General features: G+C 46.4%; 63 protein-coding genes, 1 tRNA gene and 1 pseudogene (1 of these 65 only partly in view). 44 read left to right on the forward strand and 21 right to left on the reverse strand.

Features of this window, described 5'->3' with window-relative positions:
• The 8 genes and pseudogenes from JFQ59_RS12825 to JFQ59_RS10745 form a co-directional block, all read left to right on the forward strand.
• Positions 1-142 (forward strand): annotated as a pseudogene (locus tag JFQ59_RS12825) (acyl-CoA dehydrogenase); the annotation flags it as partial.
• Positions 139-1,332, forward strand: a complete 1,194-nt coding sequence (locus JFQ59_RS10715) for a CaiB/BaiF CoA transferase family protein (RefSeq protein WP_202320433.1) — start codon at positions 139-141, stop codon at positions 1,330-1,332. The pseudogene JFQ59_RS12825 and the gene JFQ59_RS10715, both read left to right, overlap by 4 nt.
• Positions 1,333-1,417: 85 nt before the next feature.
• Positions 1,418-2,719 (forward strand): amino acid ABC transporter substrate-binding protein, encoded by a 1,302-nt coding sequence (locus JFQ59_RS10720; RefSeq protein ID WP_202320435.1) that lies wholly within the window; start codon positions 1,418-1,420, stop codon positions 2,717-2,719.
• A 33-nt stretch (positions 2,720-2,752) separates the two neighbouring features.
• Positions 2,753-3,643 carry a branched-chain amino acid ABC transporter permease gene (locus JFQ59_RS10725; protein ID WP_202320436.1) on the forward strand — a complete coding sequence of 297 codons (891 nt, stop codon included), beginning with the start codon at positions 2,753-2,755 and terminating at the stop codon, positions 3,641-3,643.
• The gene (locus JFQ59_RS10730; protein WP_202320438.1) at positions 3,644-4,627 is read left to right on the forward strand and encodes a branched-chain amino acid ABC transporter permease; all 984 of its coding nucleotides are present in this window, start codon (positions 3,644-3,646) and stop codon (positions 4,625-4,627) included. It abuts the gene before it with no gap.
• A 5-nt stretch (positions 4,628-4,632) separates the two neighbouring features.
• Positions 4,633-5,367: an ABC transporter ATP-binding protein gene (locus JFQ59_RS10735; RefSeq protein ID WP_202320440.1), complete on the forward strand. Its 735-nt coding sequence runs from the start codon at positions 4,633-4,635 to the stop codon at positions 5,365-5,367.
• Between the two features lie 4 nt (positions 5,368-5,371).
• Entirely contained in the window at positions 5,372-6,076 is a 705-nt protein-coding gene (locus tag JFQ59_RS10740; RefSeq protein WP_202320442.1) for an ABC transporter ATP-binding protein, read from the forward strand.
• Positions 6,077-6,078: 2 nt separating this feature from the next.
• Positions 6,079-6,471 (forward strand): universal stress protein, encoded by a 393-nt coding sequence (locus JFQ59_RS10745; protein WP_202320444.1) that lies wholly within the window; start codon positions 6,079-6,081, stop codon positions 6,469-6,471.
• 5 nt (positions 6,472-6,476) lie between these two features.
• Here the strand turns inward: JFQ59_RS10745 and JFQ59_RS12490 are convergent, their stop codons facing one another.
• On the reverse strand, positions 6,477-6,662 hold the full coding sequence (locus JFQ59_RS12490) for a hypothetical protein (RefSeq protein ID WP_330999880.1): 186 nt from the start codon (positions 6,660-6,662) through the stop codon (positions 6,477-6,479).
• Positions 6,663-7,084: 422 nt separating this feature from the next.
• Here JFQ59_RS12490 and JFQ59_RS10750 point away from each other — a divergent pair, with 422 nt between their 5' ends.
• The 16 genes from JFQ59_RS10750 to JFQ59_RS10825 all read left to right on the forward strand — a co-directional run bounded on the left by JFQ59_RS10750 (position 7,085) and on the right by JFQ59_RS10825 (position 18,461).
• The gene (locus tag JFQ59_RS10750) at positions 7,085-7,378 is read left to right on the forward strand and encodes a hypothetical protein (protein WP_202320446.1); all 294 of its coding nucleotides are present in this window, start codon (positions 7,085-7,087) and stop codon (positions 7,376-7,378) included.
• 9 nt (positions 7,379-7,387) lie between these two features.
• Complete coding sequence (locus JFQ59_RS10755) at positions 7,388-7,708, forward strand: hypothetical protein (RefSeq protein WP_202320447.1); 321 nt, start codon at positions 7,388-7,390, stop codon at positions 7,706-7,708.
• Positions 7,705-7,935 carry a hypothetical protein gene (locus JFQ59_RS10760; RefSeq protein WP_202320449.1) on the forward strand — a complete coding sequence of 77 codons (231 nt, stop codon included), beginning with the start codon at positions 7,705-7,707 and terminating at the stop codon, positions 7,933-7,935. Before JFQ59_RS10755 ends, JFQ59_RS10760 begins: the two co-directional genes overlap by 4 nt.
• Positions 7,936-7,941: 6 nt before the next feature.
• Positions 7,942-8,502: a stage II sporulation protein M gene (locus JFQ59_RS10765; protein WP_202320451.1), complete on the forward strand. Its 561-nt coding sequence runs from the start codon at positions 7,942-7,944 to the stop codon at positions 8,500-8,502.
• 22 nt (positions 8,503-8,524) lie between these two features.
• Positions 8,525-8,719, forward strand: a complete 195-nt coding sequence (locus JFQ59_RS10770; RefSeq protein ID WP_202320453.1) for an antitoxin family protein — start codon at positions 8,525-8,527, stop codon at positions 8,717-8,719.
• Positions 8,716-8,994: a PIN domain-containing protein gene (locus tag JFQ59_RS10775; protein WP_202320455.1), complete on the forward strand. Its 279-nt coding sequence runs from the start codon at positions 8,716-8,718 to the stop codon at positions 8,992-8,994. The genes JFQ59_RS10770 and JFQ59_RS10775 overlap by 4 nt, the downstream gene beginning before the upstream one ends.
• Positions 8,995-9,423: 429 nt before the next feature.
• Positions 9,424-10,113 carry an indole-3-glycerol-phosphate synthase gene (locus tag JFQ59_RS10780; RefSeq protein ID WP_202320457.1) on the forward strand — a complete coding sequence of 230 codons (690 nt, stop codon included), beginning with the start codon at positions 9,424-9,426 and terminating at the stop codon, positions 10,111-10,113.
• Complete coding sequence (gene trpD, locus JFQ59_RS10785; protein ID WP_202320459.1) at positions 10,110-11,072, forward strand: anthranilate phosphoribosyltransferase; 963 nt, start codon at positions 10,110-10,112, stop codon at positions 11,070-11,072. Before JFQ59_RS10780 ends, trpD begins: the two co-directional genes overlap by 4 nt.
• Positions 11,051-12,286, forward strand: coding sequence for an anthranilate synthase component I (locus tag JFQ59_RS10790; protein ID WP_202320461.1), 1,236 nt, complete (start codon positions 11,051-11,053; stop codon positions 12,284-12,286). The genes trpD and JFQ59_RS10790 overlap by 22 nt, the downstream gene beginning before the upstream one ends.
• Positions 12,283-12,819 (forward strand): anthranilate synthase component II, encoded by a 537-nt coding sequence (locus JFQ59_RS10795; RefSeq protein WP_202320463.1) that lies wholly within the window; start codon positions 12,283-12,285, stop codon positions 12,817-12,819. Before JFQ59_RS10790 ends, JFQ59_RS10795 begins: the two co-directional genes overlap by 4 nt.
• Positions 12,809-13,408 carry a phosphoribosylanthranilate isomerase gene (locus JFQ59_RS10800; RefSeq protein ID WP_202320465.1) on the forward strand — a complete coding sequence of 200 codons (600 nt, stop codon included), beginning with the start codon at positions 12,809-12,811 and terminating at the stop codon, positions 13,406-13,408. Before JFQ59_RS10795 ends, JFQ59_RS10800 begins: the two co-directional genes overlap by 11 nt.
• A complete protein-coding gene (trpB, locus tag JFQ59_RS10805) occupies positions 13,395-14,552 on the forward strand; it encodes a tryptophan synthase subunit beta (protein ID WP_202320467.1) in 1,158 nt (385 codons plus the stop codon). The genes JFQ59_RS10800 and trpB overlap by 14 nt, the downstream gene beginning before the upstream one ends.
• Positions 14,549-15,295 (forward strand): tryptophan synthase subunit alpha, encoded by a 747-nt coding sequence (gene trpA, locus JFQ59_RS10810; protein WP_202320469.1) that lies wholly within the window; start codon positions 14,549-14,551, stop codon positions 15,293-15,295. Before trpB ends, trpA begins: the two co-directional genes overlap by 4 nt.
• 129 nt (positions 15,296-15,424) lie before the next feature.
• On the forward strand, positions 15,425-16,600 hold the full coding sequence (locus tag JFQ59_RS10815) for a tubulin/FtsZ family protein (protein WP_202320470.1): 1,176 nt from the start codon (positions 15,425-15,427) through the stop codon (positions 16,598-16,600).
• On the forward strand, positions 16,600-17,148 hold the full coding sequence (locus JFQ59_RS10820; RefSeq protein WP_230972471.1) for a UbiX family flavin prenyltransferase: 549 nt from the start codon (positions 16,600-16,602) through the stop codon (positions 17,146-17,148). The genes JFQ59_RS10815 and JFQ59_RS10820 overlap by 1 nt, the downstream gene beginning before the upstream one ends.
• Before the next feature lie 38 nt (positions 17,149-17,186).
• Entirely contained in the window at positions 17,187-18,461 is a 1,275-nt protein-coding gene (locus JFQ59_RS10825; RefSeq protein ID WP_202320472.1) for a thiolase family protein, read from the forward strand.
• Positions 18,462-18,555: 94 nt separating this feature from the next.
• On the opposite strand, the gene JFQ59_RS10830 is transcribed toward JFQ59_RS10825, so the two are convergent.
• Positions 18,556-18,691, reverse strand: a tRNA-Trp gene (locus JFQ59_RS10830).
• 163 nt (positions 18,692-18,854) lie between these two features.
• Here JFQ59_RS10830 and albA point away from each other — a divergent pair.
• Together albA and JFQ59_RS10840 are read left to right on the forward strand one after the other, a co-directional pair.
• A complete protein-coding gene (albA, locus tag JFQ59_RS10835; RefSeq protein ID WP_202320474.1) occupies positions 18,855-19,124 on the forward strand; it encodes a DNA-binding protein Alba in 270 nt (89 codons plus the stop codon).
• An 11-nt stretch (positions 19,125-19,135) separates the two neighbouring features.
• The gene (locus tag JFQ59_RS10840; protein ID WP_202320475.1) at positions 19,136-19,573 is read left to right on the forward strand and encodes a DUF371 domain-containing protein; all 438 of its coding nucleotides are present in this window, start codon (positions 19,136-19,138) and stop codon (positions 19,571-19,573) included.
• Here JFQ59_RS10840 and JFQ59_RS10845 read toward each other — a convergent pair.
• From JFQ59_RS10845 to JFQ59_RS10860, 4 genes are all read right to left on the reverse strand, one after another.
• Positions 19,533-21,008, reverse strand: a complete 1,476-nt coding sequence (locus tag JFQ59_RS10845) for a sodium:solute symporter family transporter (RefSeq protein WP_202320477.1) — start codon at positions 21,006-21,008, stop codon at positions 19,533-19,535. The two genes, JFQ59_RS10840 and JFQ59_RS10845, sit on opposite strands and share 41 nt — an antisense overlap.
• Positions 21,009-21,098: 90 nt before the next feature.
• Positions 21,099-22,340 carry a phenylacetate--CoA ligase family protein gene (locus tag JFQ59_RS10850; protein ID WP_202320478.1) on the reverse strand — a complete coding sequence of 414 codons (1,242 nt, stop codon included), beginning with the start codon at positions 22,338-22,340 and terminating at the stop codon, positions 21,099-21,101.
• Between the two features lie 81 nt (positions 22,341-22,421).
• Positions 22,422-23,054, reverse strand: a complete 633-nt coding sequence (npdG, locus tag JFQ59_RS10855; RefSeq protein ID WP_202320480.1) for an NADPH-dependent F420 reductase — start codon at positions 23,052-23,054, stop codon at positions 22,422-22,424.
• 19 nt (positions 23,055-23,073) lie between these two features.
• Positions 23,074-24,405 carry an NAD(P)-dependent malic enzyme gene (locus JFQ59_RS10860; RefSeq protein WP_202320482.1) on the reverse strand — a complete coding sequence of 444 codons (1,332 nt, stop codon included), beginning with the start codon at positions 24,403-24,405 and terminating at the stop codon, positions 23,074-23,076.
• Positions 24,406-24,638: 233 nt separating this feature from the next.
• Here JFQ59_RS10860 and JFQ59_RS10865 point away from each other — a divergent pair, with 233 nt between their 5' ends.
• The 4 genes from JFQ59_RS10865 to JFQ59_RS10880 all read left to right on the forward strand — a co-directional run bounded on the left by JFQ59_RS10865 (position 24,639) and on the right by JFQ59_RS10880 (position 27,502).
• Entirely contained in the window at positions 24,639-26,297 is a 1,659-nt protein-coding gene (locus tag JFQ59_RS10865; protein ID WP_202320484.1) for an acetolactate synthase large subunit, read from the forward strand.
• Between the two features lie 10 nt (positions 26,298-26,307).
• Positions 26,308-26,787 carry an acetolactate synthase small subunit gene (ilvN, locus tag JFQ59_RS10870; RefSeq protein ID WP_202320485.1) on the forward strand — a complete coding sequence of 160 codons (480 nt, stop codon included), beginning with the start codon at positions 26,308-26,310 and terminating at the stop codon, positions 26,785-26,787.
• 78 nt (positions 26,788-26,865) lie between these two features.
• The gene (locus JFQ59_RS10875; protein ID WP_202320487.1) at positions 26,866-27,060 is read left to right on the forward strand and encodes a DUF5371 family protein; all 195 of its coding nucleotides are present in this window, start codon (positions 26,866-26,868) and stop codon (positions 27,058-27,060) included.
• 25 nt (positions 27,061-27,085) lie between these two features.
• Positions 27,086-27,502 (forward strand): DUF1641 domain-containing protein, encoded by a 417-nt coding sequence (locus JFQ59_RS10880; RefSeq protein WP_202320489.1) that lies wholly within the window; start codon positions 27,086-27,088, stop codon positions 27,500-27,502.
• On the opposite strand, the gene JFQ59_RS10885 is transcribed toward JFQ59_RS10880, so the two are convergent.
• From JFQ59_RS10885 to JFQ59_RS10900, 4 genes are read right to left on the reverse strand one after another with little or no spacing between them, the layout of a single operon-like run.
• Positions 27,499-28,599 carry a 3-hydroxyacyl-CoA dehydrogenase gene (locus JFQ59_RS10885; RefSeq protein ID WP_202320491.1) on the reverse strand — a complete coding sequence of 367 codons (1,101 nt, stop codon included), beginning with the start codon at positions 28,597-28,599 and terminating at the stop codon, positions 27,499-27,501. The genes JFQ59_RS10880 and JFQ59_RS10885 overlap by 4 nt on opposite strands.
• A gap of 31 nt (positions 28,600-28,630) precedes the next feature.
• Positions 28,631-29,377 carry an acetoacetate decarboxylase family protein gene (locus tag JFQ59_RS10890; protein WP_202320492.1) on the reverse strand — a complete coding sequence of 249 codons (747 nt, stop codon included), beginning with the start codon at positions 29,375-29,377 and terminating at the stop codon, positions 28,631-28,633.
• A gap of 6 nt (positions 29,378-29,383) precedes the next feature.
• Positions 29,384-30,694 (reverse strand): acyl-CoA dehydrogenase family protein, encoded by a 1,311-nt coding sequence (locus JFQ59_RS10895; RefSeq protein ID WP_202320493.1) that lies wholly within the window; start codon positions 30,692-30,694, stop codon positions 29,384-29,386.
• Between the two features lie 4 nt (positions 30,695-30,698).
• A complete protein-coding gene (locus JFQ59_RS10900; protein WP_202320495.1) occupies positions 30,699-31,304 on the reverse strand; it encodes an SCP2 sterol-binding domain-containing protein in 606 nt (201 codons plus the stop codon).
• Between the two features lie 233 nt (positions 31,305-31,537).
• Here JFQ59_RS10900 and JFQ59_RS10905 point away from each other — a divergent pair, with 233 nt between their 5' ends.
• Positions 31,538-32,248, forward strand: coding sequence for an RAD55 family ATPase (locus tag JFQ59_RS10905; RefSeq protein ID WP_202320496.1), 711 nt, complete (start codon positions 31,538-31,540; stop codon positions 32,246-32,248).
• Here JFQ59_RS10905 and JFQ59_RS10910 read toward each other — a convergent pair.
• From JFQ59_RS10910 to JFQ59_RS10925, 4 genes are all read right to left on the reverse strand, one after another.
• The gene (locus tag JFQ59_RS10910; protein ID WP_202320498.1) at positions 32,231-32,878 is read right to left on the reverse strand and encodes a hypothetical protein; all 648 of its coding nucleotides are present in this window, start codon (positions 32,876-32,878) and stop codon (positions 32,231-32,233) included. The two genes, JFQ59_RS10905 and JFQ59_RS10910, sit on opposite strands and share 18 nt — an antisense overlap.
• A complete protein-coding gene (locus JFQ59_RS10915) occupies positions 32,875-33,972 on the reverse strand; it encodes an ATP-binding cassette domain-containing protein (protein ID WP_202320500.1) in 1,098 nt (365 codons plus the stop codon). Before JFQ59_RS10915 ends, JFQ59_RS10910 begins: the two co-directional genes overlap by 4 nt.
• A complete protein-coding gene (locus JFQ59_RS10920) occupies positions 33,965-34,585 on the reverse strand; it encodes a biotin transporter BioY (RefSeq protein ID WP_202320502.1) in 621 nt (206 codons plus the stop codon). Before JFQ59_RS10920 ends, JFQ59_RS10915 begins: the two co-directional genes overlap by 8 nt.
• A 67-nt stretch (positions 34,586-34,652) precedes the next feature.
• Entirely contained in the window at positions 34,653-34,901 is a 249-nt protein-coding gene (locus JFQ59_RS10925) for a hypothetical protein (protein ID WP_202320504.1), read from the reverse strand.
• A gap of 267 nt (positions 34,902-35,168) precedes the next feature.
• Between JFQ59_RS10925 and JFQ59_RS10930 the strand changes: the two genes are divergently transcribed.
• Positions 35,169-35,813, forward strand: a complete 645-nt coding sequence (locus tag JFQ59_RS10930) for a type 1 glutamine amidotransferase (protein ID WP_202320505.1) — start codon at positions 35,169-35,171, stop codon at positions 35,811-35,813.
• Here the strand turns inward: JFQ59_RS10930 and JFQ59_RS10935 are convergent, their stop codons facing one another.
• The 4 genes from JFQ59_RS10935 to JFQ59_RS10950 are packed head-to-tail and all read right to left on the reverse strand — an operon-like array spanning position 35,814 to position 40,254.
• Positions 35,814-37,040 (reverse strand): ornithine cyclodeaminase, nickel-pincer nucleotide-dependent, encoded by a 1,227-nt coding sequence (locus JFQ59_RS10935; RefSeq protein WP_202320507.1) that lies wholly within the window; start codon positions 37,038-37,040, stop codon positions 35,814-35,816.
• On the reverse strand, positions 37,040-37,813 hold the full coding sequence (locus tag JFQ59_RS10940) for a sugar phosphate isomerase/epimerase family protein (RefSeq protein ID WP_330999878.1): 774 nt from the start codon (positions 37,811-37,813) through the stop codon (positions 37,040-37,042). Before JFQ59_RS10940 ends, JFQ59_RS10935 begins: the two co-directional genes overlap by 1 nt.
• Complete coding sequence (gene argB, locus JFQ59_RS10945; protein ID WP_202320508.1) at positions 37,810-38,682, reverse strand: acetylglutamate kinase; 873 nt, start codon at positions 38,680-38,682, stop codon at positions 37,810-37,812. The genes JFQ59_RS10940 and argB overlap by 4 nt, the downstream gene beginning before the upstream one ends.
• 51 nt (positions 38,683-38,733) lie before the next feature.
• Positions 38,734-40,254 carry an acetyl-CoA carboxylase biotin carboxylase subunit gene (locus tag JFQ59_RS10950; protein WP_202320510.1) on the reverse strand — a complete coding sequence of 507 codons (1,521 nt, stop codon included), beginning with the start codon at positions 40,252-40,254 and terminating at the stop codon, positions 38,734-38,736.
• 192 nt (positions 40,255-40,446) lie between these two features.
• Here JFQ59_RS10950 and JFQ59_RS10955 point away from each other — a divergent pair, with 192 nt between their 5' ends.
• From JFQ59_RS10955 to JFQ59_RS10965, 3 genes are read left to right on the forward strand one after another with little or no spacing between them, the layout of a single operon-like run.
• Entirely contained in the window at positions 40,447-41,940 is a 1,494-nt protein-coding gene (locus tag JFQ59_RS10955) for a 2-isopropylmalate synthase (RefSeq protein WP_202320552.1), read from the forward strand.
• Between the two features lie 27 nt (positions 41,941-41,967).
• Positions 41,968-43,131, forward strand: a complete 1,164-nt coding sequence (locus tag JFQ59_RS10960; protein WP_202320512.1) for an NAD-binding protein — start codon at positions 41,968-41,970, stop codon at positions 43,129-43,131.
• Positions 43,128-44,258 carry a cation:proton antiporter domain-containing protein gene (locus tag JFQ59_RS10965; RefSeq protein WP_202320513.1) on the forward strand — a complete coding sequence of 377 codons (1,131 nt, stop codon included), beginning with the start codon at positions 43,128-43,130 and terminating at the stop codon, positions 44,256-44,258. Before JFQ59_RS10960 ends, JFQ59_RS10965 begins: the two co-directional genes overlap by 4 nt.
• On the opposite strand, the gene JFQ59_RS10970 is transcribed toward JFQ59_RS10965, so the two are convergent.
• The 3 genes from JFQ59_RS10970 to JFQ59_RS10980 all read right to left on the reverse strand — a co-directional run bounded on the left by JFQ59_RS10970 (position 44,232) and on the right by JFQ59_RS10980 (position 47,470).
• The gene (locus tag JFQ59_RS10970; RefSeq protein WP_202320515.1) at positions 44,232-44,975 is read right to left on the reverse strand and encodes a tRNA (adenine-N1)-methyltransferase; all 744 of its coding nucleotides are present in this window, start codon (positions 44,973-44,975) and stop codon (positions 44,232-44,234) included. The two genes, JFQ59_RS10965 and JFQ59_RS10970, sit on opposite strands and share 27 nt — an antisense overlap.
• Before the next feature lie 2 nt (positions 44,976-44,977).
• Positions 44,978-45,307, reverse strand: coding sequence for a nascent polypeptide-associated complex protein (locus tag JFQ59_RS10975; RefSeq protein ID WP_202320517.1), 330 nt, complete (start codon positions 45,305-45,307; stop codon positions 44,978-44,980).
• Positions 45,308-45,421: 114 nt separating this feature from the next.
• On the reverse strand, positions 45,422-47,470 hold the full coding sequence (locus JFQ59_RS10980) for a COG1361 S-layer family protein (RefSeq protein WP_202320518.1): 2,049 nt from the start codon (positions 47,468-47,470) through the stop codon (positions 45,422-45,424).
• 53 nt (positions 47,471-47,523) lie between these two features.
• Here JFQ59_RS10980 and JFQ59_RS10985 point away from each other — a divergent pair, with 53 nt between their 5' ends.
• The 9 genes from JFQ59_RS10985 to cas3 all read left to right on the forward strand — a co-directional run.
• The gene (locus JFQ59_RS10985; protein ID WP_202320520.1) at positions 47,524-48,249 is read left to right on the forward strand and encodes a TrmB family transcriptional regulator; all 726 of its coding nucleotides are present in this window, start codon (positions 47,524-47,526) and stop codon (positions 48,247-48,249) included.
• 26 nt (positions 48,250-48,275) lie between these two features.
• Entirely contained in the window at positions 48,276-49,493 is a 1,218-nt protein-coding gene (hisD, locus tag JFQ59_RS10990) for a histidinol dehydrogenase (RefSeq protein WP_202320522.1), read from the forward strand.
• An 87-nt stretch (positions 49,494-49,580) separates the two neighbouring features.
• On the forward strand, positions 49,581-50,297 hold the full coding sequence (gene cas6 / locus JFQ59_RS10995; RefSeq protein ID WP_202320524.1) for a CRISPR-associated endoribonuclease Cas6: 717 nt from the start codon (positions 49,581-49,583) through the stop codon (positions 50,295-50,297).
• A 79-nt stretch (positions 50,298-50,376) separates the two neighbouring features.
• Entirely contained in the window at positions 50,377-50,736 is a 360-nt protein-coding gene (locus JFQ59_RS11000) for a HEPN domain-containing protein (protein ID WP_202320526.1), read from the forward strand.
• The gene (locus JFQ59_RS11005; protein ID WP_202320528.1) at positions 50,715-51,038 is read left to right on the forward strand and encodes a nucleotidyltransferase domain-containing protein; all 324 of its coding nucleotides are present in this window, start codon (positions 50,715-50,717) and stop codon (positions 51,036-51,038) included. The genes JFQ59_RS11000 and JFQ59_RS11005 overlap by 22 nt, the downstream gene beginning before the upstream one ends.
• Before the next feature lie 15 nt (positions 51,039-51,053).
• Positions 51,054-52,580 (forward strand): type I-B CRISPR-associated protein Cas8b1/Cst1, encoded by a 1,527-nt coding sequence (cas8a1, locus tag JFQ59_RS11010; protein WP_202320529.1) that lies wholly within the window; start codon positions 51,054-51,056, stop codon positions 52,578-52,580.
• Complete coding sequence (cas7i, locus tag JFQ59_RS11015) at positions 52,580-53,674, forward strand: type I-B CRISPR-associated protein Cas7/Cst2/DevR (RefSeq protein WP_202320531.1); 1,095 nt, start codon at positions 52,580-52,582, stop codon at positions 53,672-53,674. Before cas8a1 ends, cas7i begins: the two co-directional genes overlap by 1 nt.
• A complete protein-coding gene (cas5b, locus tag JFQ59_RS11020; protein ID WP_202320533.1) occupies positions 53,661-54,281 on the forward strand; it encodes a type I-B CRISPR-associated protein Cas5b in 621 nt (206 codons plus the stop codon). The genes cas7i and cas5b overlap by 14 nt, the downstream gene beginning before the upstream one ends.
• Positions 54,278-54,915, forward strand: partial view of a CRISPR-associated helicase Cas3' gene (cas3, locus tag JFQ59_RS12610; RefSeq protein WP_202320535.1) — the 5' end (the start) only. 676 nt of this gene lie beyond the right edge of the window; 638 of the gene's 1,314 nt are visible here — the first part of the coding sequence; the start codon lies at positions 54,278-54,280; its stop codon lies off the right edge, out of view. The genes cas5b and cas3 overlap by 4 nt, the downstream gene beginning before the upstream one ends.

Below are 54,915 nucleotides of genomic sequence, written 5' to 3' on the forward strand. Positions count from 1 at the left end.
CCTTGATTATTCGCCGATAAGACACATGGCGAACATTGAGAGCGTTTATACGTACGAGGGGACGGATGACATCCACACGCTGATACTCGGCAGAGCGATAACCGGATTGCAGGCGTTCAGGAGGGAGCTGATCGTCAAATGAAGAGCTTTCCCCCATTTAACGACCTGTTTGTTCTGGAACTGGGGCAGGCAGTTGCGGGACCGTACATCGGCACTCTGCTGGCAGACCTGGGAGCGGAGGTAATCCATATCGAGAGGCCTAAGGTGGGCGATCTTGCCAGGCACTGGATACCAATAAGGGGAGATCTCAGCTTCTACTTTGGTGTGGTGAACAGGAACAAGAAGTCGATGACCCTCGATTTGAAGCACGAGAAGGGAAAAGAGATCTTCTTTAAACTGGCCGAGAAGGCGGATGTGATAATCGAGAACTTCGTTCCAGGAGTTGTGAAGAAGCTCGGAGTTGACTACGAGACTGTTAAGGAAATAAACCCGGATGTGATCTACTGTCACGTTTCCGGTTTTGGGCAGGATGGACCCTACAGGGATAGACCAGCCTTTGATCAGCTCATTCAGGGTGAAGCCGGGATAATAAGCTATACGGGTACGAGAGACACGCCATGCAAGATAAACGTTCCAATTACAGACCTCTTGGCATCCATGTACGGTACTTACGCTGTGCTTGCTGCGTTACTTAGGAGGGAGAAGACCGGAGAGGGAATGGAGATCGACATCTCTCTTTTCGACTGTGCTGTAACCATGATGCTCAATCTGATGAACATGGCGATTGTTGAGGGCATGAAGGATGAAGAGCTGAGGATGGGGACAAAGTACTTTCTCGCCACTCCTTACGAGCCCTATCCCGCTGGAGACGGAAAGCTCGTGAACATAGTTGTGGCCACCGAGTGGCACTGGAAGGCCTTCTGCAAGGCTGTTGGACTGGAGAGCCTTATAGAGGATCCGAGGTTTGCAACAAATCAGCAGAGATTGAAGCACAGGGAGGAGCTGGAAAGGATAATTGTAGAGAAACTTAAGGAAAAACCCAGGGATGAGTGGGTGGAAATTCTGCTTAAGGCGGGCATCCCCTGTGGTGCTGTGAACACAATTGAAGAGGTCATCGAACATCCACAGACGAGGCACAGAGGAACGGTTGTGGATGTTGAGTATCCGGGGCTGGGTGAAATCAAGCTGTTCAACAATCCTGTAAAGTTTTCTGGATTTGAAGTGAAGGTCAGAAGACCTCCAAAGCTTGGAGAACATACGGATGAAATTCTGAGGTCAGTGGGAATTTCGGAGGAGGAAATTGAAGCCCTCAGGAAGGAGGGTGTGGTTTGATGACCCCTGATCTAACAGATTTAAAAATGAAAACATTTTTAAGTGTAATTTTTTTAGTGAAATTGCAAAAATGTGGTGAGGTGGTATGTTGAAGAGGTTACTGATATTGGTGCTGGTGGGTGTTGTTTTGTTTTTTGCAGGATGTGCACAACAGCAGCAGCCTGCAGCACAGCAGCAGCCTGCAGCCAAAGAAGAGACTCTCTATTTTGGAGCTCCAATAAGCCTTTCGGGGAAGTTTGCTGACGAAGGTAAGGCATCTCTTTACGGTATGCAGGTGGCTGCGAAATGGATCAACGAGCATGGGGGGATTAAGGTAGGTGACAAGACCTACAAGATCGAGATAAAGTACTATGACGATGAGTCAAAGAAAGAGAACGTCCAGAGTCTGATCGAGAGGCTGGCAACGGTGGATAAGGTCAAGTTCATCCTCGCACCCTACAGCTCTGGTCTTACACTGGCCGCAGCGCCCATTGCCGAGAAGTACAAGGTTCTGCTGAACAGCCATGGCGGTGCGAGTGACTACATCTTCGAGCAGGGCTACTACTACGTTGTCCAGACTCTCAGTCCAGCAAGCAAGTACCAGATCGGATTCCTCGACATGGTTCACAAGCTTGATCCGAATGCAAAGAGGCTGGCGCTGGTTTACGAGGATGGAGAGTTCTCCAGAGCAGTCCACCAGGCTGCCAAGGAGTATGCCAAGAAACTTGGATTTGAGATCGTTTACGAAAAGACCTATCCACGAGGAACCAACGACCTGTCCCCCATCCTGAATGAACTCAAGGCCACGAAACCCGATGTTATAATTGGCGGTGGACATTTCGCTGACGGGCAGTTGCTTGCGAAGCAGCTTGCCGAACTGGACATAAACATCAAAGCCATTTCAATACTCGTCGCTCCAACGTTCCCCCAGTTCTACGAGGCATTGGGCAACAAGGCGGAGGGCATTTGCGGTCCTGCACAGTGGGAGGTTGGTGCGAAGTACTCTCCTGACGTTGCCAAAAAGCTTGGTGTGGAGTGGTACGGACCAACTCAGGATGAGTTCCTGTCAATGTACAGAGAGCTGGCTGGTAAGGATGCCGTTCCACCCTACCAGGCGGCTGAAGCTGCAGCAGCGGTGCTGAGTTATGCAAAGGCAATCGAAAAGGCGCAGAGCCTCGATCCGACCAAGGTCAGGGAGGCTATGAACGACCTCAAATTCATGTGCCTCTATGGTCTCTGGCAGATTGATCCGAAGACAGGAAAACAGATTGGACACGACATGGTGATAATCCAGTGGCAGAACGGCGAAAAGAAGATCGTGTGGCCAGAATCTGCAGCCACCGCAACTCCATGCTATCCGATGCCAACATGGGAGGAGAAGGCAAACGGAGCGACGTGTGGTAGCTGATTAATTTTTTAATTTTTAATTTTTGGTGATGCTATGGCTTTTGTAGAACAGATGTTAGCGAACCTGCTGTACGGGGCGATCCTTGGAGCGGTGTATGGCCTTGCAACAATGGGCCTCAGTCTTATCTTCGGGGTACTGAGAATCGTCAATGTCGGACATGGCGCCTTTATCATGGTTGGAGCTTTCACAGCCTACTGGATGTTTACTCTCTACGGAGTATCTCCAGTCCTCTCTATACCGCTTGCAATGGCTGCAGGTATGATAATTGGAGTGGCGATCTATCTCGTTGTTGTTAAAAGGTTAATCGATGCTCCAGAGCTGTCAACACTTCTTGCCATGTTTGCAATCGGAATATTCATAGAAGAGGCCGCAAAGCTGATCTGGGGTGCGGACTACGTCGGATATAGCTGGGAAATTGGCAGCATTTCACTGCCGTTCACCGAAATACCCTACACGAAGCTGGTGGCATTTATCTCGAGCATCCTGATTGCAGCGGCAGTATACCTGTGGTTCAGGAAGACCAAACTGGGTAAGGCCGTTAGAGCTGTCGTGGAGGATAGAGATGGGGCAATAACCTGTGGTATTGACGTGAACAGGATATACGCACTCAGCTTTGCCCTTGGTATTGGACTGACGGTCCTCAGCGGGGTGCTTGTTACCCTTTTCACACCTGTTGGAATCAACGCCTACATGGGTGGAGAGTACACTCTCAAGGCCTTCGTCATAGCTGTTCTCGGTGGACTGGCATCTCCCTGGGGGGCTTTCTATGCTGGGTTCATTTTCGGCCTTATAGAGAATGGAAGCTACACACTACTTGGACTGATCCCGGGAATTGAGCCCTTCGGCCTCACGAGGTTTGTGAGCTTTGCTGTCCTGATGCTTGTGCTGTTAATCAAACCAACAGGCCTGCTGGGAGGTGAATGAATGAAGAGCTACCGACCGCTGATAACGCTGTTTCTCTCCTATGCAGTAATGATCGCCATCGGACAGTCCGTAGAGGGAATGTGGCAGCCGGTAATGCTCGTGGTATTTTACATAGCCATAGGGCAGGCTCTGAACGTCTTTCTTGGAATGACCGGGTACGTCAACTTCGGTTACGTTGCTCTGCTGGGTGTTGGTGCGTACGGAATGGGTGTTGCCCTGGGCTACTACAACCAGCTTGGACTTGTACCGACTCTCGTTCTCGGATTTGTCCTGGCGGCACTTTTTGCACTGCTGGTTTCAATACTGGTCGGTGGTATAGCACTTAGATTGAGAGGGGCATATTTCGCAATTGCAACCATCGGTGTCAACGAGGCTATCAAGTATCTGATTATGGGTGCCAAAATCTGGGGAGGATCTGAAGGGATAGTGCTTTCAGGAATACTGAGAAAAGCCTTTGGTGCGGATATGATGAGGTTTCTGTCCACAACCTTTGCTGATGCAAGCGTGATTACGGTTGCGATAGCTGCAGGTATTGTCACAGCTTATATTCTGAACAGTCGTGTGGGTTATGCTCTGATAGCTCTGAGGGAGGATGAGGAGGCTGCAAAAGTTATGGGCATTAATGTTACAAAGTACAAGCTTGTGGCCTTCATGGTAAGCTGTGTACTCGCCGGTCTGATTGGCGCAACCGCCTGGACACTCAAGCTAACGTATGTCTTCCCCGAAGACGTGTTTGCCATAAACTATACCGTGGAGGCGATAGTCATAGTCATGCTGGGCGGTGCAGGAACACTTCTCGGACCCGTGGTGGGCGGTCTGATTTACGCTTTGCTGAAATACTACCTGGCAATAGCATTTCCGGGAATGCAGTTGCTGATCCTGGCTCCTCTGCTTATCGCAGTGATACTGGTTTTTCCTGAGGGGGTTGTTGGCTACCTCGCAAAGAGAGCAAGAGGAACGAGATTTGAGAATTTCATAAGGTGATTGCAATGCTGCTCAAACTTGAGGGTGTGACGAAGAGGTTTGGAGGGCTGGTTGCCGTAAACTCGCTTGATCTCGAGATAGACGAAGGGGAGAAACTTGGAGTTGTGGGGCCAAACGGGAGCGGTAAAACTACGCTGTACAACCTCATAAGCGGAGTGTACATGCCGGATGAGGGCCGGATATTTTTTGATGGAAAGGAGATCACCAATATGCCCCCTCACGAGAGAACAAAGCTCGGAATAGCCAGAACCTTCCAGATACCACGACCCTTCGGTTCTGCGAGTGTGAGGGAGAATGTGGCAATAGGGGCAATGTTTGGAAGGGCGAATGCAGGTGTGGATGAGGCTCTTGAGATGGCTGACGAATATCTGCAAATGGTTGGGATGTACGATTTAAGAGATAAGGAAGCAAAACTGCTCACGCCCCTAGAAAAAAAGCTGATGGAGCTTGCAAGGGCGCTGGCAATGAAACCAAAACTCCTTCTTCTGGATGAGCTGCTTGCCGGAATGAATCCCAAGGATATCACTAGGATTCTTGACCTGATAAGCAAGGTTAGAGAGGAGGAGAATATAGCAAGCATTGCGATGGTCGAGCATTTAATGCACGCCATTACTAAATTTGCCGAAAGGGTTGTGGTGATGCATCAGGGTTCAAAGCTCATAGAGGGACCAACAATGGAGGTTCTCAACGACCCTAAGGTTATTGAGGTGTATTTGGGTGAAAAGCTCAAAATAGGGTGATCGGATGCTGAACGTTTCAGGTCTTGAGTCAGGCTATGGAGAGATGCAGGTTCTCTGGGGAGTGGACTTGGAAGTGAAGGAAAAGAGTGTCACAGTCGTTCTGGGTCCAAACGGGGCAGGAAAGAGTACAACTCTTAAAACAATCTTTGGCACCTTAAAACCCTGGAGTGGAAGGGTAGAGTACATAGGGGAGGACGTGACCAACACTCCACCCCACAAAAAAGTTGAGCTCGGCATAACCTTTGTTCCGGAGGGCAGACACCTGTTTCCAAACATGACGGTAAAAGACAACCTGCTGATGGGGGCTTACCTTAAAAAGGCTGAAGAAAAGCTTGAAGAGTCACTGGAACTTGTTTACACTCTGTTTCCCAGACTGAAGGAAAGAGAAACTCAGAAGGCCGGAACCCTTAGTGGAGGTGAACAGCAGATGCTGGCAATTGCCAGAGCCCTCATGACATCCCCAAACCTGATATTGATGGATGAACCAAGCCAGGGACTTGCTCCAAAGCTGGTGAAAGAAGTATTCGAGACCATACTGAGACTTAAGGACGAAGGTTTGACGATTCTTCTTGTTGAGCAGAACGTATTTGCCTCACTGGAAATTTCAGATTATGCATACGTGCTGCATGAGGGCAAAATTGCGTTCGGCGGTACGGTGGATGAGGTTAAGGAGAGTGATGAGATAAAGAAAGCATATCTGGGGGTGTGAAAATGGCAATTGTTGTGGCAGTTGACCACTCTGAAAGAACTCCACGAATTCTGGATTTTGCGGTAAACGAGGCAAAGCTGAGAAATGAGAAACTTCTGTTCATTCACTCGCTGTACGGGGGGGATAAGACGGATGAAAAGGAAATCGAAGCTGGTGAGAGACTTCTGGACTACGTCGTTAGCCTTGCTCAGAGCAGAGGGGTGGAGGCCGAAAAGCACCTTCTTGTGAGGGGTAAGGAGCCTGAAGACGACATTGTAGAGTTTGCCGAGGAGGTAGATGCGTCTCTGATCATCATTGGCGTCAGGAAAAGAAGACCGGCAGGGAAGCTCTTGTTCGGAAGTGTCGCACAGCAGGTAATTCTCAATGCAAAACAGCCTGTCGTCTGTATAAAATAACTTTTTTAGAGAACTTTTTTTAATTTTGTCACTGAATGTAGTTGAGTAATGCTTATTTTAGGGATTTCGGCTTCAGAGATGTAATGGAGGGGCATAAGAACTGTTATTGCAGAGCCGATTAGAGAAGGGAGGAAACCTGTGAATTCAAAAGTTCTTCTAAAGCTTCCTTCTCCACCGAAAAATGCTGACAATCCGTGCATTATCGCTGCTAAGATTGGTCAGACTGCAAACATTCCAATAAAGCTGCCGATGTAAGCTCCTATTGCAAAGAACTTAGCCCAATTCAACAGGAAGATCCTGAGAAAGCTTGGTTACGAGGAAGTACTGGTACGCTGAAACCAGTACGGATAAAGTAACGACTATCACCAACTTATCCTAACCTCTTTCCCGACAACGCGAAGAAAGCAGGTGTGGATGCTTATTACCTGATCGAGGAGTTTGGAAGGACACATATGCGAAGATTTTGATCAGACTCAGCATGTTGATTGTACGTTCCATACTTAACAGTTTCCTTATTTAACTTATCCATAATTTTTTGATAGAGATTGTATATCGTAAGACTTAAATAGACATAGCATGCAGATTGTGATGAGCAGAATGAGGTGGGTTAGAGATGTATGAGGTAAAGGACTGGAACGAGGAAGTGATGAAGTGGCTGGCTGTTGGGCTCTGTCTGGCTATGGTAGGGATGGCGGTGATGCCGATGGCTGTTGGAGATGCGACAGCCGTTTATGCGTATTACTCAGGAGAGGACATGAACCCGTACCTTGCCTCAGGTGGACTTATCGCCGGTTTCGGTTTTATGAAGGCAAGCGATCTTCTATTGGTCGCTGAGCTGGCTGGGGTTGCTACTGCTGGTGTGGGTGCTGCAGTGCTAGTAGGAATAGGTGTGGGAGTAATAGCATGAGGCGGTAGAATGAACAGCACTCCCTTTTATTTAATTTTTGGGGCAACTCTCATCGAGATTGCAAAGATAATTAGACCAAAACTAAAAAAATCTGCAGTAGTAGCGGCTGTACAGCTCTTTGTTTTAATATTATCGATATTAGCAACCGTTAAATACTCGGTAAGCATATTATTCGTATTGGCGTCAATTTTAATGGTAACCGTAATTGTAACTGAGGTAGGTGAGATTTATATAGTACGGAATCTAACTCTAACTCAAAAGTTTGTTATGGTCTTTTGCATAATTTCAGTAGGGGTCGCGCTTATAGTTTACGGAACGGTGGTGAAATGAACGAAAAAACAAGCAAAAAAGACTTTGATGAAAAAGTAAACAAAGTTGTGAAATATGGTATTACATTTGGGTTGCTTACAGGACTTTTGATAGCCATTCTGGAGCACCTAACTGGCGCGAAAGGCAAAATAGCGGAGTATAGTATTGTATTTCTTAGTATCTCTGGATTTGTTATTTTTGTAATTTTTATTGTTTATACAATGGTACAACTACAGTCTAAGAGATAGAAAAGTATGAGACAAGTCTCTGTATTTCTATCTTTACTCTGTTTCGTTCTATCATTCTTGTTGGGTGTATACAGTGTGCTGGATTACAACGACAACATCCGTAAATTGGACAATTTGAACTTAGACATCCAGTATTCTGTAGCGAATCTAACGTTTGCATCTATCCTGAAAACAAATTTGGTCGTGATTGCCCAGTTGCTGGTGGGATCGTTTCTATTTGGCCTTACAACCTTTTTGAGTGTAGGGGTCAACGGATACCACTTAGGTAGCTATACAGCAACAGCAATTTTAAATAGATCGTTTGACAAATTTTTAGTTCTTACGATACCCCACGCCATCTTCGAAATCCCAGCCATAATAACAGCCGGCGCAGCGGGCTTCAAGATCCCATGCGAGATCATCCGCTATCTGCTTGGCAAAAAAGAGCGAATTCTAACAAAAGAAGACATCAAAGAATACCTAACCCTCGCTTTAATCTCTATCATCTTAATCGTAATAGCAGCTTGGGTCGAAGCTAACGTCACGCTGAGGATTGCCAAAACAATGCTTAAGACAAAAGGTATTTGAAGACTCGAATTGACTAACTAACATGGGTAAGGTAATAGAAGCCGTGTATGAAAAAGGAGTATTTAAGCCTCTTGAGAAAGTTGATTTAGATGAGGGAGTAACCGTAGAGATTGTGGTAAGGAGAAAAGCATCGAGGGGCTTATCAAAACTACTTGAGAAATACATCGTTAAATCAGATGTAGATTTAACGAAAGGATTAATAGAGGAAAGAAGATGATAGTTTTAGATACATCAGTTTTTACGGATTATTTAGTCATATTTGACGAAAATCGACACCGAAAAGCTAAAGAATTCGTTGACGAGTTATCCGAGCGTGATTATGTAATTTATGAGCCATTTTTGTTCGAAGTCGAGCTTGCAGGAGTATTGAGAAGGAAATACACTGAAAAGAAGACTCGTAAGTTGCTGAAAGACGTAAAGAGTAGGGTTGTAATTGTAGGTGAAACTTCTCTTCGCAGTATCGCTATAGATGTGGTCATTGCAGAGCTGTAGATTCTTATTACATAGCAGTTGCAAAGCTCACGAATTCAATTCTGATAACGAACGACAGAATTATGGCGAATAATGCCAAAAAAGCCGGTATTGAAGCATATTATTTGATTGAAGAGTTTGATGAGGCGATAAGCAAAATAAAGAAGTTACAGTAGCTTTAGGATTGACCAGACCTGATAGATTGCGAATAGTGCCGTGGGAATTAAAGCGGTGATGAAGGCTCTTCTCAGTTCAATTTCTCTCGCATGTCTGATTGTGAATGTCCGATGGTTAGGGACCAAGCTGTTATGGCGATATTAATAATTAGGTTTGAATAGATTAAATCCTTAGGGATGATGGAAAGCATTACCGTTTTCATGAGATTAGGATTTTGCTGGTGGTTGACTGAATGGCAAAAACTTTAAATACAGCTTTCTTTATTCCTGAAATATGGGAACATACCTAAAATCAGGGTTTATTAATTCATTAAAGAGTGTAGTCAGTAGTGGAAGGAATGCAGTAATTGCTGAGATAAAGCCATACTCTCCCATACACGGTGACCTCATGAAGGGGAGGGATGTGGAAGACATTCTCCAGGCGTATTTTAATGCAGGGGCTGCGGCCATTTCTTATATCACAGCAGCAGATTTCGGTGGAAGTTTTGAAACTCTTCGCAAAATCTGCCATCTTTCAGAGTTACCAGTTTTGAGGAAGGACTTCATAAGGGATGCTGCAGAAATTGAAAGAAGTGCCGGGGCTGATGTTTCCGCTCTTCTGCTTGTAGCCAGACATCTGAAGGACAGAACAGATGAGATGGTAGATTTATGCTTTGAACATGGAATTGAGCCGGTTGTGGAGGTTCATCATCCTGAAGACCTGCCGTTTGCCAGGAATGCGGATGTGGTTCTGATAAACAACAGAGATATAGACAGAATGGAAACCGACAGTGGCGATGTTAGCGTAACTGCAAGAATCGCTCAGAGAATAAACTGCTTCAAGATAAGTGGAAGTGGGATAGGCAGTATAGAAGACCTGCTCTTTGTCTTGAACTACGCAGATGCGGCCCTCATTGGAACGGCTTTCATGATGGCAGATGACACTGAACGCTTTGTTAGAGCTTTTGTGGAGGCGAAACGATGATCGAGGTTGCTTTTAAAAAGTTGGATTTTGATTCCGCATACAATCTGGCAAGGGAGTTGCCGAATCTCAGTGAGGTGGAAATTGCAGCGATTCTCGGGGCAATTGAGGCGAAGGGTTATGATGGTGAGGCGATAGCTGGATTCGCAAGCGGGGTTGTTGAACACTCATCAGTTGATCTTGGAATAGTCGCAGACACCTGCGGGACGGGGGGCGATAGGGCAGAAACGATAAATGTCAGCACGGCTGTGGCAATCGCCCTCTCCACTCTGCATCCGGTTGCCAAGCATGGCAACAGGTCTGTGAGCTCTAAAAGCGGTTCTGCAGACGTTCTGGAAGCTATGGGGGTAAAAATTGAAATGGAACCAGATTTTGCAAGAAAAATGGTTGACGAGTCAGGATTTGCGTTTCTTTTTGCTCCCCTATACCACAAAGCCTTTTTGAGGGTGGCCTCGGTCAGAAAGAGACTCGGGATCAGAACAATTTTCAACGTAATCGGTCCACTGTCCAACCCCGCAAAACCTGCTTATCAGACTGTAGGTGTTTCAGGTGAAGATCTGATTGATCCGGTTGCAGAAGCAGTCGAACTGATGGAGAGAAGGGTTGTGGTTCTTCATGGATCCGGGATGGATGAAGTGAACCCATCTGGTGAGACGAAAGTTGCAATCGTTGACGGTGGCGTTGACAAACTAACCCTCACACCGGAGGACTTTGGGGTTGAAAGACAGAGAATAGTACGTTGCAAATCACCGGAGGAATCGGCTGAAAGAATCAGGAGCGTTTTTCAGGGTACCGGACTCGAAGAAGACAGGATTTTCATAGCGATAAACTTCTCCATCGCAATGTATTCACTTGGATTTGAGGATTTGAAAGAGAACGTGGAGATTTTTAACGAAAAGCTAGAGAGCGGAGACTTTGCCAGGAAACTGGAGGAGATAATATGCAGAAGCATGAATATGTAAGCCCGGTCAAACTTTATGCTGCTATCAGAGATGAGAGCTATCCCTTTATTCTTGAGTCTGCAGAAAAGAGCGGAAGAGCGAGGCATACGTACATCTCGTTCAATCCCCTCTACACTGTCGAGATTAACAGCAGGACCAGAGTTGACGGGCAGATAATATCGAAAATCTCCGACCCCTTCGATGCGCTGAAGGAAATACATGTCAGGGGATTTCTGGTCGGATATATCGCTTATGATGCTGTGAATAACTACATTGGTAGGGATATTCAGGATGCTTCAGTATTTGGCTGTTATGATTCCTACTTCGTTTATGATCACTATTTGCGTAAGCTCTTCAGCGTTAACGTTGAAAATGCAGACAAAATAGTCGAAAGGGCAAAGAGAACCGAGATCGAAAGGGGCGAAGCCGGATCAGAGATCGTGAAGGCGGGGGACAGGGATGAGTTTATAAGGATGGTGGAAAAGGGAAAGGAGCAGATTTTTGAGGGCGAGGTGTATCAGATAGTTCTTTCCAGAGAGTATGTTGTAAGTACCGACCTTGATCCATTCCAGATTTACCTGAATTTGAGAGAAACCAATCCGAGCCCCTATATGTTTCTGCTGGAGTTCAAAAAATCCCTCATTGGTTCGAGTCCGGAAACTATGGGGAGGGTTGAGGGCAGAACTTTCATCATCAATCCGATTGCCGGTACAGCAAGAAGAGTTGAAGGGAGGGAGAAGGAGATTGCAAAAAAGCTTCTCAGCGACGAGAAGGAGAGGGCAGAACACGTCATGCTTGTTGATCTCGCAAGAAACGACGTTAGAAAAGTGTGCAGGCCGGGAAGTGTTAGGGTTTCGAAGTTCATGGAGGTTGTGAGCTATCCGAGCGTACTCCACATCGAAAGTGAGGTTGTGGGCGAGCTTAAGGCCGGACTGTCACATTTTGATGCGATGAAGGCTGCCTTTCCCGCCGGAACTGTAACGGGAGCACCGAAACTGCGGGCAATAGAGCTGATTGATGAGATTGAAAGGGACAGAAGGGGGGTTTATGCAGGAGCTGTGGGCTACTTTTCCGAAAACGTGTCCGATCTGGCCATTGCGATAAGAATGGTGGAATACGACAGGAAGTGCAGGGTTAGAGCAGGGGCCGGGATAGTTGCGGATTCCATACCGGAAAGTGAGTTCATGGAGACTGAAAACAAGATTGCAAGAGTTCTGAAGGCGGTGGGATTATGATAGTGATTGTTGACTGCAAGGACTCTTTTGTCTACAATTTGGTGGAGTACGTATCCCTTTTTGACAGAGTTAGGGTGGTTGACAGGGATAATGCAAGAAATATTGAGAAGATGAATTTTGACGGCATCATCATTTCTCCCGGTCCGGGCAAGCCTGACAGGAGTCTTGAATTCATTTTTGACTACAACGTGCCGATTCTCGGAGTCTGCCTGGGCCATCAGATGATAGCGGAGATTTTTGGTGGTGAGGTTGGGAAAGTAAAGCCAGTTCATGGAAAGACCTCCGTGGTTAGACACAATTCGGAAGGCATCTTCAAGGGTGTGAGAAACCCGATGAGAGCTGGCAGATATCACTCCCTCGCCGTCATAAAACCTCCTGACGGATTTGAGGTTACGGCGGTGAGCGAGGATGGGGTGATTATGGGGTTGAGGAGGGGCAGCATATATGGAATCCAGTTTCATCCCGAAAGCGTGCTGACTGAGGACGGGTTGAGGATAGTCAGAAATTTCGTGGGGATGTGTCATGATCGTTAAAATTTGTGGGGTCAGAAGTATTGAGGAGCTTGAGGTTGTGGAAAGGTATGCGGATGTAACTGGAGTCGTGGTTAGGAGTAACTCTAAGAGGTGTGTTGACCTTAAAAAGGCGAGAGAAATAATATCGTCTGCCTCAATTCCTGTTTTTGCAGTATCCACAGCTTCCAGCCTTGAAGAGTGGATGGAGGTGGTATCCAAGTTGGAGTGCGGGCTGGTTCAGGTTCACTCTCCCATGCTCGTTGAGGATTTTGAGAGGTTGAAGGAGCACGTTAGGGTTATGAAGGCGTTTATCGTTGGTGACAGCCCTGGTAGGGTGATTCAGGAGATAGAATCGTATTCTCCCCATTTCATTCTCCTCGACTCCGGATGCGGGAGTGGTGTGGTCCACGACTGGAGCGTGAGCAGAGAGGTAGCAAAGAGATACGGAGTTTTCCTGGCCGGAGGGCTAAATCCCGGAAATGTTGAGGAGGCAATAAGGGAAGTGAACCCTATTGGTGTTGATGTGTCGTCTGGTGTCGAGGAGAATGGTGTAAAATCCGAAATTCTCGTTAGAGAGTTTGTTAGGAGGGCAAAAAATGAAGTTTGGTGAGTTCGGTGGTAGATACGTACCTGAAGTCCTGGTTCCTCCACTTGAAGAACTCGAAAAGGCTTACAGTGAGCTTAAGAATGACGATGGGTTCAGAAATGAGCTTGAGTACTATCTCAAGAACTATGCAGGAAGACCCACTCCCCTGTATTTTGCAGCCAATCTTAGCAGAGAGGTTGGAGCAAGAATTTACCTGAAAAGAGAGGATCTGCTTCATGGTGGAGCACACAAGATTAACAATACAATTGGTCAGGCTCTACTTGCGAAGTTTATGGGGAAAACCAGGGTAATAGCTGAGACAGGGGCAGGGCAGCACGGGGTTGCAACGGCAATGGCTGCTGCACTGCTCGGTCTTGATGCTGAGATTTACATGGGTGCAGAGGATTACGAGAGGCAGAAGATGAATGTGTTCAGGATGCGGCTGCTGGGGGCGAAGGTAACTGCTGTTGAGAGCGGTAGCAGGACTCTGAAGGATGCCATAAACGAGGCTTTGAGAGACTGGGTTGAGAGTTTTGAGAACACTCATTACCTGATTGGCTCAGTAGTTGGACCGCATCCCTTTCCCACGATCGTCAGGGACTTCCAGTCCGTGATAGGTGTTGAAACAAAAAAACAGGTGATTGAGGCGGAGAGCAGGCTGCCGGATGCGATTGTCGCATGTGTTGGCGGTGGCAGCAATGCAATGGGAATCTTCCATCCCTTTTTGAGTGATGGGGATGTAAGACTGATAGGCGTGGAAGCTGCCGGTGAGGGCATAGAGACGGGCAGACATTCAGCCTCCCTGAGTGCGGGAAGCAAGGGCGTGCTGCACGGAATGCTGTCCTACTTTTTGCAGGATGAGAGGGGGATGATGCTCGACACGCACAGCATTTCTGCCGGGTTGGATTATCCGGGAGTGGGACCTGAGCATGCATATCTCAAGAAGATTGGCAGGTGTGAGTACGTTGCTGTGAAAGACGACGAGGCGTTGAAGGCCTTCATGATGCTTTCGAAACTCGAGGGGATAATCCCAGCTCTCGAATCTGCGCACGCAATTGCCTACGCAATAAAGATGGCCTCAGAAATGAGCAGGGATGACGTTATAGTGGTCAATCTTTCAGGGAGAGGGGACAAGGATATGGGAATCGTGATGGAGAGGATAGCATGATCAGCAAATCTCTGGTTGTTTTCTTCACCGCAAGCTATCCCACGCCGGAAATGACGGTGGAGTTCATGCTCTGCTCGGCTGAGGCTGGAGCTGACGTCATAGAGCTCGGAATTCCCTTCAGCGATCCGGTTGCTGATGGTAAGACGATTCAGGAGTCCTATATCAGGGCGCTCAGAAATTTTAGGGTTGAGCAGGTTTTTGAGATAGTCAGAGGCTTCAGGAAGGAGTGTGAAAAGCCAGTGGTGATAATGAGCTACTATAACCCGATTTACAGAAAAGGTGTTGGAGAATTCGTGGAGACGGCTTTCGAGAGCGGTGCTGATGCCATGCTAGTCGTCGATCTGCCCTACGACGAGGCTGAGGAGTTCATAGAGATTTGCAGTAAAGTGGGAATGGGAAACGTGTTTCTTGCCGCACCCAACACTCCAGAAGATAGACTCAGGGCAATGGATGAGCTTTCGACATTCATATATCTGGTCTCAACATATGGTGTCACAGGAGAGAGGGATGAGATATCTCCTCTCGCCTTTAAAGCTTTGAAGAGGGTCAAGTCAATCTGCAGAAGTCCAGTAGCGGTTGGTTTCGGCGTTTCAAGGCCGGAGCACGTAAGACAGCTCACGGATGCTGGAGCTGATGGAGTTGTCGTTGGAAGTGCCTTCGTAAGGCTGATAAACGAAAAGGGTGGGGATGCAGTTGAAGACATCAGAAATCTAACGGAGAGGTTGAGGAGTGGTTTGGGGTAAACACCTTTAATTTTTTACCTTCTCCGGAATTGTTTCGTGGGATTTATTCGGGATTTCGTCACCGGTCTTTTCTGGTGGAAAAAGGTTTAAATAAAAAGTGGATTTAATCTTAGCGGAGAGGTGATATAAATGAGATTCTTCATCATCGGCTTCGGACAGGCAGGAGGCAAGATACTCGACCTGTTTATTGAAAATGAAAAGAGGAGAGGCTCAAACATCAGGATGAGATGGTTAGCTGTAAACTCAGCAAGGACTGATCTGATGGGGTTGAAACATGTTCCCGTTCAGGATCGCATTCTCATCGGCCAAACAATTGTTAAAGGACATGGTGTTGGTACTGACAACAAGCTGGGTGCCAGGGTGGCTCAGGAGGACATAGAAAATATCCTCAATGCTATAGATGAAAGGGGTACCCATGATATGGATGCTTTTCTGATAATTGCAGGGCTTGGTGGTGGTACGGGAAGTGGAGGAGCACCTGTTTTGGCCAAATATCTTTCTGAAATGTATTCTGAGCCCGTGTACGCAGTAGGAATTCTTCCAGCACCAGAAGAGGGTAAGCTCTACTCATTAAATGCTGCGCGCAGCATGATATCAATTTTAAAGTATGTTGACAACCTGATTCTCGTTGACAACGGTGCCTGGAAGTTTGAGGGAACAAGCCTGAGAGAGTCCTTTGCGAAGATAAATGAGGAAATAGTGAGGAGACTTGCAATTCTGGCCAGGGCCGGTGAACCCATAGAGGAGGACATTGTTGGAGAGATGGTTGTTGACAGCAGTGAAGTCGTCAACACCCTGAGAGGTGGGGGAATCTCGTCAATCGGCTATGCCACCACTCTTGCTCAGGTTGCCGAGAAAAAGAAAAAAGGATTTAGACTCTTTGGACGAAAAGAAGAGGAAGAAATTGAGGCGCTGGAAAACGACAAGCCCATGAAAATTGCGACACTGGTCAGAAGGGCAGCACTTGGAAGATTGACGATTCCGTGCAATATAAGGAGTGCGGAAAGGGCACTGGTCCTCGTTGCAGGTCCACCCGAGCATCTGGACAGAAAAGGGCTCGAGAAAGCCAAGATATGGCTTGAAGAGCAGATAGCCGGAGTTGAGGTCAGGGCGGGAGACTATCCGACCAGAAAAACAAAGTACGTGGCGGCACTCGTGGTTCTTGCGAATGTAACTGACATACCAAGAGTGAAGGAATTGCAGAGACTCGCCGCAGAAGCCAAGGAAGAGGCTGAAGAAGCTGAGAGAATGAGAATGACCAAAACACTGGAACTGTTTGATGAAGACATCGAGCCACTGATCTGATGAGGTTCATAGTAGCCCTAACCGGAGCTTCCGGACAGGTACTCGGGATCAGACTGATAGAGACTCTTGTGGATGCCGGAGCGGAGGTGTACGCAGTTGCATCCAGAGCAGCAAAGCTGACTATCAGGGCAGAGACTGAATACGATGAAAATTATGTGAGGGAGATTGCGACGAAGTACTATGATGAGGATGAAATTGCAGCCCCCTTTGCAAGCGGAAGCTTCAGGCATGATGGAATGGCAATTGTACCCTGCAGCATTAAAACGGCATCCTCAATTGCTCATGGTATAACGGACAACCTGATAACAAGAGCTGCGGATGTAACGCTGAAGGAGAGGAGAAGACTCGTCGTTGCGGTAAGAGAGGCCCCTCTGCATACAGGACATCTGAGAACGCTTACTAAACTCTCCGAAATTGGCGCGATCGTCTTTCCACCCGTAATGTCTTTCTACACGAATCCAAGATCGATAGAGGATATGATTCGGCACACCGTTTCCAGAATTGCTGAGCTGCTCGGGATTGAGGTTGAGTACAGAAGATGGGGATAAAAGGCAAACTTTTTCTTTTTTGAAAGTTTATCCGCCTTATGGCAGTAATTGTGGGAGCAACAAGGACACCAGTTGGGAGGTTTGGCGGCAGTCTTAAGGACGTAAAGGCATACGAGCTCGGGGCGATTGCGATAAAGGGTTTGATGAAAAAACTGGAAATAGCACCCAGGCCAACTCAAGATTCGGTGGAATTCTATCCCGAAAAACTACCCAGGGGGAGAATTGAACTGGAAAATGCCTATGACTTTGATGGTGTTGAGGTTGAAGTTGACGAGGTTGTGATGGGGAATGTCCTGCAGGCAGGCCAGGGACAGAACCCGGCAAGACAGGCTTCAATTCTGGCAGGCATACCGAAGGAAGTTCCGGCATTCACCGTCAACAAGGTATGTGCAAGTGGTCTCAAGGCAATCGCACTGGCTTACCATGCCATAAAAAGCGGAGATGCAAAAGCCATCATTGCTGGGGGGATGGAAAGTATGAGCAACACTCCCTACGCTTTGCCCAAGGCGAGATGGGGGTACAGAATGTCTGTAACTGCATATGACGAGCTTGTCGACCTCATGGTATATGACGGGCTGTGGGAGAAGTTCTATGGCTACCATATGGGTATGACTGCGGAGAACATAGTGGAGAGATACGGAATTAGCAGAGAGGAGCAGGATAGGCTGGCTTATGAAAGTCACATGAGAGCTGTGAAAGCAATAGATGACGGCAAGTTCGCGCAGGAAATCGTACCGGTGGAGGTTAAGCAGAAGAAGGGGACGGTTGTGGTTGATACGGACGAGCATCCTCGAAGGGACACAAGTCTGGAGAAACTAGCGAAGTTGCCTCCAGTGTTCAAGAAGGATGGAACGGTTACAGCGGGCAATGCAAGCGGGGTCAATGATGGGGCGGCAGCCGTCCTCGTAATGGATGAAAAGGCTGCGAGGGATTATGGTCTGGAGGCAAGGGTCAGGATTGTTTCAGTTGCGTCAGCAGGAATCGATCCTGCCTACATGGGTCTTGGACCGATTCCGGCGATACGGAAGGCATTGAAGAAGGCCGGATTGGAGATTAAAGATATTGGCCTGATCGAGCTCAATGAAGCGTTCGCAGCTCAGGCTCTGGCATGCATCAAGGAGCTCGGGCTGGACATGGAGAAAGTCAACGTGAATGGAAGCGGAATATCACTCGGACACCCGATAGGCTGCACCGGTGCAAGGATTACGACAACCCTGATTTATGAAATGGAGAGGAGAGGGGTTGATTACGGACTTGCATCCCTCTGCATTGGCGGAGGGCAGGGAATGGCGATGGTTGTGGAGAGAGTTTAATTTTTAATTTCGGGTTAGCATTTCGGTCAACTGTCTGATCTTTTACACCATTTTTATCTTTGTATAGGGTAAGTGAAAAAACTGAGATGGGGAGTGGGGCCGGTGGGATTTGAACCCACGACTGGCGGGTCTCTTCGGGTCAGAGCTCCAACGGGTCATCACCGCTCAGCAGACCCGTCAATCATCACGCCGCTGGAGCCCGCCGCGCTTCCTGGCTACGCCACGACCCCTTGTTTTCATTTAAATTTCAGGTGTATTAAAATTTTTGGATGCGCCAAACTAAATTATATTTATAAATAATTTAATTTATGTAGTCTGCAGCAAAACAGGAGAAAATTTAATATAACTCCCATCGTTCTCTTCTCCACAAAAAATAAAAGGAGGTCGAGAAAAATGGCAGAGAATTCGGTGTTTGTTGGAAACAAGCCTGTGATGAATTACGTGCTGGCGGTGTTGACGCAGTTCAACAGCGGTGCGACGGAGGTTTCGATTAAGGCGAGAGGTAGGGCTATCAGCAGGGCAGTGGATGTAGCAGAGATTGTCAGAAAGCGCTTCCTGCCGGATGTGGAGGTTAGGGACATTCAGATCTCAACCGAGCAGATCGATAGTGAGCAGGGGCCTGCAAACGTTTCTGCAATCGAAATAATACTTGCCAAGAAATAACCTTTTTTTTCATGTTTGAAATTTTTGCGCGGGGCCACGAAAACATCCGCGCCACCCACAGAACGACTTTTGAAATCACCAGAGATCGCAATCTTTCACCTAGAGGCGATTGCATAATAGCCGTAAATGCAGATAGCAGTGTGGCAGATATCCCCGACGGGCTGAGAGACCTGCTGAAAAGGGGTCTTAAATTTCAAATTGAGATTTCACTGCCAGATTATGGTCTTTATGAAATTGTCGAGGGCTACGGCGATGAGAGACTTCTCCTTACACATCCGACAGACATTGTGGTGAGAAAAAGCAGCTATATATGCCCCAGAACTCTGCTGATCTCGGCAAACAAGGCTGCAAGGGATTTGAACAGGGAAATTGTGGAGCTTTTAAAGGATAAAAAAACAGAGGTTGTCTTCAGACTTCAACCCTTGAGGGTTTCGGCAGAGCAAGGCTGAAGGTTACGTAAACCAGCAGTGAAACCACGAGACCGGGAACAACCGGGTATATCCAGAAGGTTTTGTAGAGGTACACATACCACAGAACACATGTAATCACTGCAGCGATCATCGATGCTGAGGATGCAAGAGGATTTGGTCTCTCGAAGTACAGGGATGCCATGAGCGGAACCAGAAATGCGGATGTTATTACAGAAAAGCTCACACCAACTATTTCGACGATCTGTCCCATTGGTTTTACTGCAAACACAACAGGGAGCAGAGCAAACAGGAAAACCGACGCTCTTGTCAGATTCAGAGTTAGGTTCTCCGGCATTCTTTTGATGTTCTGAAGGAGATCTCTGACGAATGCAGTTGCAACCACATGGACAAGGGAGTTTATTGTTGACATTGCGGCCGCCACAATTGCTGTCAGCAGCAGAGCGTTGATTCCAACAGGAAAGAGCTTCATGGCTATGAACGGAACAACCAGATCAGTGTCCTTCAGAAACGGGGTTATATCAGACGTATACTTTGGAATGACCAGCCATCCAAACGGACCAATGCTGAAAACACAGATGGCGAAGATCCCGATAATCAGGGGAGTGAGAATCATGCCGTGGGCAATAACCCTCTCATCTCTGGCTGCAATGAACCTGACGACGAGCTGAGGGCTGGCAAGCTGCGCCACACTTATTGCGAACGTCAGACTGAGTATGAATGGAATCACCATTCCGGACTTCATGATGGGTGGTGGTGCAACTCTGCCAAACTCAAACAGAGCCTCTCCGCTCATTCCACCAAATATCTTGGTGTTCGAAAGGGCCTGAATTGCTGCATCAATCCCGCCAAGGGTGTATATCAGCGTTGCAAACAGGGCCACACCACCCACCAGAACGATAATTCCCTGTATAAGATCGGTCATGACAACTGCCCTGAATCCACCTATGGCGGTGTAGATGGTCACAACCAGAGCGGTTATCAGCAGTCCGGTGGTGTAGTCTATCGATAGCATAACCTGAAAGAGGTTTCCCGCCCCCTTATAGATTGAAACCATGTAGAACTCGAAGAACACTATTATTATCACGGCGGCAATTATCTGACTGAGACTGCCGAGTTTGATTCTGAAAAGTTCGGGAATCGTTAACGCTCCATGCTTGTCCGCAATCCTCTTCATCGGGGTTGCAATAAACATCCACGCAAGAATGGCGAAGAGGATGTGGAAAAACGTCAGAAACGCCGACCACTGAAAGCCCATGATGAAACCTGCTCCACCACCTCCAAGAAAGGCTGCAGTGCTGAAATACGTTGCGAAAAAGGAGAAGCTGACGATCAGGGTTCCAAGTCTTTTTCCAGCAAGGTAGTAGTCAACAATTCCCTTCGTCCTCCTGTACTCATAAATGCCGACGAGCAAGACTGCAACAAGATAGACCGCAAGTACCGTTTCCACGATCATAGCATTCTCCTCGCTTTCAGAGCCGCTGCGATAAACCCGGCAACCATCAGAACAATTGATGCGCCGTAAACTGCAGCTATGACCATTTCTTCACCCCCTCACGAGTCTTCTGGCCTTGCCCTCAAACCTTTCGAGCATACCGTTTGCAACGACCTCAACCCTCGGACTGAAGCCGAGAAACTCCCTTATATCCTTGGCAACTTTTCCGGCAAGACCGTTTTCACCCTCAAAAATCACTCTGATTCCATCTTTTACCTCGATTCTGTAGTGTCTGACACCGTAAGATGCAAGAATCTGCTCGACATCACTCGGGTAGAACTTCACACCCTTGTAAATGACCATGTCATCCGTCCTGCCTCTGATTCTTTTTATGGTCATGTGTTCAATTCCGCACTCGCACTCTTCTCTCGAAATCACAGCAGAGATCTCTCCACTTCTGTACCTGAGCAGGGGCATTGCTGTCCTGTTTAGAGAGGTGTAGACAACCTCTCCTTCTTTGCCATCCTCCACGACTTCCCCTGTTTCCGGATCAACAATCTCAACGATATAGTTGTCCTCCCAGATGTGCAGGCCATTTCTCTCTGGACATTCGAAGCCCACGGTCCCAACGCCACCCATCTCTGTCAACCCCGGGATGTCATAAGCTCTTGCATCGAAAGTTTTCTCGATCTGTTTTCTCATCTCATCACTCCAGGGCTCCGCTCCAAGCAGCATCTTTTCCACGGAAAGTTCAGATGGTTCGTAACCCATTTCCTCTGCAACCTCCGCAATTCTCAGGGGATAGCTCGCAGTTGCGCACAGCACTGTGGTTCCGAAGTCGACTATAAATCTAACCTGATTCCTCGTGTTGCCAGCACCGATCGGGATTACAAAGGCGTTTATCGCATCAGCGGCAAAGTGAAAACCAAATCCGCCATTCCACAGTCCGAAGGCCGGGGTAATCTGAATTACATCCTTCGAGGTGATTCCGGCAATGTGGAAATCTCTGAGAAGCATTTTCTTCCATTGCTCTACGTCTTCTCGAGTGTATGGGATTATCACCGGCTGCCCTGTAGTCCCACCACTCATCTGTATTCTCACGATGTCATCTTTCGGCACACATGCCATTTTGAGCGGGTATGCATCTCTTAGATGCTGCTTGGTTGTGAATGGCAGTTTTGGCAGATCTTCTGGCCCCTTTATTCTGTCGATATCAATCCGATTTTCTCTGAAAATCCTTCTGTAAAATGCAGAGTGATCATAAACGTACTTCACCACCTGTCTGAACCTTTTCCGTTTAATTTCGTCAATCTCCTTTCTTGGCATGAATATTTCCTTCTCAACATTGTACATGGATAAAAAGACAGTTCACATATATTTAAATTTTTCCCATTTTACGAGTTTATACCTGTGTGACGGAATTGTTCCGATAAATTAAACAAATCTGATTGTCAGTTCCCCCGTTCTGTTCCGGGCCATGATGTTGAGAACGAGAGGTACGAGAGATTCAAGCAGATATGAGGCACTCAGAGGACCGGCGTCAAAAACCCTAAATCCCATTTTTTCGGAGATCTCCTTTACTATCTTTTTTCCTTCTTCATCGCCGCAAATAACCAGATCCCAGTCAATCTTCTCATTCAGGTCAGCAAACCTCGCTGCCGGTACTGAATGGAAGGCTGAAACAACCTTGCTTTCGAGAAGTGAAGCAAGTTTCTCTGCTGCCGAACCTTCAGCCAGTCTCACATAGGTGAACACGCCATTTTCCCTCTTCATCGGTACAAGTGGTGAAACAACGACCTTTCCTTTCAGTTCCTCCTTAAGACTTTCAGCGGTGGAAAAGGCGTATTCCCAAGGTATAGTTACGACAGCAACATCACACATTTTTGCAGCCATCCTGTTCTCGAATCCCTGGATTTCCACTCCGGCTATGGACGAGTACTCCTCTGCCAGCCTTTTAGCCTTTTCATCTTTTCTCGAACCCACAATAACTTCGTAGCCTAGTCTCGAAAGTCTGACAGCCAGACCCTTTCCCAGATTACCCGTTCCACCCAGCAGCGCTATCCTCATTCAACCACCGCCAGTTTTCTCACTCGGGTGGTGGGCTTATAAATCCAACCTCCTGAAGCATTTTTATTTTCTTCTGGGTGCTCACTATCATGTCCCGTGCGTTTTCGTAAATCTCTTCCTCGCTCATCTCGATCCTCGCAACCCCCTGTTCCATTGCCTTTACAGCAACGGCAGTCGCAACTTCCGGGTAAACCTCGCATTCCGTCATCTTTGGAATTATATATTCCTCGTGTATTCCCCTTCTTTCCGCAAACTCTGCTATTGTTTTTGCCGCCGTTACGCACATCTCGTCAGTTATCTTCCTTGCGCGAACTGTAAGAACCCCTCTGAACACCGCTGGAAATACAAGTGAGTTATTTATCTGGTTTGGAAAGTCGCTCCTGCCAGTACCGACTATTCTCGCCCCGGCCTCTTTCGCCTCCCACGGCCAGATTTCCGGAACAGGGTTTGCCTCTGCAAATACTATGGCATCATCATTCATCTCTTCTATCCACTCTTTCTTTATGACTCCCGGACCGGGCTTGCTTGCCGCAATAACAACATCCACTCCCTTCAACGCATCCTTTATGCCTCCAGTCCTCCCCTCTGCATTTGTTTCAAGGCAAAGCTGCCATTTGTAGGGATTGTCTTTTTTCTTGGCTTCAAGGTCTTTTCTTCCTTTGTGCAGGATTCCCCTGCTATCAACTACAAACATATTTCTGGTATCTGCTCCAGCGGCTTTTAAAAGTCTTACAGTAGCTATATTGGCCGCTCCAGCCCCAATTATCGCAATTTTTACCTCGGAAAGCCTTTTGCCCACTATTTTCAGAGCGTTGTAAAGACCGGCAAGGGACGCGGTGGCGGTTCCAAGCTGATCGTCATGCCATACGGGAATGTCGAGTTCATTCTGAAGTCTTTCAAGGATGTAGAAACACTTCGGTGTTGACAGGTCCTCGAGGTTTATCCCTCCAAAGGAGGGTGATATCAGCTTGACGGTTTCAATGATTTTGTCTGGATCCTGAGTGTCTATCATTACTGGAAACGCATCCACAGCACCGAGGTACTTGAAGAGCAGAGCTTTGCCTTCCATGACAGGGAGGGCTGCATGTGGACCGATATTTCCCAGACCCAGAGTTCTTGATCCGTCGCTCACAATTGCAATGGTATTCCACTTGCTCGTGTACTCGTAAACCTTATCAGGATCCTCTGCAATTTCACGGCACGGTTCGGCCACACCGGGGGTGTACCAGACGCTAAAATCGTCAAGTCCCCTGATCGCACATTTTGGGATAATTTCTATTTTCCCGGCGTAAAATCTGTGCCATTCCGGTGCGAGTTTTTCAGGAAGTTTTGCCTTTTCCAATTCGAACATGATTAAACCTTCGATAGTATTGGATATAAATCTTTCGGTTCAAATTTGTATTAAATTAGTACTAGAGAGAAAAATACAAAACACTGGTTGCGCAATTTAAACGGAATTTGTAAGCCGTCGAAGGCAAACCTTTTTAAAGCGGGGTGGTTTGGAAAATCCAATGCAAGAAAACTTTCCGGTTGTAGTAGTGGGGCTTGTAATTCTTTTCTAAAGTTAGCTTATGGGGTGGTTTTATGCGTGCCGCTGATGCGCTTGTTAAGGCTTTGGAGATGGAAGGTGTCGAGGTCGTGTTTGGCATACCGGGTGGTGCAATCCTTGAGGTTTACGATGCGATTTATGACTCTGGAATTCAGCACATAACAACAAGACACGAGCAGGGAGCAACTCATGCTGCGGACGGATATGCCAGGGCAAGTGGGAAAGTGGGGGTTGCATTTGCAACCTCGGGTCCGGGAGCGACAAATACCGTCACCGGTATAGCAACCGCTTATATGGACTCGTCTCCCATAGTTGTCTTTACCGGGCAGGTTCCAACAAGCATGATCGGAAACGATGCATTTCAGGAGGCGGATATTACCGGTATAACAATGCCCGTCACCAAACACAACTATCTCGTGACAGAGGCGGGGGACATGCTTAAAACAATCAAGGAGGCCTTTCACATCGCAGCGACAGGCAGGCCCGGACCCGTTCTTGTTGATCTTCCCAAGGATGTTACGCTGGCAGATGTTGAATTCAACTATCCGAAGAAGGTTTCCCTTCCGGGATACAAACCAAAGTTGGACGGGCATCCCAGGCAGATAAAAAGGGCGGCCGAGCTTATAATGGAGTCTGAAAGGCCGGTTATTCTGGCGGGAGGAGGGGTTATAATTTCAAACGCTTCAAAGGAGCTAACAGAGCTTGCAGAGACCATTCCCGCCTTTGTTGCAACAACACTGATGGGAAAGGGAGCAATACCTGAAACACATCCACTGAGTCTGGGTTTTGTCGGAATGCACGGGTCCAAGTATGCAAACTATGCAGTTCAGGAGAGTGACGTGTTAATAGCTGTTGGATGCAGGTTCAGCGACAGAACCACGGGAAATCTGGAAAGGTTTGCTCCTGACGCTAAAATAATCCACATTGATGTTGATCCGGCCGAAATTGGCAAGAACGTTGGAGTTGACGTGCCGATTGTTGGAGATGCAAGAAAGGTGCTGGCAAGGCTGAAAAAGCACATTCAGTACAAACAGAGAAAGCTTTGGGAAGACAGAATTAACAAATGGAGGAGAGAGCATCCACTGAAATACAGCAGAGATGGGTTCAAACCACAGTACGTTGTTGAGAGAGCATGTGAGATAATGCCCGATGCAATAGTAACCACGGAAGTCGGGCAGAACCAGATGTGGGCGGCCCAGTTTTTCAAGGTCAGGTATCCACGGCAGTTCATAACCAGTGGCGGACTGGGGACCATGGGTTTCGGCTTTCCGGCTGCAATGGGTGCGCAGGTCGCATTTCCGGATCGAACTGTGATAGATATCGCTGGAGATGGCAGCTTTTTCATGAACATTCAGGAGCTGGCGACGTGCGTTAAATATGAAATCCCTGTCAAGGTTCTGGTGCTGAACAACGGATATCTGGGAATGGTGAGGCAGTGGCAGGAGCTGTTTTACAAGGAGAGGTACTCGGCTACCTGCATTGGATGTGAGAAGACTGGATTTGAGGCAATAGCAAGAGGATTTGGAGCGGTGGGCATGACAATCGAGAGTCCGGGAGAAGTTGACGATGCACTCAAAGAGGCCAGAGAGATTGACGCTCCCGTTGTCATTGACTTCAGAGTTGACTACCAGGCCAACGTTTTCCCGATGGTCCCGCCCGGAGCGGCTCTGAATGAGATTATAGATATCGAGTGAGGTGATGCTGATGAAGCACACAATAGCGGTTTTGGTTGAAAACAAGCCGGGTGTTCTGGCAAGGGCAGCATCTCTCTTCAGAAGGAGGGGATTTAACATTGAAAGCCTTACCGTTGGTACAACGGAGAGAGAGGATATTTCAAGGATGACCATAGTCGTTGAGGGTGATAACAGGGTCGTTGAGCAGGTTATAAAGCAGCTTAACAAGCTTATTGAAACGATAAAGGTCAGCGAAATTTCTGAAGGTTCGGTGGAGAGGGAGCTGTGCCTGATAAGAGTGCATGCACCACCCGAAAAGAGAGGGGAGATCGTTGAGCTTACGAACATATTCAGAGCGAGAATTGTGGACGTTTCGAGGGACAGCTTTATAATAGAGGTAACAGGCGATGGGGATAAGATCACGGCTTTTATAGATCTGATGAGGCAGTACGGAATAAAGGAGCTTGCAAGAACCGGAAAGGTTGCAATGGTGAGGGGAAACAAAAGGTAGCGGGAATGTAATTTCAAAATTGTAATAATGAGAAAATCTTAAATATTGTAGTGTTCATTATTATGATAGGTGGTAGTGATGGTAAAAATCGTTCACGCTCAAACAGTGCTGCCAGAAAACGTTCTGGAGGAGCTTAAAAGAAAAACTGGGGAAAATGCAACAAAAGACGCAATCGCCAAGGCTGTAGAGCATTACCTAATGTGCCCGTATACTCATGAGGAACCGCTCGAGAAGAGACTTGAAGAAGTGATGAAGAAAAAGAGGAAAGTCTGAGTATTTTTTAATTTTTGGTGTTTTGATGTCTGATAAAAGTGATTCAGATAAGATTGTAAGGGCAGCGGAGGCGTTATACGAGATTTTCGAGAAAATCATTGAAAATCATGAGGATATTTTGAATGCCCTCGAAAAACTCCTCGTTCTGGAGAGAAAGGGCGTCCTTGATGAGATAGTAAAACTCTCCGAGCTGAAGGTTCCGATATCGGCTGAAGAAGTGGGTGAAGTCGCTGAAAAACTTGAAACGCTGGTGAACCTGCTTTTGTCAGTGGATGAAAGGGTCCTGAAGGTAATAAAGCGCTTGATAGATGCCTTCGAAGAGTCGATGATCTACGAACCCATGGGGATAATGGATGCAATGAAGGTTGTAAGAGATCCGGACGTTCAGAAAGCCATAGGCTTTGCCTTAACTCTGGCCAAAAATTTTGGGAAAAGAATTTAATCTCTCATACTTTCTGCAGCATTAAACACTTCGAGTCTGATGCGCCTGTAAGCCTCATCAAGAGTTTTCAGGATGTTTTCCCGCCCGATCATTTCGGCGATATCAAAAGCGCCCAGAGCAGAGTTGGTTGCCAGTTTGTAAACTTCGTTAACGGTTTCTCTGTCGGCTATACCATCTTCAACGATTTTAAAAGCTTCATTAACAATCGCAGCAATCAGGGGCATAATATCCCCCGGCTCTGCGGGAGGTATGTCTGCTTTACCATTTTTCCACCTGTAAAATCCCTCTCCAGCCTTTTTTCCCAGCTTACCCCATTCGAGCATTTTTCTAAGGAAAAAGTTCATTCCCTTCGGACCTGCAAATTTACGTCCGTAAGCTTCGCTGAAGCTTTCCAGGACGTCTAACACCACATCAAGCCCTATGAGGTCAATTGTTTCAAAGAAGCCGAGGGGATTGCCGAGATTCTTAATCGCAGCATCGATTTCTTCGGGTGTGTTGTAAAAAAGACAGTAACCTGCCGCCGCTCCTGCCGCACCGAGGATTCTGTTGAGAACATGCCCTCTGCACTCTTTCCTGAGTACAACTGGCCTCTTTCCTATGCTTCTGGCAAGCTCCACGGCCCTTTCTATCGTCTCCTCTGATGCAAGTTCTCCTCCTACTTCAACAAGAGGCATGAGTATGGGAGGATTTGAAAAGTGGAAAAGTGTAAGTCTCTCAGGATTCTTTAGATGCAGGGCGATTTCAGAGGGTTTGAAGCTGGAGGTGTTTGTAGCCAGATGGCAGTCAACGATGTTCTCAAGATTTTTAAACAGCCTGATCTTAACATCAAGCCTCTCATTGACCGATTCGATAACGAATTCGCTCCCACCGATCTTTTCTATAGATGTTGTGTACCTGATCTTTGAGACTATTTCCTCTCTTTTTCTAAGTCCTGCCCGTTCCAGCTCCTCAATACACTCCACCATGTGTCTTTTCCTTGCTTTCTCCAGAGCCTCCTCGCTTGTATCCACAAGAACAACGTCGTAGTCGGCATTGGCAAAAAGCGCAGCAATCGCTGCTCCCATAGTCCCTGCTCCAATAACTGAGATCTTTTCCATGTCCCAACTCCCCGAACTTTAACGCCTTTTCCTAATACTCCCTGATAATGTCTACGAAGCCGAGTTTCATGTCGAACTGGAAGTATAGCGCTGTGATAAAATCTCCAATCTCAACTTTGTGAACAGGGTCAACAACTGAGGGAGAGTCATAGGTTATGTTTCCGGGTCCTGTAAAAATAACCCTCTCCCCATTTGGATCCGTGTGGAAGTCGATTTCAGCATACCATTTAACCAGCTGTGTAACACCGCCTCTGCCCCTCACATCGGGCAGATGTCTTACAGAGTAGAGGTAGGTCGGTTTCGGAAATACGAAATCTATCATTCCTCCAAGAGCCCTCATGTTTGGCTTCATCACGAATGTTACGAGCCTCTTTCCAGTCGGCCTCTCCAGATAACCCATAACAACGTCATACTCCTTCACCAAACCAATTTTGGCAAGCTTTTTCGGTGCTCCTGCAAGCTCTCTTCCTGCTGCAAGAGCGGCATCGTTCGTAACGTAGATGTAGGGTATGTAGTATCCCATATCTCCCTGCTCATCCTCCACCTGTATAACTGTGAGATACTCGTGGTACTCCCCCACAGTGCTGAAAGAGTAGTGTGATATCCAGATTCCACCCTGTGGAGGATTGCTGAACGGTTTCAACCCCTCTGGCAGCAAGTCGTCGATATCACCATTCACAGTAAAAAACCCGACAATCGCATCACAGTTCCTGTATTCTATTCCCCTTTCCTCATCCACCTCGTAGAGAGGCGAATCAAACGGAATACTCTTCAACATGTTCCATCACCCCATATCAAAAAGTCTTGTAATGTGCCCGACATCATAAAATTCCTTCTCGTAGTTTTCAGCAACGTCTTCCGCAGCTTCCAGACTAAGAACTTCAACTGTTCCATCCTCTATGAGCATGCTTCTTGCATCTCTGAACAGTTTTTCTATAATAAACTCTTTGTTCAAGCCGTATGCACCAAAAATCTGCACGGCGTCGTGTGCAACCTCGTACGCTATTTTCTTGGCGTAAATCTGAGCCGCCCTTGCGTGTCTTGGTGAGGCATCGGCAGTCTGATGGTCTATTATCCTCCTGTGCGTATACTCCGTGACCTTTCTGACGTAGTATCGGGCAGTTTCGACCTTCTCAAACATCTCGTACAGCTTCAGCTTAACGTTCTTGTGTTTGATTATGGGTACACCACCCTGAACTCTCTGTCTGGCATAGTTCAAAGCCTCTTCAAAGCACGCTCTGGCCAGTCCAACTGCAAACGCTCCCATTCCACAGCTCGTCAAACAGAGAAGCTGGTCATAAAAAATTCCGTAAAAGAACCCCGGAGCAACCACGACATAATGCTCGGGTATCCTCACGTTGTCGAAGAAGAGCTCGCCCTGTGGATCATCCCTCATCCCGAGCATATCAACGGGTTTCCCCTTTCTCACACCCTCGGCGTCGAGGGGAACTATGCAGAAAAGCCCATCCCCGAGCATTTTCGACCCTTTAACCTGAGCATGCAGTCCACAGTGGGTCGCAACGGGAGCGGAGGACACCCACGCAGACTTCTGACCTGTTATCACCCATTCGTCCCCGTCTTTCTCAGCCACAACATTGCCCTTGCCGAATTTAATCGTGAGCTCCGGATCTTCTCGCAGGGATATCAGGTAGTCGCTCCCGTGTTCCGGTTCGGTCACTCCCCAGCAACCGTGAAACTTTCCATCTTCATCCTCTATCCAGGGTCTGACCAGATCTTCGTAGATCTCGGGAGTGCCATAGAGCGCAGCACAGACGAAAGGTATCATATCCACACCCAGCCCCGTTGCAAATCCCAGACTGCCCCAGGCAAGCTCTTCAAAAATGATATAACGCTGCAATGGTGTCAGACCCAGCCCCCCCTTGCCTTCCGGCAGGTAGCTTCGGTGGTAGCCGAGTTTTTTCATCTGTTTCATAACCTTAAAATATGGTGAGTCAGGCTTAATCCTCTCGTCCGGCGGCATTCTGTCGAGTTCCAGTGATGCGGGCCTTATCACCTCCTCGGCGAATCTGTGAACCTCCTCTCTGAGCATCCTGTCTTCTTCGCTCAGCTCGTCCAGGTCCAAGAATTTGGCCATACACTTAACCCTCAATCGGGATTGAAGCCATAAGATCGGTGAACTTCTTCACAGTGGCCATGTTTCTCATCATGTATGCCATATCTCCCTGAAGCTTGAGCTTTCCGCTCACGACGAGAGAGATCGCATCCGATTTGCCTTTAACGAGCAGTTTGAAAACTGCATAGGGACCGATGAGCTTGAATTTCGAATCTTCATGTTCTCCCGGCGCTGCAACTTCAATGTTTCTCAGCTCACCGTGCCAGAAATCCATCCAGAGATTCAGTGTTGCCCCCTCAACAAGGATGTCGTCTGTGATTTTCTTTGCAGCCTCCTCAACATCTACGCTTTCAAGATCGTCATCGATGGAAATCCCCAGAGACTGTAAGAACTTCTCTGTAGGCGTTCCTCTGAACTTCTCCCTCCTGTCCTTTGGAATGCTGTTGAGCATTCCCAGAAAGCCCTTCAGGATTTTCGGATTCTGGAAGTCCTTCAAAGCCTCCTCATCCAGCTCCACCACACATAGGTAGTCTCCCTCCCAGTTAGCTGCCACCCTTCTGTACTCCTCATCGGCATTTACCTTTCTGTACAGCTCATCCATCCACTCTTTCGAAGGAAATACAACTGGCATATGTTTTGGTTTGCAGAGGTATATTTTAGTTTTTTGAAATTACAATAATTTATAGTTGTCGTTTTATCACATGCAACTTAAACCATAAATAATGATTGCTTTAATAGGGAGTTGAAACCGAACGCACCGCCAGAGTGTCCCCTTTACGGTCATGTAATGCAAAAAACGATCATTATTATGATGGGAAAAGTTAAAATACATTGTACAACATAACAAATTTCAGGTGATTGTGGGTGCAGAAACTCAAGACGGCAGATGTTCCCACAGGAATTGTTCTTCTCGATAGAAGACTTGACGGCGGATTACCGGCTGGAAGCTTTGTTTGTGTCTACGCCGACCCCGTTTCGATGCCGGAAACGTTTCTTTACCAGTTCGCCACGGTTATGAGGAGCTACTACTTCACGACCAATCGACCGGCAAAATTCGTAAAAAGGGATGTGGAGAAGCTTCACCTCGATACCGAGCAGATAATTTTTGTGGATATCTATTCTCAGTACTATCTTAATGAATACGGACAGTTCATCGTTGAGGATAAGTACAGAGACAAGGAAATATTCGATTTTGTTGACGAGCAGCTCTCAAAAATTGTGGAGGAAAACAGCAGTGAGTACAACATAATAGTTGATTCTCTCTCATTCTTCCTGAACCTGTCTGTCGACTGGGGTTTAAAGGACTGGTTCCTCAACAAACTTTACACGATATCAAAGGAGAAGGGTGTAGTTGTTTACGGCTACCTGCTGAAAAACGTGCATCCAGCAAGCGTGGTGAACAAAGTACTCGACCTCTCAGACGTCGTGTTTGACATCGAGTCTGAGAGAGTTGGAGAAAGGATCGTGAACAAGTTTGCGGTGCCAAAACTCAGAGGCAAGCAGCCATTAACCGAGTACTTCAGGTTCTATGTGGAGGAAGGTATACAGGTTGACACTTCAAGAGATATAGCCTAGCAGTACTGAATGGAGGAGGATAAGAACAGACAGGGCCAAAAGGGTGAGATCGCTCCTGCCGGGTTTTCTTGTAACTCCCGATGCAGCATAGTTGAATCCCTTTGAGTAAAGGGATTCTGATATGCTGATGGCCCTTAAAATTGCGGTTGAAATAAAGGCCTTGAGCAGCCTGTAGTATCCGAAAAAACCTCTCTGTTCATGGATCTCCCACACATTCCTGAAATCGGAAACCAGCAGTGGAATCATAGACACCGCCAGATATATGATGCTGACAAATTTTTTTGGAAATTTGAAATACAGCAGTGCACCTCCAATTTCGCTGAGGTTTGCAGCATAAATCAGGCTTCCTGCAGATATCAGTGCAATGAAGGCCAGAAAGCTGAGAAGTACATGATAGCCGAACAGAACGGAGGACAGGGCAAACAGGATCAGAAATGGTATAAACGCCTTTAGAAGTCTGAAAGACCTGCCTTTTGTGTAGATGGAGGACAGTACAATCGTAAAGATTGATGTTTCGGGAGCCATTGAGGAAATGTAAACGGACATGGAAAGGATTATTGCTGAAATCAGGCAAATTCGCCCTTCTCCATCCCCCCCCTTCAATCCCTCTTTAAGAGAATCCAGTATCATAGCTCTATCCTTCTGTCGCAGTATCCGGCCAGCTCTTCATCGTGGGTGGCTATAACTGCACTTTTTCCGTGCTTTTTAAGCAGGTAAATCAGCTTCCTCCTGAAGTTGACGTCCTGTCCTGCGCTGGGCTCGTCAAGAAGGAGGATCGGATGCTTAAACGCCTTTGCAATTGCCACCCTTCTCATCTGTCCGCTGCTGAGAGACTGAGGATGTCTTTTCAATATGCTTTCCAGCTCAAAATCACGGATGATTTCCATACTGCCAACTTCCTCCTCAACCGTGCTCTCGGTTAGGTGGTAGGGCGGGTGCTGGAGGGCAATGCCAAATTTCATTTTTCTTTTTCTCATATCTCTCGCAATCCTTTTCAGCATGGTTGTTTTTCCCGAGCCGTTTTCACCGGTCAGTGCGATAACTTCTCCCTGCCTCAGGTTTATCTCACCCTCGTATACTGTATCTCCAATTTCAACCTCGGGAATTTCGATCACCTTAACCTCCATGCCTAGATCGACACTTCTATCAAAGTACCTCTCGAATTCGATCCTGTGCTCGGAGACTATGTGGCGAAAGTTCCTGATGATTCTGATCACCTTCAGGGCGTTTTTTCGGCTTATATTTGCAAAGGGCTCATCAAATATCAGAAATTTCGCATTCGAAGCTATCGCTGCCGCTATCTCGACCAGTTGAAGCTCTCCCGTCGAGATCTCAAACGTATTCTTTCCGATCAAATTGCCGATGCCCAGCTCTTCACAGATCTGCTCCGCTTCCGATCTTGCCTCATAGGCTTTCACACCCTGCTGGATTAGTGGGAATGCAACCTCGTCAAGGATATCGAGGCACGTAATCGCCTCCTCCGGATTCTGCCTTAAAAGATAAACACTCTTTGGATTCGGTTTCTCTCCAAAAACTCTAACCCTACCCTCAAGCATTCCACCGTAAAATTCTGGTATCAGGCCGTTAGACATTCTTAACACGGTGCTTTTACCAGATCCCGTTTTGCCCTTAATGAACTCACCACCCTCGAACCTTTCCCTGAAATCCTTCAACCCCAGTTTTCCGTTTGGATACGTGTAGGATCTGACGCTGAACTCAATCAAGTTCAATCCCTCTTTCTATCAGCATTCTGTAAACGTACCGATAAACCAGTACTGCCAGAAGGTGGTCGACAAAGAAGTCCTGAGGTATGAAAATCAGAACCGTTGCGGTGAAGATCACCAGCAACGGGTCAGCAAAACTCAGTCCGAATGTCTTTAATGCACTTTCAGCCCATCCAAGCATCCTGGAATCGCCCAACGCAAAATTGTAGAAAACGATGAACCCTAGCACGTAGGTCGGGATAACAGCCACGAGGGTCAGAAGCCACAGGAGAAGAACCTCCTTTCTGTCTCCCTTTTTCCATATCATTTTTCTGAAGAATCCAGCGAGGAAGGCAGACAGGATAAAGCCGTAGATGAATCCCGCCGTAGGGCCAAAAAGTACACCAAGGCCTCCTCCGCCTGCAGCAAAGGGAAGTGCGAGAGCTATCAGGGCAATGTATATCAGCATCGCAAGAACTCCGTACTGCGGTCCGAGGAGAAAACCGGAGAGCATCACCCCAAAATTCTGCATTGTGTAGGGCACCGGTCCAATTTTGAAATTGAGCTGGGCGCTGATTGCGGTAATAACCGCCATGGCGACAGCGAGCATGACTTTTCTAGTATTGTAAACCATGAATTAAAATAGGTTTACGAAATTTAAAGATTTTGTTCACGGACAGATGCTTTCCAGCCACTCAGATTCAAGCTGGTTCAGTGTTTTTCTGGGCTCTGAGAGCATCTTCAATGTCTTTATGACCCGGTTCATCAGTTATCGTATTTATGGACTCCCAGCCGTACTTCTCTACCAGAAATGCCATAAAAGAGCCTTCTTGGTATGCCGGCTCCGGGTTTTCGTACCATCTCTCATCTGGAATGTGGATCAGATTCCCATTCAAACATGCCTCTGCGACTCTGGAGTCGTCCTTTTGAAGTGCAATGTAAACGGTCAACCCCTCATTCAGCCACTTTGGAATCCCATCCCTGACGGTGTTGGATACGACATAATGTGTGTGGATAAAGATTTGACAGATCTGTTCTGGATTTTTATCCGGACTCAGGATGATGCAATTTTATTCCATCAGCTAAGATCTAAAGCAGGTATTTTCGTTCAAACATGAATATAATATCTCTATGTGAGAATATAAATTTTGCACAGCCTTGCCTCCAGAAACATTCATGTCACCAAGATTTTTAAATCCGGCAACAAACCACAAGCCATGAAAGTTGCAGCAATAAAGAATCATCCTGCGGAAGGTCTTGGCTATATCGAGACCGTTTTTGAAAAGAGGGGAGTGGAATACTACTATGTTGAAGCTTACGAAAATGCATCCATTGATGAATTCGATGCTCTGGTTATTCTGGGTGGACCGATGGGTGTTTACGAGGCCGATAAGTACCCTTTTTTGAAGTGGGAAATGGAACTGATAAGAAAAATATACAGTGAGAAACCGATTTTTGGTATCTGTCTGGGTGCCCAGCTCATTGCGGCGGCACTGGGTGGGAGAGTGTATCCTCACATCAGGGAAGTGGGCTGGAAAAAGGTAAGGAAGGTTAGCAGTGCCGTCCCGTTTCCCGAGGAGATTGAGGTGTTTCAGTGGCATGGTGATACTTTTGATTTGCCGGAAGGGGCTGAACTGATCTACGAGGGAGACGAGGTTACGAATCAGGGATTTATTGCAGGAAAAGCCCTGGCAATTCAGTTTCATGTTGAGATGACCCTCGATCTGATTGAGAAGTGGCTGTCGGATTCCAGATCCCTAAGTGATGACGAGAAGAAGAGGATCATGGAAGAAAGCCGTGAAAAAATTTCAGAACATCAGGAACTGTGCAGAAAGTTCGTTGACTTTTTCCTCAGCATGTGATCAGCTTTCTCTGCGTTCAAGATTTTTCAGCTTCTCGTACAGCAGTGGGAGGAACAGTCCAACATCCGTCACAACTCCGATGGCTTGATGCGTTCCCCTGTCCATGAGCTTTGTCACAGTTGATGGATTCATGTCCACACAGATCGTTTTAACATTGGACGGCAAAAGATTACCCACCGCTATGCTGTGGAGCATCGTTGCCAGCATTATTACCATGTCTACACCTCTCAGGGCCTTTTTCATTTCCTTTTTTGCCACCATCACGTCTGTTATGACCTCAGGCAGCGGGCCATCATCCCTTATTGATCCTGCAAGAATGAAGGGGACGTTGTTCTTTATGCACTCGTACATTATGCCGTCTTTGATTATTCCTTTCTCAACGGCTTTTCTAATCCCCCCAGCCGCTATGATCTTGCTGATAGTGTAAAGATGATGTCTGTTCCCTCCGGCCACAGGCCTGCCCTTGCATATATCCATCCCAAGTGAAGTACCGAAAATTGAGATCTCTATGTCGTGCACGGCCAGAGCGTTTCCGGAGAGGAGAAGGTTGACGTATCCCTCCCTTATCAAAGCTGCCAGAGCGTTTCTTGCGGAGGTGTGGTCGACCGCAGGTCCAGCAACAACGGCAATTCTGCCACCATTTAGCTTCAGTTGATAAATTTCTCCGGCTATTGCCTCTATGATCCTCTCGGTTGGTCTTTCAGATGAAACCTTTCCTCCCATGAACTCGAAGTAGGTTGATTTTCTCGGCCTTTCAGGTAAAACGACTCTAACTCCCCTCTCCCCCACAACGATGAGGTCCCCCTCAACAACCTCATCAATTGCAACGCAGTAAGCTTTTCCGTCCCTTATGGCAATTACCCTGTCCATGCTGATATCCTCAACCTCCAGCCACTCACCATTGTATCTCACGAATGTCGGGTGGTTTGTTGTAACGTAAAATCCTTCGGGCAGAACTTTGTTGGCTGGAGCCCTCGCAAGCTCCACATCTTCAACTTCCACTATTCTGGCCCCTATTTTGTGAAGCTCTTTCAGTATCTCATCCAAATGCTTGTCGTCTTTCCCGAACACTATCATCCTTGCATAGCTGTGATCGTGTTTTTTCTTTCCAATTCTAAACTCGAGAATCTCGAACTCACCCTCCAGATCCAGTATCACATCAAGTGCCTTTGGAAAGATCATCGAGTCTATCAGATGTCCTTCAAATTCAAGTTCCTTGGCCTTCATTAAACATCACCCCATTTCGAAAGATAATTCCTGCTTTCAAGTATGGCACTTTCCTCTCTTGTCTCTATGGTTAAAAAACCTGTGTATTCATCAAGTCTGAACTTCCCGAGATCGACAGTACCCCTTCCGAGGGCAAGATGCTGATCCTGTTTGCCATCGTTGTCATGCAGATGCATGTTAAGAACTCTATCAAAGTTTTCCATGAAAAAGGGATTCTCCTGAATGTTGTAGTGTCCAACATCGATGGTCAGCCCCATATCGGTCGACTCCAGAATGTCGTTCAGAGCCCTCTCCAAACCGTCTTCAATCATTATTGTGTTCTCAAGTGCTAGCTGCACCGGGCACGACTTCACAAAGGGTTTCAGCTCATCCATCAGGACCTTTTCATTGTGCCTGTCGAAGAGTGATCTGTCGAAGAAAAAATTTCCATTGTTTATGAATCCCGGATTCCAGCCGATATGGAATGTCACAACTTCCGCCCCGCACTTATCTGCAAAGTAGCAAACCTTTCTCATCTCCTGGTAGCTTGCCTTCCTCATATCGTCGCTTAAAGAGATGAAGTTTGTGCTTGTTGCCGGGGCATGGATCAGTAAGTCGAGGTCGTAACTCCACTTCAGCTCTATAACCTCTGCATAGCTGAAATTTTTGAGCACATAATACGGATGATCCATCAGAATTTCCACATGTGTGAAGCCATTGTTTGCGGCAAACTCGAAGGCTTCTTTGGGCTTATGTCTAACGTCAGGTTGCATTCCAAGCCTGGGGGATATCACGGTTCCACCATCGTTCCTATACCCTCTTTCGTGAACAGCTCAATTAAAATTGAATGGGGCTTGGAGCCATCGATGATGTGGGCTCTTTCAACGCCGTTTTTCAGGGCTTTGATGACAGCCTCGCACTTTGGAATCATCCCGGCCTTCAGAATTCCAGTGGAAATCATCCTCTCCAGATCCTCAAGCCTGACTCTTGAGATAAGTGAACTGCGATCTTCCGGATTTTTTAGAATTCCAGGTACATCTGTCAGCATTATCAGCTTTTTGGCCTTCAGAGAAGCTGCGATATCCCCCGCAACCACGTCAGCATTTAGGTTGTAGGTGTTGCCAGCGAGGTCGGTGGCAACGGGGGATATAACTGGGATAAAACCGTTGTCGAGAAGAATACGAATGATCTCGGGGTTGACGTACTCCGTCTCACCGACAAACCCGAGGTCTATGATCACCTCATTCTCTCCCTTTCTCATTCGCATTTCCTTCTTTTTAGCCACGACCAGCAGCCCGTCCTTGCCGCTGAGTCCAACAGCCTTCCCGCCGTTTCTTATGAACATCGTCACTATTTTTGAGTTTACCTTTCCGTCCAGAACCATCTCGACAACTTCCATCGTGTCCCTATCCGTGACTCTCAAACCCTCAATGAACTTGGGCTTAAGACCCAGTTTTTCCATCTTTTCTGAGATTTCGGGACCACCGCCATGAATCACCACGGGTCTGATCCCGACAAAGTAGAGAAGAATGATATCCTTAATTGTTTCTTCGAGAACAGAATCGTTGACCATCGCATGTCCTCCAATTTTGATGACCATCGTGGCACCGTGAAAATCCTTTATGTAGGGAAGAGCCTCAATCAGCAGCTCGACATTTTTCATGCCAATTCGTAAAAGGTGAGGTACTTAAGGATTGTTGCATTTGATGAATGTTCAGGCTCCAAGGCTGAATATGGCCTCCCAGATTCTGTCCTCTATTTTTATCCCTTCCTCCTCTTCGTAGGTGTCTATTGCAGCGGTTACAGCCAGAATCTCCTCTTCTGTAAAGTCATTTTCCATGAATATTTCGTCAAGCTTTGCTTTTATTGGTCTGAACACACTCATGTACTCTTTTACCCTTTCAGCTATGTTCCTCTCCTCAACGAACTTTGTATGGATGTTTCCCTTTACAAATTCTTCATCGTTCATCACCGCCATGTGGAACGGGATGTTTGTCTCAACACCTTCGATGACGTACTCGTAAAGGGCTCTCCTCATTCTCGCAATAGCCTCTTTCCTCGTCTCGCCGTAGGCAATCAGTTTTGAGATCATACTGTCGTACTCCTCAGGAATGCGGTAACCCATGTGTATTCCGCTGTCGACCCTGACCCCTATCCCTCCGGGGCTTCTGTAGTGGATTATCCTCCCGCTTCTTGGATAGAAGTTCACAGGATCTTCCGCGTTAATTCTGCACTCTATGGCATGTCCTCTGAGCTGCACATCCTCCTGATCGTGATGAAGGGGTTCATCATCTGCAATCAAGATCTGATACTTCACTATATCGATACCAGTAACTATCTCGGTTATGGTGTGTTCCACCTGGAGCCTTGAATTGATTTCAAGAAAGTAAAATTCTCCGTTCTCATACAGGAATTCGAACGTTCCGGCGTTCGTGTAGCCAATATACTTGGCACCCTTTACGGCAAGGTCCCCCATTTTCTCCCTGAGGGCATCATTCAACGCAGGTGAGGGGGCTTCCTCGATAAGCTTCTGGTGCCTCCTCTGAATGCTGCACTCCCTCTCGCCCAGATGTATGATATTCCCTTTCTTGTCTCCAAGTATCTGCACTTCAATATGCCTGGGCTTCGCAAGATACTTCTCCAGATAGATTGTCGGATCTCTGAAGTAGCTCTCCCCGAGTTTCTGTGATTTTTTGAACGCATCCTCTAACTCCTGAGGGCCGCTCACAACCACGATTCCTATCCCGCCCCCACCACCAGATGCTTTGACCGCCACAGGGTAGCCAATTTTCTCAGCCCAGTCAAATGCCTCATCGACACCTTCCAGTTTTGGGGAACCGGGTATAACCGGCACTCCAGCCTTCTCCATCATTGCTCTTGATCTGACCTTAGAACCGGCAATTCTGAGTATTTCCGGCGACGGTCCTATGAAGACGAAACCCTCCTCCTCACATCTTTCGGCAAACTCGGCGTTTTCTGCAAGAAACCCGTAACCCGGGTGAATGGCGTCGACCTCAGCTTTATCTGCCACCTCAAGGATTTTGTCAATGTTGAGGTAGCTATCTTTCGGACTGGCCTTTCCAATGTAATATGCCTCGTCCGCATACACACGGTGAAAGGCCCTTTTGTCAGCCGAACTGTAGATGGCAACGCTTTCGATTCCAAGTTCTCTGCAGGCCCTCATCACCCTTACCGCAATTTCGCCTCTGTTTGCCACTAGAATCTTGCTGAACATCCAGTTTTATGACTAGAACGCTGGATTTAAAAATCTTTTTTCAAATAGACGCATCAAAATACATAATTGAGAAATAGGACGGTTAAAAATACGTATTGAGTTTGTACCTCATCCCGAAGATTTTATTTTTAATTTAAAATAATTGAATTGTCCACCGAAAACAATTTACAGCGGTTGCGATTTGTGGACATGATGAAAGAGGTTAAGGTGTTTGACACCACCCTGAGAGATGGAGAGCAAATGCCCGGAGTCTCCCTGCCCCTGAATTACAAGGTGAGGATTGCAAAGCAGCTTGACAAACTTGGAGTTGATGTGATAGAGGCAGGTTTCCCTTCAGCCTCCAAGGGCGAGTTTGAAGCTGTTAAAGAAATCAGTTCACTTAATTTGAATGCTGCGGTTTGTGGTCTGGCCAGAATTGTTAAGGAAGATATTGATGCTGCTCTTGACGCTGATGTTGATATGGTTCACATCTTTGTTCCAACATCAAAAATACAGATTGAGCATACTGTCAAAATGAGCAGGGAAGAAATTATCGACAAATCTGTGGAATGCGTTGACTACATAAAGTCACATGGGGCCAAATGCATGTTTTCAGCGATGGATGCGACAAGAACAGAGATTGATTATCTAATGCGAATTTTCAAAGCCGTTGAAGAAGCAAAAACGGATATCGTAAATGTTCCGGATACGGTTGGGGTTGCAACGCCGTTCAAGTTTTATGATTTAATCAGGCAGTTGAGAGAGCATCTGACCGTACCAATAGATGTTCACTGCCACAACGACTTTGGACTGGCTGTTGCAAACACCTACGCTGCCGTTTTGGCTGGGGCAAATGAGGTTCAGGTAACGGTGAATGGGATAGGTGAGAGGGCTGGAAATGCCGATCTGGCTCAGGTTGTTATGATTCTTCACTCAATAGAGAAGATTAAAACCAGCATAAAAACGGAATACCTTTTCGAGACATCAAAGCTTGTTGAGAGGTTAACCGGTATAAAGATGCCGCCAAACACACCCATTGTTGGGGAAAATGCATTCAGTCATGAAAGTGGGATCCATGCACACGGTGTACTTAAAGAGTTTTCAACCTTCGAGCCAGGTGTTGTGACTCCTGAAATGGTCGGACACAAGAGAAGAATAGTTATAGGGAAGCATGCCGGAAGGCACCAGATAAAGAAGATTCTGGAGGATGCCGGATACGTTGTGGATGAGGAGAAGCTAAATCAAATCTTTGAGAAAGTGAAGGAAATAGGGGATAGGGGAAAGAGAGTCACGGATCTCGATCTTTTTGCCATTGCCGAAGTAATTCTGGGCGAGTTGAAGAGAGAAGAGAGAGCGATAAATGTGGAAGAGGTGACGGTTCTCACCGGCAACAAAATAACTCCAACTGCGGTTCTGAATGCAGAGGTATTTGGTGAGAAAAAGGTTACATCCGCAATAGGTGTTGGACCTGTGGATGCATCTCTGAAGGCTGTAACTGGATTGGTTGGGGAGAGTATAAGGATAACGGAGTTCAGGATGGATGCAATAACAGGTGGGAGTGATGCACTGGCGGAAGTGTATGTAACCGTTGAGGATGAAGAGGGCCACTCCTTCACAGCCAGAGGGGCGGCACAGGACATAGTGATGGCATCCATAAATGCGGTTATCAATGCAGTTAACTATCTCCTCAGAATGAAGAAAAAATAGTATAAACATACCCGCAGGAATGTAATCGTGCACGTGATTGTTGGAAGCGGTAGAAAGGCAGAGAGGCTGGCTTCCAGGCTGGCGAATTCTTTGATTATTGATAGAAATCCTGAAAGCGCAGAAGCTCTGAGGAAGAAGGGATTCAGGGTTCTCAATGCGGATGCATCTCGCATTGAAGTTCTTTCAGTGTTCTGGCAGTCCAGGCTAATACTGGTGGATGATGACAATTTCAATTTGAAGGTCGCAAAGGTTGCGAAAACTCTTGGTTTTGAGGATGTGATCGCAATTCCTGAGGATGAAAGTGCCTGCAGCCTTTACGAGAAAGAAGGTATTGAAAAAATCTGTGTGTCAATAGACGCCGCCCTTCTCACGCTCTTTGGAAGAAAGAGGTATCTGGAAACACCGGTTTCCGCGGAATTTGAGGGAACGAGTCTTAAAGACTTTGATCCTGGCGAAGACTGCACCGTGGTTTCCGTATTCAGGGAGGGAAAGATACTCCACCCATACCCCGAGCTTACCCTTCAAAGGGGGGACGTGCTTGGGATAGTCTGTGGAAAGGAAGTTAGAATTTCAAAAAATCCCTTTGACAACATCCTCGTTTTGGGTAGAGAGGAAGATATTGCAAGAGAGGCAAAAATGCTATCTGAAAAGTTCTCGGCAAATATAATCTTTTTCGAAAAGAGTGGAGATGCATATGCCTGCAGTCTTGACGGCAGCTCAGATAAAATTGAGCTTGGTGAAGCGCTGGAGATGCTGAGAAAGGACGATGAGCTCGATCTTATCATCACCTCTTTAAGCAAAAAGGATGAGGAAGGTTTGGCCGGTCTTGTGAGTAAGTTTCCAACTTTAATTGCCACTGGAAAGGAGAATTACAGAAATATTCTCGGGATAGTCAACTCGTTCAGTCCGGACAGGATAATAAGTATGGCAACTGCCTTTTCAAGATACTTTGGCAAGGTCAAGGTCTTACTGCTGGAAGAGGAGCAGTTAAAGCATTTTTCCAAATTCACAGAGAGCGGGCTGGTAGTTGAGGTCTCGAGGGGAAACCCGATGGTTGATACCATAAGGGAGTTCAAAAAAGGATATGATCTCGTGATTCTGTCGCTGAGGAACGATGCAGGAAACATTGACCGTGAAATACTCTGGAGGATCATGCTGGACAGGACCGCATCGGTTCTGGTGGTAGATTGATAGGACAGTTTACCACAATAGCCCTAATATCTTTGATAGCATTCGTGGCACCATTAATTGCTGAAAGAATCAGAATTCCTGCTGTTGTATTTGAAATAATCCTCGGAGCACTTTTCGGTGTCAGTTTTCTTAACGTCATTCAGCAATCGGAGTGGCTTTCGTTTCTCTCCCTTTTTGGACTCATTTTTCTCATGTTTCTCGCCGGTCTTGAGATAGATTTTGACGTTATTGCCAGAGGAAGAAGTATAGCAGCCGTTGCCGCATTCTTCACGATCTCCCTTCTTCTTGCAGTTGTGTCATCCATATTTCTCAATCTCGATCTGTTCTATGCCATAATTCTGACAAACGTGGCAGTGGGGGTTGTCGTTTCTTCCCTTAGAGAGATTGGGGCTGAAAAAGAAGCCTTCGGACAGATAAACATTGCCACAGCTTTCGTCACGGACTTTTCAACGATGTTTCTGCTCTCTCTCTACTTTCTATCCGGTTTTTCTCAGATCATCTTTGCATTTCTGATTATTGTTGCGTTTTTGGCAGCGTACAGATTTGGAAGATTGGTAATCTGGTATTTTCCGAATTTTGTTGCACGGTGGTTCACGAATGAGCCCTCAGAAATTGGTGTGAGGGGGAGTCTGGCGATTATGATCCTCTTTGTCGGGTTGAGCTACCTTCTCGGTGTTGAGGCAATTCTCGGAGCCTTTCTTGCAGGCGTTTTGCTGTCGCTTACTTTCAGGGGAGGTAAAAAGCTGTATGAGAAACTATACGGTATGGGATACGGATTCTTCATTCCCATCTTTTTCATCAAAACCGGAGCCGAGATAGATGTGGTTGCAGGACTGGAGATGCTCAGGATGATCGTAATGCTTCTGATAATTTCCTACGTCATCAAGGCCGTCCCGTCTCTTATATTTTCAAAGGAGTTCGGAATCAGAAATGCTGTGTCGATGGGATTTTTGCAATCAACAAAGCTGAGCCTGACGATCGCTGGTGTGGCAATTGCCCTTTCTGCGGGAGTGATAAGTGAGATTGAATCATCAGCTCTTGTAACGTTTACAGTGATCTCCTGCCTTCTTTCGCCAACTCTTTTCAGACTAACAAAAAAATCAGCCGAACTTCCGTCCGATAACTAGGTAGCCCGTATGCCAGACCTTCGTTGAAGTTCTTGTTCCGACCCTCTTTATGTCCAGATCAACCCTGAGCAGCTCGAAAGCCTCTATCTCCCTGAAGTCCTTACGCTCCATAGCCCTGTACACTTCCCTCGCAGCTTCTATGTACGGATTGTAGACGGCTATGTATCCGCCCGGTTTCAGAATCTCCTTCGCCTTTGGGATGAACTGAACGTCATCTTTCATGTCAAGCACAACCAGATCGAACTCGGCCCTCAAACCCTGGGCAACAAAGAGGGCATCACCGACGACCTGGTGAATGTTTTTCAGTCCGGCGCTCTCGAAATTCTTTCTGGCAATCTCAGCAAAATCTCTTCTTTTCTCAACCGTCAGAACCTCTCCAAACTTGTTAAAATAGGCCAGGTAAGCGGCAAGGACCCCGCTTCCAGTTCCGGCATCGAAAATCAGCGAATCGGGAGAGAGGCCAGTGTAGGCGATTATTGCGCCAATATCCTTCGGCATTATCGGTGTGGCCCCCCTTTTGAAATGCCTGAAAAAATCAGACGGCCTGAATGGGAGTATTTTATACTTGACTCCAAGATGTGTCCTCACCTCATCGCCGTAATTCTTCCCCCTGAGTTCTTCCAGTTTGATTATTCCGTGGTGGGTGTGGAGAGTCCCCTCAAATTTTTCGATTAGAAAGCTGTATCTTCCCCTAGAAAGTACTACTGGTGGCTCCATTTTCACTCTTGAAGCTTCATCAAGGCCTCTGCAAGGTCTCCTCCCGCCTCCTCCAAGGCTCTTCTTGCAGTCTCCTCATCCACGTTTGCCTGCTCCATGATAAGCTTCACATCCTCATCGCTGATTCTGGGTGGCCTCTTCATGACCTCGTACTCGCCCATAACCTGAAACGTCTCAACACCCCTTGCGGAAATCTTGGACACGCTGGGATTTCTGAAAATCAGCTCTTCATCGCTCGTTCTTATTATCACCTCTTCGGCGTCAAGCTCCTCCATCTCTATACCCATCTGCTTCATCATTTTTTTCATCTGTTTCGGGTTCATTGGAAGCATGGAGAGTATTGGATTGACAGTTAAATAACTTTTTTATCCAATTTTTAACTCCCGCTGCAAACAGGAAATCAGATAATCTGAACCGGAAAAGGAACTTGATAAAAATTAAGAATGCTACTTATTCATGCTTCTTCTCTTCCTGACAAAGCTTCCTGCAATTGCCAATCCAACGATCGCAAGGATTACTGCAAATATTAGCACATAGGGCTTTGATGGTTTGACATCCAGTGATATAACGATTGAGTTTGTGGTATGCTTGTATCCGTTCTCATCGTAATAGACTATCTTGACCGAGGCAGGATAGCTACCCTCGCCTGCATCCTTGTCAACATCCACCCTGAACCTGACCTTGGCAACATCCCCGGGTTTCATCGTACCAACAAAGTACTTACCCGGCTGTGCCTGTCCGATCATACTTCCCAGAGAACTCGTACCCGCAACAGACAGTGGTGCAGAAACTTCGAGCATTACAACAGCGTTGTATATCTCTGCATTGCCCGAATTCTTGATTTCTATAAAAACATCTCCTGTGGAGTCGGGATGAAGGTCGCTTTTCACGGACACAACCTGAAATGTGGCCAGTTTGGGTGCCACGTAAACGGGAAACTCGGCAACACTGACGAGATCGCTGGCATACTCCGTATCGAAGGATTCAACAAGATACAGCAGATGATTTCCGGCAGTGGCATCATCGCTCACAGCCACCCTGAACACGGCCTTTTCACCAGAATTCTCAATGTACGAAGTTGAGCTGAGGGGTGAGAGTGTGGAATCGGGGGAAATCAGGTAAAGTCTGACATTTCTTGCCCCCTCACCAGCAAGAGTTACTTTAATATCGCCCACCAGCCCCACTCCAAGGTTGGAGGTTTCAACTCTCCTTACCTCCAGAGCGGGAGTGGGTTTGACATCGACATTAACGTAAATTTTCGGGCTTGCAACCTCGTCACCGTAAGGGTCTCTGTATTTGATTATTATGTAGCCGAGATAGCTCCCGGTTGGGGCACTTGATGTTATGTAAAATGTGACATTCCGACTCTCGCCCCTTTTCATGTCTCCAAGATAGGGGGTGCTCGCTGAAGTTATGAGCGGGTTATCGAATATGAGGGTGGCGAACGCATCCCTGATCTCCTCTCCAGTATTGGTGATCCTTACCGCCAGGAACCCTCTGGAGGGAATGGTAATGACGTTCTGAGTACCAGTGCTTGGCTGCTTCGGTGCTTGGTTGGGTATCGGAATTGATAGGGATGGCATCTGGATCTTCTGCTCAACCCTCAGCGTTTTTGCAGAGCTGAGAAACTCGTCAAGCTTTTCCACCCTGAAATATCCGGTACTGGTTATTTTCAGTCCCAGCGGCTTTGAGATTTTGGCAGGCATCCCCGATGACGTTCTGAAAACTGCAACAAGCTCTGCCGGATATGACTGGAGAAAAACGCCATCTGGAACGTAAACTTTAAATGATGCGGTTACTTCCTTCCCGTTCTCCAGATCGCCGGTGTAAACGCTCATCGCTTTCGGGTTGAGCATGATCGGTGGAGTTGTGTTGAGCAGAAGTACAGTATCGTACAGAGTTTTGATACCGCTGTTCTTGATTTTAATCGTCACAACACCCTCTCTTCCTGCAACGAGTTTGGAACTTACAGATTCGATTGTAAAATCGTATTCTTTCTTTTCAATTTTTATTTCAACTGAAACGCTATCGGTCTGACCGGTTTTGTAGTTGAGAGTGACGTTTCCTCCTGCATCAATGTTTGCCAAGATCTTCGTGTAGTGGATGTCCAGCCTGAGATCGTAGTCACCCTCTCTTGCATCCTTGTTCACGTCAACGACGAGGTTTACGGGCCTCACTCTACCGCACGGCAGGTCTCCCACGACTATCTGGTCACTTTCCACTCTAATAACCGATGCTGACGGCTCCAGTCTAACGTCCTTGGCGGTGGTGAGAAGCGGTATTATCTGGGACGTGTTTTCGTTTACGGGCAGAGGACTGCCTGCCCATCCTGTAATCTCGCACTCAAGTAGAATTGTGATCTGCCTCTTTTCTCCCGGATGCAGCACATTAGTCCCAGCCATACTGGCGTGGAAATCCATGTTTGTTTCAAAGCTAAAAGCAGATACTTTTGCAAAAAGCAACACCAGAACGATGAGTAACAGCCATGACCGCATGACCTCTCTGCTTTAAAAAAGTATATAATTTTGTTGTAACCAGATAAGTTACAATGCGTAACATCATTGAGTCTCTGAAGAAACTCGGATTTACAGAGTATGAGGCGAGAGTTTATGCGGCACTGGCTTTGAGGGGGGAGGCCACTGCAAGTGAAATCCACAAAACAAGTGGAGTGCCGAGAACGAAGGTTTACGAGGTGTTGAAGTCCCTGGAGTCAAAGGGATTTGTTGAAACCATAAAAAGCTCACCTGCCTCGTTCAGAGCAATTGATCCCGAGATTATACTTGAGGACTACAAAGAGGAGATTCTAAGCACTGTTAACTCAGTGGTGGAGTTTCTGAAAGATGCCAAGCACGAGAAATTCATACAGCATCCGGTATGGTGCGTGAGAGGGTCAAGTGGAGTTAGAAACAGAGCGAAGGAACTTGTCGTGAACAGCAGGGATCTCATAGTTATCACTTCAAGGAGAGATTTTGTTGAAAGAATTATGGATGCCAGAGGAGAGGAGACCCGGATTGTTATCGTTACGGACGATTCCACCAAGTTTAATGGTGTTGAGGCTGAGGTCATGGAGATAAGAAGGGACTTCAGAGCGATATTTGATGAGACAGTTATAGATGGGATAAAATACAGGTTCGAAATTCTGCTGATTTCTGATGGCTACGAGTCTTTCGGAGTTTACAGGGTTGGCGATGAGGTAATTGGGGTAAGCATTAAGCTTCCGCTGATAATCCTCTTTCAGAAAATGGTATTTCTCGGTCTGCTGGCAGGAAAATGACTTTAAACCTTACCCGTACATTTCTCATGCATGAAATTTTCAATTTGAGAAGGGAGATGAATATTGACGATTATATCGAGAATGTAAGGCCCATTGTTGAAGCTGTGAGAAATGAAGGGGATGCAGCGCTGATAAGATTCACAAAACAGTTTGATGGGGTGGAAATTGAAGATTTAAAGGTTGGCGAGAGGGAGTTTGAAGAAGCCTATGAAACGGTCAGTGATGATCTTATCGACGCTCTGGAAACGGCAAAGGAGAACTTGGATCGCTTTCACTACGTCACAGCAGTTGAGAGGGAAATGAGAATAGAATTTGAGGACTGTCTGATGGGTAAAATATACACGCCGATAGAGAAGGTCGGAGCTTACATTCCCGGAGGTAGAGCCAGCTACCCGTCAACAGCTCTCATGATTGGTATTCCCGCAAAGATTGCGGGAGTTGAGAGGCTCATAGCCTGCACACCACCTGATAGTGAGGGCAGAATCAACCCGCTAACCCTCGTTGCTCTGGACATTGCCGGATTTGATGAAGTTTACAAAGTTGGGGGAGCACAGGCAATTGCTGCGATGGCTTACGGAACTGAAAGCATACCGAAAGTATACAAGATAGTTGGACCGGGGAACATTTACGTCACCGCAGCGAAGCTGCTGGTTGCGAAGGATGTGGCAATTGATATGCCTGCAGGCCCTTCAGAGATTCTTGTTATTGCAGATGATACTGCAAATGCAGAATTTATCGCCTATGATTGCCTTGCCCAGCTTGAGCACGATCCTATGGCTGTAGCTGTTGTTCTGACGACGTCAAAAGACCTTGCTGAGAGAATTGGGGAACTGGTGGAAAAGCACAGCATCTCTGAGAATTTCAGAGTAGCAGTTGTTGAAAGCATTGAGAAGGCAGTCGAAATATCCAATGAGTTTGCTCCCGAGCATCTGACAGTGGTTGTAGAGAATGCAGAAGAGTGGTTGAGCAAAATCAGAAATGCCGGCAGTGTTTTTCTCGGAAATTACTCCCCCGTTGCCGCTGGCGATTATGCATCTGGCACCAATCATGTTCTGCCAACGGCAGGCTTTGCGAGGATGTTTGGAGGGTTGAGTGTCGAGAGCTTCATGAAGCACTTCACTTTCCAGATGCTGAGCGAGGAGACGATGAACAGAATTGGAGATGCAATAATTAAGATTGCTGAAGCTGAAGGGCTGAGATTTCATGCTGAAAGTGTGAGGAAGAGGCTTGGGAAACAGCTTTAGGCTGCAAAACCATCAGGTTGCACATTGTCCTGATGCTTACACTTACAGAACAGTTAAGGTTATATAATAGCTGTAAAGTATGTAACTATGCGACTGAAAGTTGAGCTGACACCCTCCGAAGGTGTGGCCAAGGTTGACCTGAACTATTCCTACTATCTCTCTTCTCTCATATACCGGGCGATAAGGTCTGCGGACAAAACCCTTTCACTGGAGCTCCACAGGCCTTATGGTCCAAAACTCTTCACTTTCAGCAAGCTTTTTGCCGAAAACTTCAAAATTGATGGAGAACGGATGTGGATTGAGGGCTCAGCCCACTTCTTCTTCTCCTCGCCAAAGAACGAGATGTGCGGGAAGTTCGTTGAGGGGCTTCTAACGAACCCTGAGGTAAATATCGGAGAAGCGAGGTTTTACGTTTCGGGTATTGAGGTTTTGAGGGAGAAAAAGATAAGTGGAAGGGAGAAGTTCGTTACTTTGAGTCCCATAGCGGTCTCAACCGTCGAGCGGCAGGGTTACTCCAGAAAAAGCGTTGACCTCTACCCATCAGATGCGAGATTTTATGAGATTATAAGGAGAAACCTCGTGAAGAAATACGTGGCTCTTCACGGCATCGAGCCAGAGGACGTGGAATTGAGTATAAAGCCAATTGCCGTGAAACCGAAGAGGCTGAGGATAAAGAATACGTTTCATCGCTGTTCAGAGATGGTTTTCGTCGCAGAAGGGAGTAAAGAGCTGATGGAGGTTGGTTACAAGGCAGGTTTTGGGGCAAAGAACAGCATGGGGTTTGGGATGGTGAAGGTGGTATGAGCAGAAGTGATTTGATCAAGTAATAAGGTATTGGCTAATGAATTTAGAGATAACTAACCAAAATGAGGGTGTCAGTGCTATGGAAAGTCCTGAAAAACTGTGGTTTAGATTTGCAGAGAGAGATTTAAGAAGTGCTAAGAAAAATTACGAGATTGGAGAGTATCACGTTTCAGCTTTTTTGTCTCAGCAGGCAGTGGAAAAGGCGTTAAAGGCTCTGCATATCAAGAGAAGTGGAGAATTTCCGAGGATACACGATTTAACTCGTCTGGCGAGGATGATTGACGCTCCAGAGGAAATCATAAAACTCTGCGCAGAGATAACCCCTGCCTACACTGCAACCCGGTATCCTGATGTTGCAGAGGATTTCTCCGAGTCTGAAGTCTCAGAACTTATTGAAAAAGCTGAGAAGGTGGTAGAATGGGTGAGACAGTTGATTTGAGTACTGTCGAATCATTTCTCAAAAGGATTAACAAAAAATACAGAATTAAAAAAGCTGTAATATTTGGCTCATCGGTCAGAGAAGACTTCAAAAAAGACAGCGACATTGATCTGATAATCGTCAGCGACATATTTGAGGGCTTGAGTCCATTAAAACGCCCGGTCAATCTGTATCTCGAGTGGGATCTGGAATATCCTGTTGATTTCATCTGCTTCACTCCTGAAGAGTTCGAGAGACTCAGTAGAAGACCAAGTCTTGTGAGGGAAGCGTTGAAGGAGGGGAGGGTGGTTGAGTTTGGGTGATGAGTTAAAACAGCAATGGGTCTGGATGGTGAGTATATGGATAAATTTAACTTAGAAGCTAAATATTTGATCAATCCTGAAGGACAAACAGAAGATAATCCAATCTTTGAGTGGACAGGCCACCCATTCACGGATGCAGGGTTAAGTGCACTCCTTCTACTTTCGGGAAAGAGTAGGCCTGAGGAGCTGGCTGAGAAGGATGTCGAGATTGCCGTGGAATTTGCATCTAAATTGTATCTTATGGAAGGCTGGAGTACTTTACTTGCAAGGATATACAGGAACAATAATCCAATTTTAATGGTAAATCCTTCAATGAGGAAAAGCGCCACTCAAGAAAAACTTAAAGAAAGTTTGCGCATCCTTTTTAATCTGGCCCAACAAAATCTTCAGGAACCGAGGTCTCCCACCTGCCAGATATGTGGAAAAAGACGCATAGTATCCGGGTTAGAACTTAGGGCAGCAATACATTCTAAAGAAAAAGACAGGCCTAAGGAGATCACTGGAGATGTATTTCCTCTACTTGGTACGGGAGATCTAAGAAATTATTTCCCCCACGGTCAAGAGAGTGGGGCCGATGTTTGCGCATGTTGCTTGTTTTTAGCGCAATTTATTCCAATTGGTAGCTATGTGCTACACAGTGAAAGAGGTAAGATTAAAGGAATATTAGTTATACACGCACACCCACATGAATTACAGTTAGATCTCGTAAGCGAAATAATCTCTAAAGCAAAAACCTCTTTTCTGGTCAATAATGCGCGCGGCTTTAGACAACCTGTCAACTTCCTTTTCAAAAAACTTCAGGAACTCTCTCTAACCTTAGAGCAATTAGGAAACGCAACCGTAACGGCCTATTACTTCCTCAATGGAAATAGAACTGGAGAACAGTGGGTTGAAGTGATTCGAATTCCAAATCCTGTTCTTCGATTCTTAACTCACGCGAAGAGAGAAGATTATAATGGTTGGAAAAATATCGTAAGGATGGGCTGGAGAGAGAAGCCAAATAACGAAAAATTAGAAGAATACGAAAAGAATAGAGCGAATGATGTTTATTCGAGACTTTTAGAAGGTAGGAGCATACTTGCATATTTCGTAGATATTTCTGAAAGGGTGGTGAATGCGAAATGGAACCTTTTAAAGTTTTACTGCTCGGAGGTGTTGGGTTTGGAGAAGGAAGCTCTCGATTTTATTAGAAGGGTTGGAGACAGAATAGTGGAGACATTGGAAAAATTGGAGGATAACAAGCTTAGACAAAGAGTTAGAGAGTTAGAGAGAGCGGAGAAACTTTACCAGTTCGAAGCGTTCTTTGTTAACACCGAAAAACTTCGTCAAAGTCTTGGAATTCCTGAGCCTCTGATGACTTTTGACGAGTTTGCCAGAATACTCACTTCCTACGGCGAAGACATTAACGTGTCTTGGAAAACCGTGAAACATCTCCTACTCTTTCGTATCTATGAAAATCTCCATGACAAGCTTATGAAAGGCGGAGAAGAAGCTGAAGAACGTGGGGAAATCGAGTTTTTTGGAATTGAGGAGGTGATATAATGAGATTTGCAGTTGGAATGGTCTTGATAGACGCGCCACATTCGGCTCTGAATATGCTTGGTATAGACGATAGTCTCCCAGACAGAAACGTTACAAGAGTGAAGACATTAAGACGTGGAGGATACCGCTACCCATACGTCTCTCCTCAAGCTTGGCGATATTGGTGGAGAAAAACACTCAATGAGCATTTTGACTGGGAACTTTCACCTCTTTTCAGAGAAGAAAAGCAGGTATTCACAGCTGCGAATCCACTCAAATATAAAGATGATGACGTTTTTGGATACATGAGGGCATTCAAGAGGGGCGGAATAAATATTACAGTTACGAGAATTTCTCCATTAAAAAATACTCCGCTAATCTCTGTACTTCCGGAAAGGAGTTCAATTACTATGGACGAAGGTTATGCTTCAAGGCATGAGGGTGATCCGACACCATACAATCAGGAATTTTACTCCACTGTGCTCAAGGGCGCTTTTTCACTTGATCTGGAAGCTGTTGGAAGATTTACTATAATCGGCAAAGCCGGTTTCAAGAATCTCCTTACATGGAACGATGTGCCAAAAGATAAGAGTGGTAAGCCTAAAAAAGGAACGGAAGAGATAACAAAAGAAATTAGAGAAATGGAGCACATATCTGAGGAATTTGGTATAGTAAGAGGTGAAAAAGAGTGGGTCTTGCCTAACGAACTTAGAAAGAAAAGATCAGCCGAAACAATAAAAGCCATACGCTACCTTTCTGGGGGAGCAAAGCAGACCCAATTCCATACAGACATAACACCGAAGTTCGTTTTATTGATGAGCATCGATGCGGGAATAAATCCATTTATAAGCGATATCGTGTTCGAGGATAGAGGAGAAGTTAAGTTCGATACAGAAGCTCTTGCAAATAGACTTGCTGATCTGAAGGATATCTTACCAACAAAGAAGCTTTATGTGGGTTGTGACGACGGATTCATAAGAAACCTTGGGTGGGATGTTAATAAGATGTCTGAAACACTACAAAACGCTGAGATTGAAGTTGAGTTCGGCAGTGTTGGAGAAGCAATAGAAAAGTTCGTAAAAGAGGAGATTGAGCCATACTATGATGAGAGTTAAACTTAAAGCTTGGACGGCAAGTTTCCGCTACCCTACCTTCCAATCTGGCTATCAACCAACGCTACCCGTCCCACCTCCCTCAACAATTCAAGGTATACTTTCGGCAGCGAAAGGAGAAACTGTATACCTCTCCGAATTACCTTTTTTAGGTTACATTTTCAAAAGTAATGGCTTAGGGGTTGACCTTGAGAGAATCTATGCTCTGGGTAAACCGGAAACTGACATTGTGAAAAGAGAGTTTCTCTATGATGCTGAACTTTTCCTCTATCTTCCTGACGAATGGACGGAGTTCTTCAAGAAGCCCAGATACCAGCTTCTCCTTGGCAGGTCAAGCGATCTTGCAACGGTAGATGAAATCAAGCGTATTAAGCTTGAAGAAAGAGAATCCATTATTTGCGGAACGGTGGTGCCAGTGAGTTTGGGAATTCCGGGGATTGTACATGCTCTCGTGGTTGAGTACGACTACACAACTACTCCAAGAAGAGCAAGACTAGTTAGGCCATTTATCATCCTGCCATACGATAGGGGGAGATATAAAGAGAAAGTACAGATTCCGACCGATCCCGAACTTGAGTTGGGCGTCTATCTTCACAGGTGGAGCGGATGAAAGTCTGCTTCGCCAAGTTTAACCCTCATGATCTGCTCGAAAGTCATGTAAACGATGTAATAAACGTGCTAAAAAGCATAAAAACAGCTTTCCCATGGCTTGGGGACATCTTTCCTGAAATTTGGAAACTATCTTTTTATTCTGCTTTGATACATGATATTGGTAAGTGCGCTGTAGGATTTCAGAAAAATCCAAAAAAATGGGGCTACAGACACGAGATCCTTTCGACGCCTTTTACCCAATTCCTGAAAATTCCTGAAGAACAAAGGATGCTCGTGACCCTTGCTGTTCTGACTCACCATAAAACTATCGATGAAATACGAGATATTGTACCAACTAAGGAGCATAGGAGCGAATATGATGAAAAAATAGATGAACTTTTTGAGAATTCGGATTACATAGAAGGGATATTCATGCCAAAAGTTCCATTCTGGGAAGCTTATTTTTTCAGTACGAGGAATCCACCATATTTATTCCATTTTCCCGCAAATTGGAAAAAGAAAGTGAGAGAATTTGACTTCTGGCAAGTAGTTAGTTGGTATGAAAAATATTGGAGAGACAGAAAAGTGGAACTGATACTACTTAGAGGACTTCTCAATGCAACAGATCATTTGGCTTCAGCTGGGGAGATTAG

Source organism: Archaeoglobus neptunius (genome assembly GCF_016757965.1).
In the GTDB taxonomy this organism is placed as follows: Archaea; Halobacteriota; Archaeoglobi; order Archaeoglobales; family Archaeoglobaceae; genus Archaeoglobus; species Archaeoglobus neptunius.

Bases quoted from the DNA above. Each gene is read 5' to 3' on its own strand.
- JFQ59_RS10860 (WP_202320482.1), bottom strand. From the start codon at position 24,405: ATGTTCGAATTGGAAAAGGCAAAACTTCCTGAAAAACTCGCACCGGAA.
- JFQ59_RS10725 (WP_202320436.1), top strand. From the start codon at position 2,753: ATGGCTTTTGTAGAACAGATGTTAGCGAACCTGCTGTACGGGGCGATC.
- JFQ59_RS10930 (WP_202320505.1), top strand. From the start codon at position 35,169: ATGAAAGTTGCAGCAATAAAGAATCATCCTGCGGAAGGTCTTGGCTAT.
- JFQ59_RS10885 (WP_202320491.1), bottom strand. From the start codon at position 28,599: ATGGAAAAGATCTCAGTTATTGGAGCAGGGACTATGGGAGCAGCGATT.
- hisD (WP_202320522.1), top strand. From the start codon at position 48,276: ATGCATGAAATTTTCAATTTGAGAAGGGAGATGAATATTGACGATTAT.
- JFQ59_RS10935 (WP_202320507.1), bottom strand. From the start codon at position 37,040: ATGAAGGCCAAGGAACTTGAATTTGAAGGACATCTGATAGACTCGATG.
- trpB (WP_202320467.1), top strand. From the start codon at position 13,395: ATGAAGTTTGGTGAGTTCGGTGGTAGATACGTACCTGAAGTCCTGGTT.
- JFQ59_RS10730 (WP_202320438.1), top strand. From the start codon at position 3,644: ATGAAGAGCTACCGACCGCTGATAACGCTGTTTCTCTCCTATGCAGTA.
- JFQ59_RS10970 (WP_202320515.1), bottom strand. From the start codon at position 44,975: ATGGAGCCACCAGTAGTACTTTCTAGGGGAAGATACAGCTTTCTAATC.
- JFQ59_RS10750 (WP_202320446.1), top strand. From the start codon at position 7,085: ATGTATGAGGTAAAGGACTGGAACGAGGAAGTGATGAAGTGGCTGGCT.
- JFQ59_RS10950 (WP_202320510.1), bottom strand. From the start codon at position 40,254: ATGTTCAGCAAGATTCTAGTGGCAAACAGAGGCGAAATTGCGGTAAGG.
- JFQ59_RS10815 (WP_202320470.1), top strand. From the start codon at position 15,425: ATGAGATTCTTCATCATCGGCTTCGGACAGGCAGGAGGCAAGATACTC.
- cas8a1 (WP_202320529.1), top strand. From the start codon at position 51,054: ATGGGTCTGGATGGTGAGTATATGGATAAATTTAACTTAGAAGCTAAA.
- JFQ59_RS10795 (WP_202320463.1), top strand. From the start codon at position 12,283: ATGATAGTGATTGTTGACTGCAAGGACTCTTTTGTCTACAATTTGGTG.
- JFQ59_RS10770 (WP_202320453.1), top strand. From the start codon at position 8,525: ATGGGTAAGGTAATAGAAGCCGTGTATGAAAAAGGAGTATTTAAGCCT.
- JFQ59_RS10825 (WP_202320472.1), top strand. From the start codon at position 17,187: ATGGCAGTAATTGTGGGAGCAACAAGGACACCAGTTGGGAGGTTTGGC.
- JFQ59_RS10820 (WP_230972471.1), top strand. From the start codon at position 16,600: ATGAGGTTCATAGTAGCCCTAACCGGAGCTTCCGGACAGGTACTCGGG.
- JFQ59_RS10900 (WP_202320495.1), bottom strand. From the start codon at position 31,304: ATGCCAGTTGTATTTCCTTCGAAAGAGTGGATGGATGAGCTGTACAGA.
- JFQ59_RS10760 (WP_202320449.1), top strand. From the start codon at position 7,705: ATGAACGAAAAAACAAGCAAAAAAGACTTTGATGAAAAAGTAAACAAA.
- JFQ59_RS10910 (WP_202320498.1), bottom strand. From the start codon at position 32,878: ATGATACTGGATTCTCTTAAAGAGGGATTGAAGGGGGGGGATGGAGAA.
- JFQ59_RS10780 (WP_202320457.1), top strand. From the start codon at position 9,424: ATGGGAACATACCTAAAATCAGGGTTTATTAATTCATTAAAGAGTGTA.
- JFQ59_RS10740 (WP_202320442.1), top strand. From the start codon at position 5,372: ATGCTGAACGTTTCAGGTCTTGAGTCAGGCTATGGAGAGATGCAGGTT.
- JFQ59_RS10985 (WP_202320520.1), top strand. From the start codon at position 47,524: ATGCGTAACATCATTGAGTCTCTGAAGAAACTCGGATTTACAGAGTAT.
- JFQ59_RS10745 (WP_202320444.1), top strand. From the start codon at position 6,079: ATGGCAATTGTTGTGGCAGTTGACCACTCTGAAAGAACTCCACGAATT.
- JFQ59_RS10800 (WP_202320465.1), top strand. From the start codon at position 12,809: ATGATCGTTAAAATTTGTGGGGTCAGAAGTATTGAGGAGCTTGAGGTT.
- JFQ59_RS10975 (WP_202320517.1), bottom strand. From the start codon at position 45,307: ATGCTTCCAATGAACCCGAAACAGATGAAAAAAATGATGAAGCAGATG.
- JFQ59_RS10790 (WP_202320461.1), top strand. From the start codon at position 11,051: ATGCAGAAGCATGAATATGTAAGCCCGGTCAAACTTTATGCTGCTATC.
- JFQ59_RS11005 (WP_202320528.1), top strand. From the start codon at position 50,715: ATGGGTGAGACAGTTGATTTGAGTACTGTCGAATCATTTCTCAAAAGG.
- trpD (WP_202320459.1), top strand. From the start codon at position 10,110: ATGATCGAGGTTGCTTTTAAAAAGTTGGATTTTGATTCCGCATACAAT.
- JFQ59_RS10765 (WP_202320451.1), top strand. From the start codon at position 7,942: ATGAGACAAGTCTCTGTATTTCTATCTTTACTCTGTTTCGTTCTATCA.
- trpA (WP_202320469.1), top strand. From the start codon at position 14,549: ATGATCAGCAAATCTCTGGTTGTTTTCTTCACCGCAAGCTATCCCACG.
- JFQ59_RS10715 (WP_202320433.1), top strand. From the start codon at position 139: ATGAAGAGCTTTCCCCCATTTAACGACCTGTTTGTTCTGGAACTGGGG.
- JFQ59_RS10890 (WP_202320492.1), bottom strand. From the start codon at position 29,377: ATGTTGAAGAGTATTCCGTTTGATTCGCCTCTCTACGAGGTGGATGAG.
- JFQ59_RS10955 (WP_202320552.1), top strand. From the start codon at position 40,447: ATGAAAGAGGTTAAGGTGTTTGACACCACCCTGAGAGATGGAGAGCAA.
- ilvN (WP_202320485.1), top strand. From the start codon at position 26,308: ATGAAGCACACAATAGCGGTTTTGGTTGAAAACAAGCCGGGTGTTCTG.
- JFQ59_RS10775 (WP_202320455.1), top strand. From the start codon at position 8,716: ATGATAGTTTTAGATACATCAGTTTTTACGGATTATTTAGTCATATTT.
- JFQ59_RS10850 (WP_202320478.1), bottom strand. From the start codon at position 22,340: ATGTACAATGTTGAGAAGGAAATATTCATGCCAAGAAAGGAGATTGAC.
- JFQ59_RS10920 (WP_202320502.1), bottom strand. From the start codon at position 34,585: ATGGTTTACAATACTAGAAAAGTCATGCTCGCTGTCGCCATGGCGGTT.
- cas5b (WP_202320533.1), top strand. From the start codon at position 53,661: ATGATGAGAGTTAAACTTAAAGCTTGGACGGCAAGTTTCCGCTACCCT.
- JFQ59_RS10755 (WP_202320447.1), top strand. From the start codon at position 7,388: ATGAACAGCACTCCCTTTTATTTAATTTTTGGGGCAACTCTCATCGAG.
- argB (WP_202320508.1), bottom strand. From the start codon at position 38,682: ATGAAAAATGTCGAGCTGCTGATTGAGGCTCTTCCCTACATAAAGGAT.
- albA (WP_202320474.1), top strand. From the start codon at position 18,855: ATGGCAGAGAATTCGGTGTTTGTTGGAAACAAGCCTGTGATGAATTAC.
- npdG (WP_202320480.1), bottom strand. From the start codon at position 23,054: ATGAGGATAGCGCTGCTGGGTGGAACGGGTAATCTGGGAAAGGGTCTG.
- JFQ59_RS10880 (WP_202320489.1), top strand. From the start codon at position 27,086: ATGTCTGATAAAAGTGATTCAGATAAGATTGTAAGGGCAGCGGAGGCG.
- JFQ59_RS10895 (WP_202320493.1), bottom strand. From the start codon at position 30,694: ATGGCCAAATTCTTGGACCTGGACGAGCTGAGCGAAGAAGACAGGATG.
- JFQ59_RS10875 (WP_202320487.1), top strand. From the start codon at position 26,866: ATGGTAAAAATCGTTCACGCTCAAACAGTGCTGCCAGAAAACGTTCTG.
- JFQ59_RS10980 (WP_202320518.1), bottom strand. From the start codon at position 47,470: ATGCGGTCATGGCTGTTACTCATCGTTCTGGTGTTGCTTTTTGCAAAA.
- JFQ59_RS10845 (WP_202320477.1), bottom strand. From the start codon at position 21,008: ATGATCGTGGAAACGGTACTTGCGGTCTATCTTGTTGCAGTCTTGCTC.
- JFQ59_RS10735 (WP_202320440.1), top strand. From the start codon at position 4,633: ATGCTGCTCAAACTTGAGGGTGTGACGAAGAGGTTTGGAGGGCTGGTT.
- JFQ59_RS10865 (WP_202320484.1), top strand. From the start codon at position 24,639: ATGCGTGCCGCTGATGCGCTTGTTAAGGCTTTGGAGATGGAAGGTGTC.
- JFQ59_RS10840 (WP_202320475.1), top strand. From the start codon at position 19,136: ATGTTTGAAATTTTTGCGCGGGGCCACGAAAACATCCGCGCCACCCAC.
- cas6 (WP_202320524.1), top strand. From the start codon at position 49,581: ATGCGACTGAAAGTTGAGCTGACACCCTCCGAAGGTGTGGCCAAGGTT.
- JFQ59_RS10720 (WP_202320435.1), top strand. From the start codon at position 1,418: ATGTTGAAGAGGTTACTGATATTGGTGCTGGTGGGTGTTGTTTTGTTT.
- cas7i (WP_202320531.1), top strand. From the start codon at position 52,580: ATGAGATTTGCAGTTGGAATGGTCTTGATAGACGCGCCACATTCGGCT.
- JFQ59_RS11000 (WP_202320526.1), top strand. From the start codon at position 50,377: ATGGAAAGTCCTGAAAAACTGTGGTTTAGATTTGCAGAGAGAGATTTA.